This window comes from Mesorhizobium sp. NPDC059025, from assembly GCF_042739655.1.
Taxonomy (GTDB): domain Bacteria; phylum Pseudomonadota; class Alphaproteobacteria; order Rhizobiales; family Rhizobiaceae; genus Mesorhizobium.
Genome location: NZ_JBHYIM010000010.1, coordinates 55,992 through 113,662 on the forward strand (window position 1 = coordinate 55,992; position 57,671 = coordinate 113,662).

General features: G+C 59.1%; 48 protein-coding genes (2 of these 48 cut by a window edge). 20 read left to right on the forward strand and 28 right to left on the reverse strand.

Annotation, left to right across the window (positions count from 1 at the left end; genetic code table 11):
- The 9 genes from ACFWYE_RS22330 to ACFWYE_RS22370 all read right to left on the reverse strand — a co-directional run.
- Window positions 1-92, reverse strand: partial view of an arylamine N-acetyltransferase gene (locus ACFWYE_RS22330; RefSeq protein ID WP_379114357.1) — the beginning only. 754 nt of this gene lie to the left of the window's left edge; the window shows 92 of its 846 coding nt (coding positions 1-92); it begins with the start codon at window positions 90-92; its stop codon lies off the left edge, out of view.
- A 12-nt stretch (window positions 93-104) separates the two neighbouring features.
- A complete protein-coding gene (locus ACFWYE_RS22335; protein ID WP_379114359.1) occupies window positions 105-827 on the reverse strand; it encodes an SDR family NAD(P)-dependent oxidoreductase in 723 nt (240 codons plus the stop codon).
- A gap of 923 nt (window positions 828-1,750) precedes the next feature.
- Window positions 1,751-2,173, reverse strand: coding sequence for a hypothetical protein (locus ACFWYE_RS22340; RefSeq protein WP_379114361.1), 423 nt, complete (start codon window positions 2,171-2,173; stop codon window positions 1,751-1,753).
- Window positions 2,174-2,184: 11 nt separating this feature from the next.
- Window positions 2,185-2,679: a DUF6622 family protein gene (locus ACFWYE_RS22345; protein WP_379114363.1), complete on the reverse strand. Its 495-nt coding sequence runs from the start codon at window positions 2,677-2,679 to the stop codon at window positions 2,185-2,187.
- A complete protein-coding gene (locus tag ACFWYE_RS22350) occupies window positions 2,672-3,922 on the reverse strand; it encodes a hypothetical protein (protein WP_379114365.1) in 1,251 nt (416 codons plus the stop codon). The genes ACFWYE_RS22345 and ACFWYE_RS22350 overlap by 8 nt, the downstream gene beginning before the upstream one ends.
- Before the next feature lie 24 nt (window positions 3,923-3,946).
- A complete protein-coding gene (locus ACFWYE_RS22355; RefSeq protein WP_379114367.1) occupies window positions 3,947-5,182 on the reverse strand; it encodes a hypothetical protein in 1,236 nt (411 codons plus the stop codon).
- 44 nt (window positions 5,183-5,226) lie between these two features.
- Window positions 5,227-6,498 carry a beta-ketoacyl-[acyl-carrier-protein] synthase family protein gene (locus tag ACFWYE_RS22360; RefSeq protein WP_379114368.1) on the reverse strand — a complete coding sequence of 424 codons (1,272 nt, stop codon included), beginning with the start codon at window positions 6,496-6,498 and terminating at the stop codon, window positions 5,227-5,229.
- A complete protein-coding gene (locus ACFWYE_RS22365; protein WP_379114370.1) occupies window positions 6,488-7,648 on the reverse strand; it encodes a hypothetical protein in 1,161 nt (386 codons plus the stop codon). Before ACFWYE_RS22365 ends, ACFWYE_RS22360 begins: the two co-directional genes overlap by 11 nt.
- Window positions 7,649-7,652: 4 nt before the next feature.
- Window positions 7,653-8,018 carry an acyl carrier protein gene (locus tag ACFWYE_RS22370; RefSeq protein WP_379114372.1) on the reverse strand — a complete coding sequence of 122 codons (366 nt, stop codon included), beginning with the start codon at window positions 8,016-8,018 and terminating at the stop codon, window positions 7,653-7,655.
- A 346-nt stretch (window positions 8,019-8,364) separates the two neighbouring features.
- Here ACFWYE_RS22370 and ACFWYE_RS22375 point away from each other — a divergent pair, with 346 nt between their 5' ends.
- From ACFWYE_RS22375 to ACFWYE_RS22395, 5 genes are all read left to right on the forward strand, one after another.
- Window positions 8,365-8,817, forward strand: coding sequence for a hypothetical protein (locus ACFWYE_RS22375; protein ID WP_379114373.1), 453 nt, complete (start codon window positions 8,365-8,367; stop codon window positions 8,815-8,817).
- A 34-nt stretch (window positions 8,818-8,851) separates the two neighbouring features.
- Window positions 8,852-10,252, forward strand: coding sequence for an alanine racemase (locus tag ACFWYE_RS22380; protein ID WP_379114374.1), 1,401 nt, complete (start codon window positions 8,852-8,854; stop codon window positions 10,250-10,252).
- A gap of 11 nt (window positions 10,253-10,263) precedes the next feature.
- Window positions 10,264-11,292, forward strand: coding sequence for a PLP-dependent cysteine synthase family protein (locus ACFWYE_RS22385; RefSeq protein ID WP_379114376.1), 1,029 nt, complete (start codon window positions 10,264-10,266; stop codon window positions 11,290-11,292).
- 33 nt (window positions 11,293-11,325) lie between these two features.
- The gene (locus ACFWYE_RS22390; RefSeq protein ID WP_379114378.1) at window positions 11,326-12,324 is read left to right on the forward strand and encodes an NADP-dependent oxidoreductase; all 999 of its coding nucleotides are present in this window, start codon (window positions 11,326-11,328) and stop codon (window positions 12,322-12,324) included.
- 172 nt (window positions 12,325-12,496) lie between these two features.
- The gene (locus tag ACFWYE_RS22395; RefSeq protein ID WP_379114379.1) at window positions 12,497-12,940 is read left to right on the forward strand and encodes a MucR family transcriptional regulator; all 444 of its coding nucleotides are present in this window, start codon (window positions 12,497-12,499) and stop codon (window positions 12,938-12,940) included.
- Between the two features lie 313 nt (window positions 12,941-13,253).
- Here ACFWYE_RS22395 and ACFWYE_RS22400 read toward each other — a convergent pair whose 3' ends face one another.
- Entirely contained in the window at window positions 13,254-13,532 is a 279-nt protein-coding gene (locus ACFWYE_RS22400; protein ID WP_379114380.1) for a conjugal transfer protein TraD, read from the reverse strand.
- A gap of 1 nt (window position 13,533) precedes the next feature.
- On the reverse strand, window positions 13,534-13,860 hold the full coding sequence (locus ACFWYE_RS22405) for a conjugal transfer protein TraD (RefSeq protein WP_379114382.1): 327 nt from the start codon (window positions 13,858-13,860) through the stop codon (window positions 13,534-13,536).
- Between the two features lie 180 nt (window positions 13,861-14,040).
- On the opposite strand from ACFWYE_RS22405, the gene traA reads away from it, so the two are divergent.
- Together traA and ACFWYE_RS22415 are read left to right on the forward strand one after the other, a co-directional pair.
- Window positions 14,041-17,040: a Ti-type conjugative transfer relaxase TraA gene (traA, locus tag ACFWYE_RS22410; RefSeq protein WP_379114384.1), complete on the forward strand. Its 3,000-nt coding sequence runs from the start codon at window positions 14,041-14,043 to the stop codon at window positions 17,038-17,040.
- 129 nt (window positions 17,041-17,169) lie between these two features.
- Entirely contained in the window at window positions 17,170-17,385 is a 216-nt protein-coding gene (locus ACFWYE_RS22415; RefSeq protein ID WP_379114386.1) for a helix-turn-helix transcriptional regulator, read from the forward strand.
- A 79-nt stretch (window positions 17,386-17,464) separates the two neighbouring features.
- On the opposite strand, the gene ACFWYE_RS22420 is transcribed toward ACFWYE_RS22415, so the two are convergent.
- Window positions 17,465-17,707: a multiprotein-bridging factor 1 family protein gene (locus ACFWYE_RS22420; RefSeq protein WP_379114388.1), complete on the reverse strand. Its 243-nt coding sequence runs from the start codon at window positions 17,705-17,707 to the stop codon at window positions 17,465-17,467.
- Between the two features lie 134 nt (window positions 17,708-17,841).
- Here ACFWYE_RS22420 and ACFWYE_RS22425 point away from each other — a divergent pair, with 134 nt between their 5' ends.
- The 4 genes from ACFWYE_RS22425 (at window position 17,842) to ACFWYE_RS22440 (ending at window position 30,433) form a co-directional block, all read left to right on the forward strand.
- On the forward strand, window positions 17,842-18,504 hold the full coding sequence (locus ACFWYE_RS22425) for a hypothetical protein (RefSeq protein ID WP_379114390.1): 663 nt from the start codon (window positions 17,842-17,844) through the stop codon (window positions 18,502-18,504).
- Between the two features lie 4 nt (window positions 18,505-18,508).
- Complete coding sequence (locus tag ACFWYE_RS22430) at window positions 18,509-18,862, forward strand: helix-turn-helix domain-containing protein (RefSeq protein WP_379114391.1); 354 nt, start codon at window positions 18,509-18,511, stop codon at window positions 18,860-18,862.
- A gap of 339 nt (window positions 18,863-19,201) precedes the next feature.
- Window positions 19,202-25,654 (forward strand): hypothetical protein, encoded by a 6,453-nt coding sequence (locus ACFWYE_RS22435; RefSeq protein WP_379114393.1) that lies wholly within the window; start codon window positions 19,202-19,204, stop codon window positions 25,652-25,654.
- A gap of 117 nt (window positions 25,655-25,771) precedes the next feature.
- Window positions 25,772-30,433, forward strand: coding sequence for a hypothetical protein (locus ACFWYE_RS22440; RefSeq protein WP_379114395.1), 4,662 nt, complete (start codon window positions 25,772-25,774; stop codon window positions 30,431-30,433).
- 917 nt (window positions 30,434-31,350) lie between these two features.
- On the opposite strand, the gene ACFWYE_RS22445 is transcribed toward ACFWYE_RS22440, so the two are convergent.
- Both ACFWYE_RS22445 and ACFWYE_RS22450 read right to left on the reverse strand, forming a co-directional pair.
- Window positions 31,351-31,650, reverse strand: coding sequence for a hypothetical protein (locus ACFWYE_RS22445; RefSeq protein ID WP_379114396.1), 300 nt, complete (start codon window positions 31,648-31,650; stop codon window positions 31,351-31,353).
- A 131-nt stretch (window positions 31,651-31,781) separates the two neighbouring features.
- Window positions 31,782-32,681 carry a helix-turn-helix domain-containing protein gene (locus ACFWYE_RS22450; RefSeq protein WP_379114398.1) on the reverse strand — a complete coding sequence of 300 codons (900 nt, stop codon included), beginning with the start codon at window positions 32,679-32,681 and terminating at the stop codon, window positions 31,782-31,784.
- 67 nt (window positions 32,682-32,748) lie between these two features.
- Here ACFWYE_RS22450 and ACFWYE_RS22455 point away from each other — a divergent pair, with 67 nt between their 5' ends.
- Window positions 32,749-33,168: a cupin domain-containing protein gene (locus ACFWYE_RS22455; protein ID WP_379114399.1), complete on the forward strand. Its 420-nt coding sequence runs from the start codon at window positions 32,749-32,751 to the stop codon at window positions 33,166-33,168.
- 22 nt (window positions 33,169-33,190) lie between these two features.
- Here the strand turns inward: ACFWYE_RS22455 and lhgO are convergent, their stop codons facing one another.
- Window positions 33,191-34,393 carry an L-2-hydroxyglutarate oxidase gene (gene lhgO / locus ACFWYE_RS22460; RefSeq protein WP_379114568.1) on the reverse strand — a complete coding sequence of 401 codons (1,203 nt, stop codon included), beginning with the start codon at window positions 34,391-34,393 and terminating at the stop codon, window positions 33,191-33,193.
- Window positions 34,394-34,517: 124 nt separating this feature from the next.
- On the opposite strand from lhgO, the gene ACFWYE_RS22465 reads away from it, so the two are divergent.
- Window positions 34,518-36,002: a PLP-dependent aminotransferase family protein gene (locus ACFWYE_RS22465; protein WP_379114401.1), complete on the forward strand. Its 1,485-nt coding sequence runs from the start codon at window positions 34,518-34,520 to the stop codon at window positions 36,000-36,002.
- 2 nt (window positions 36,003-36,004) lie between these two features.
- On the opposite strand, the gene ACFWYE_RS22470 is transcribed toward ACFWYE_RS22465, so the two are convergent.
- The 7 genes from ACFWYE_RS22470 to ACFWYE_RS22500 are packed head-to-tail and all read right to left on the reverse strand — an operon-like array spanning window position 36,005 to window position 42,666.
- Window positions 36,005-36,637: a class II aldolase/adducin family protein gene (locus ACFWYE_RS22470; protein ID WP_379114402.1), complete on the reverse strand. Its 633-nt coding sequence runs from the start codon at window positions 36,635-36,637 to the stop codon at window positions 36,005-36,007.
- 28 nt (window positions 36,638-36,665) lie between these two features.
- Window positions 36,666-38,177 (reverse strand): amidohydrolase family protein, encoded by a 1,512-nt coding sequence (locus ACFWYE_RS22475; RefSeq protein WP_379114404.1) that lies wholly within the window; start codon window positions 38,175-38,177, stop codon window positions 36,666-36,668.
- Window positions 38,174-39,208: a s-methyl-5-thioribose-1-phosphate isomerase gene (locus ACFWYE_RS22480; protein WP_379114406.1), complete on the reverse strand. Its 1,035-nt coding sequence runs from the start codon at window positions 39,206-39,208 to the stop codon at window positions 38,174-38,176. The genes ACFWYE_RS22475 and ACFWYE_RS22480 overlap by 4 nt, the downstream gene beginning before the upstream one ends.
- Before the next feature lie 56 nt (window positions 39,209-39,264).
- Window positions 39,265-40,095 carry a nucleoside phosphorylase gene (locus ACFWYE_RS22485; protein ID WP_379114408.1) on the reverse strand — a complete coding sequence of 277 codons (831 nt, stop codon included), beginning with the start codon at window positions 40,093-40,095 and terminating at the stop codon, window positions 39,265-39,267.
- Window positions 40,096-40,117: 22 nt separating this feature from the next.
- Window positions 40,118-40,867: an ABC transporter permease gene (locus ACFWYE_RS22490; RefSeq protein ID WP_379114409.1), complete on the reverse strand. Its 750-nt coding sequence runs from the start codon at window positions 40,865-40,867 to the stop codon at window positions 40,118-40,120.
- A complete protein-coding gene (locus tag ACFWYE_RS22495; RefSeq protein ID WP_379063101.1) occupies window positions 40,864-41,646 on the reverse strand; it encodes an ABC transporter ATP-binding protein in 783 nt (260 codons plus the stop codon). The genes ACFWYE_RS22490 and ACFWYE_RS22495 overlap by 4 nt, the downstream gene beginning before the upstream one ends.
- A gap of 3 nt (window positions 41,647-41,649) precedes the next feature.
- On the reverse strand, window positions 41,650-42,666 hold the full coding sequence (locus ACFWYE_RS22500) for an ABC transporter substrate-binding protein (RefSeq protein ID WP_379114411.1): 1,017 nt from the start codon (window positions 42,664-42,666) through the stop codon (window positions 41,650-41,652).
- Between the two features lie 283 nt (window positions 42,667-42,949).
- On the opposite strand from ACFWYE_RS22500, the gene ACFWYE_RS22505 reads away from it, so the two are divergent.
- Window positions 42,950-43,606 (forward strand): TrmH family RNA methyltransferase, encoded by a 657-nt coding sequence (locus tag ACFWYE_RS22505; RefSeq protein ID WP_379114413.1) that lies wholly within the window; start codon window positions 42,950-42,952, stop codon window positions 43,604-43,606.
- Between the two features lie 57 nt (window positions 43,607-43,663).
- Here ACFWYE_RS22505 and ACFWYE_RS22510 read toward each other — a convergent pair whose 3' ends face one another.
- Together ACFWYE_RS22510 and ACFWYE_RS22515 are read right to left on the reverse strand one after the other, a co-directional pair.
- Complete coding sequence (locus ACFWYE_RS22510; RefSeq protein WP_379063107.1) at window positions 43,664-44,077, reverse strand: hypothetical protein; 414 nt, start codon at window positions 44,075-44,077, stop codon at window positions 43,664-43,666.
- Window positions 44,078-44,285: 208 nt separating this feature from the next.
- Window positions 44,286-45,080: a helix-turn-helix domain-containing protein gene (locus ACFWYE_RS22515; protein WP_379114415.1), complete on the reverse strand. Its 795-nt coding sequence runs from the start codon at window positions 45,078-45,080 to the stop codon at window positions 44,286-44,288.
- Between the two features lie 159 nt (window positions 45,081-45,239).
- On the opposite strand from ACFWYE_RS22515, the gene ACFWYE_RS22520 reads away from it, so the two are divergent.
- From ACFWYE_RS22520 to ACFWYE_RS22530, 3 genes are all read left to right on the forward strand, one after another.
- Entirely contained in the window at window positions 45,240-46,802 is a 1,563-nt protein-coding gene (locus tag ACFWYE_RS22520; protein WP_379114417.1) for an ABC transporter substrate-binding protein, read from the forward strand.
- Between the two features lie 142 nt (window positions 46,803-46,944).
- Window positions 46,945-48,939, forward strand: coding sequence for a CocE/NonD family hydrolase (locus ACFWYE_RS22525; protein ID WP_379114418.1), 1,995 nt, complete (start codon window positions 46,945-46,947; stop codon window positions 48,937-48,939).
- Window positions 48,940-49,126: 187 nt separating this feature from the next.
- The gene (locus ACFWYE_RS22530) at window positions 49,127-49,516 is read left to right on the forward strand and encodes an RcnB family protein (RefSeq protein ID WP_379114420.1); all 390 of its coding nucleotides are present in this window, start codon (window positions 49,127-49,129) and stop codon (window positions 49,514-49,516) included.
- Between the two features lie 97 nt (window positions 49,517-49,613).
- Here ACFWYE_RS22530 and ACFWYE_RS22535 read toward each other — a convergent pair whose 3' ends face one another.
- From ACFWYE_RS22535 to ACFWYE_RS22545, 3 genes are all read right to left on the reverse strand, one after another.
- A complete protein-coding gene (locus ACFWYE_RS22535; RefSeq protein ID WP_379063115.1) occupies window positions 49,614-50,630 on the reverse strand; it encodes an Hsp33 family molecular chaperone in 1,017 nt (338 codons plus the stop codon).
- A gap of 216 nt (window positions 50,631-50,846) precedes the next feature.
- A complete protein-coding gene (gene argF / locus ACFWYE_RS22540) occupies window positions 50,847-51,758 on the reverse strand; it encodes an ornithine carbamoyltransferase (protein ID WP_379073180.1) in 912 nt (303 codons plus the stop codon).
- Between the two features lie 12 nt (window positions 51,759-51,770).
- Window positions 51,771-52,967 carry an aspartate aminotransferase family protein gene (locus ACFWYE_RS22545; protein WP_379114422.1) on the reverse strand — a complete coding sequence of 399 codons (1,197 nt, stop codon included), beginning with the start codon at window positions 52,965-52,967 and terminating at the stop codon, window positions 51,771-51,773.
- Between the two features lie 369 nt (window positions 52,968-53,336).
- Between ACFWYE_RS22545 and ACFWYE_RS22550 the strand changes: the two genes are divergently transcribed.
- A complete protein-coding gene (locus ACFWYE_RS22550) occupies window positions 53,337-53,867 on the forward strand; it encodes a GcrA family cell cycle regulator (RefSeq protein ID WP_379114424.1) in 531 nt (176 codons plus the stop codon).
- 70 nt (window positions 53,868-53,937) lie between these two features.
- Here the strand turns inward: ACFWYE_RS22550 and ACFWYE_RS22555 are convergent, their stop codons facing one another.
- Window positions 53,938-55,383 carry an MFS transporter gene (locus tag ACFWYE_RS22555; protein WP_379114425.1) on the reverse strand — a complete coding sequence of 482 codons (1,446 nt, stop codon included), beginning with the start codon at window positions 55,381-55,383 and terminating at the stop codon, window positions 53,938-53,940.
- A 146-nt stretch (window positions 55,384-55,529) separates the two neighbouring features.
- On the opposite strand from ACFWYE_RS22555, the gene ACFWYE_RS22560 reads away from it, so the two are divergent.
- Window positions 55,530-56,420, forward strand: a complete 891-nt coding sequence (locus ACFWYE_RS22560) for a LysR family transcriptional regulator (protein WP_379114427.1) — start codon at window positions 55,530-55,532, stop codon at window positions 56,418-56,420.
- A 172-nt stretch (window positions 56,421-56,592) separates the two neighbouring features.
- Window positions 56,593-57,671, forward strand: partial view of a CocE/NonD family hydrolase gene (locus ACFWYE_RS22565; RefSeq protein ID WP_379114429.1) — the 5' portion only. The gene runs 766 nt beyond the window's last position; only the first 1,079 of its 1,845 coding nucleotides appear in the window; its start codon is at window positions 56,593-56,595; the stop codon falls past the right edge of the window.

The following is a 57,671-nucleotide window of genomic DNA, read 5'->3' on the forward strand; positions in this document are numbered from 1 at the left end:
GCCGCGACCTGCTGGTAGCCCACCTTCGACAAGTAGCGCCCAAACCACACTTCGCTGCCTAGAGCTCCGCTTTGGTTTCCGTTTTTAAGCATCGCCTCGAACCGCTAGATAATTTGTTCTCCATTGCCGACGCAGAAAACGGAACCAGTCGTATTCGTTCGGCGCATCGCAATATCAACGACCAACTGAGCGACGTGGTCGGTAGAAAGAATCCGACGTGTCGGAATCTCTCGCAAAATGTCCTTCTTGCTGCCCGCCGCAAAAGCCTCAAACATCTCGGTCTCGACAAAGCCAGGAGCAACACAGTTCACGAGCACGTCGAAGCGTCCGACCTCTTTGGCAAGCCCTTTCGAGAACCGCTCAATAGCCACCTTTGAGCATCCGTAAGCTGAATTACCCGGCTTTACTTTTTGAGCGGCGCTAGATGAGATATTTACTATATTTCCTTGACGCCTCATCAACATGTCTTCAATAAATGTCAGAGAATAATTGACTGTGCCCATGAAATTATTATTCATGAGCTCAAAGATGCGTTGTCGACCATTATCCACAAGAAGGCCATCCAGCGCTAATCCGGCATTATTAATCAAAATCGTAGGGGTGCCGTGCTGAACCACAATGGAGCGGAATTCTTGAACTGAATTAATATCCGATCCGTCCACCCGATGCGTAAGTATCTGGTTATCTGATTGTGATCGGACCGCCTCCGCTGCAAGCACGTCACTCCGATAGGTCGCGAAAACCAGAATCCCCATGCCGGCAAGCATCTCGGAAACACGGCGGCCGATACCTTTCACGCCGCCTGTTACAATCGCACACTCCTTCATGCTGCCCGCCTTCCACTTATCACACAGGCCAGCATCCCATGGGTACTCATCCCCTCCTCGGAGCGATAAATGTAGGAAAACGCGAGACTTCTCGAAGTCCTTTCCCCCAATCTTAAAGCTAGAGTCAAACGCATACCCTTCAGAACGGGGAATCCGAACACGGTTCGCCTGATCTCAATTCCATTGACCTCCGGTATAGCTTGCCATCGCCTAAATCGCTCCACTGCAAACCCCACTAGGCAGGCGCCAGGCACAATCGCCTGCTCTGGAAAATGTATCTCAAAAAGAGGGGCCTGCTTGGCGACACGCAACTGGAAAAGGTATTCAGATTCGCCCATCTCTTCTGCTTCGACTTCTAATAGAGAACTTAGGGCCTCAAACATCCTGCGCCTCCATTCTTTTGAGATATTGATCTGGGTATTGCTCAGTCAATACTAGTCCGCATGCCAGAATCACATCCCTAAGTATTACAAATACAGGCCACAAATCGGGATAAGTCACCGCGGAAATTGACAGAATAAAACAACTAAGAAAAATGGCGGACCAAATTACAGCAATATGGACGTTTATTTTAACAAATATGGGATCATTCCAAATCTCAGGCGGATTATCCGGCCTCGAATACTGTAAAGTGTATGGTTTTCCCGCGAAAATTGATGTTGATGCAACAATAAAGTACGCACCAGAGACAAATACAACGGGATATTTCGTGAAAACCGTCGGTCCGATTGAGTACTCGACCAGAACGGATGTCAAAAAATAAGAGGCAGCGGTCCAATCTATTAGAAAACCTTTTCTCAAATTATCCGCTGATATCACAACCAACAATAATATACATGTTATTGCGGCATAGTATCTATCTCCATCAAGCACATCTAATATAAAAGGATATAATGCCCAAATAAAAAATGGTTTAAGTATCCTCAGCACGGCAACCTCCAGGGTGCCTGTACCACGTAAATAACTGCACCATCGCCACCAACCTCTATCCCTGACGTCTCCACTGTTTTGATGGTTACGCTAAAAAACGCATCGTTTTTCGTCACTGAACCGACCAGCAAGCGTACTTGAGCTAATCGATCAATTTTGGCCTGCCGTATACTTGCCGGAATGAAGCGATTGCCGGAATTTAAATTTGAAGCAAACAACCGGCTTGTCGCACGCACCGCAAATTGGTGCAGGGTCTCGACCGCAACTACCCACTCACCGTACTGTGCGCGCAGTTTCTCTGCACGATTCCAATTGTGTGGCGCATAGCAATCATAGCCGCTCGGTCCGACAAAAACAGTCGGACACAAGTCCAGGTAATTTGATGCAATATCGGACGCGCGGACAGATGCATTCATTGTAAAACACCTTACAAGCCAAAACGTTTTGCGATCTTATAATGGCCAAAACTGCGTCCAGCGAAGAAACCAGCAACAATTCCTGATGTTAAACTATCAATCGCCTGAAATGACACTTGTCGCGACCAATCTGTATCCACAGCTGACTTGTAACCGAACCAGAATTTGATCGAAAAGAAGACCATACTGACAATAAGTACGCTCACATCCCCAGGTATAATAAGGTGATCTTGTTCTCGACGGATACCAGTGCCCGTGACCAGGGTTACGCGATAAAGAACTACAGCCGTGATACCAAACCCAGTGACCCAGGCAATCGTAGTCAGTGCTCCAAGATTTTCCCTGGTTACCAACCCATAGACTGACGATAGCAGGAAAACAGCGGGTAAAATAAAGATACCCCTGACCGACGCCTTCCCTTCGAAGCAAGAGGCCAACCCAAGATAGAGAACTACTGTGAAAACCACATACACCCACTGGGGGGTGTTCTTAAGTATCTCAATCATCTTTATCGCTCCCTTGAATGACTATACCGTCTCCACGGAGGTCGATAACATTCCTAGTCTTCGTGCGCCAATTCTTTTGGAGGGCCTCTCGGCCGCTGACCTTAAGGGTAACCACGCCCCTGGATACACCTTCCTCGATTTCGACGATTGTCATGAGCGCGCTTAGCGCATCGGTTGACAAAGTTGGCTCTTGGTCAACATCAGCGTCGATAGCTACGGTCATGAGATCTTGACCGCATTCCTGTGTCTCAAGAATAATCTGAAGGTTCTCAACGCACCCCGTCTTGTTTTCGATCACACGGCAGACAGAGTCGTAGCTGACGGCGTTACCAACCAGATTGAATGTTGAGTCGCTTCGCCCGCCGATAATCAATCCTGCTCCGGCGCCTTCCTTATATGGAGGGATAATGCGGCCGCGGTCTCCAATCTTATAGCGCACAACTGGAACTATGGGCGTGGTCAAGTCGGTTACTAATATACTGCCATCGTCGTCCGTTTCGAAGAAATACCAGTCCTCAAGCACCTCATGGACGCCACTCGGCATCGACGGGGTACTTATTGCGGCATAGCCGTATTCGATCCCTCCAAAGAGGCTATAATATTCAGCACCTTTCCAGATACGCTTTATTATATCCCGCTTTCGCGGATAGAATGGTTCGCCGGTATAGACGATCTTTCTTATGTTCAACTCGACACCGTGAATTTCGGAATTCAGGGCAAATTGAACAACGCTCGGAGGCGTTCCGATGACTGTATTTAACCCCAAATCTCGAAAAAAACGGAGGAGCTCCCGATTACATTGGATGGAATCCAATACACCGATGGGAAGAATTGTCGCGCCAATAGGTTCAAGAAACCTGTTGGCGGCTTCGTACACCACTCCCAGCCCACCTGGCCGAAAGAGATTTGCGGCGACATCGTCTTCATTGAACACGTTCGAGAGCAGATAAACATAAAATTCGTATGGATAGGTACCTTCGGACACATCATTCCAAATACGATGACCGAGTACCAACGGCTCTGAGGTTGTCCCGGACGTGGCGATTATGTATCCACTTTTGAAGTGCCCCCCGAGGGCAAGAGATCGGCTAATCTCCCGTAGATCGGTTTTGGTCGTGACCGGATATTTGAGACGAAAATCTTCCAGCGTCTCCACAGAAGGCATGTTTGTGAGATTGCCGACCTCATTGTAGGCGGCAATCATCTGATTAAAGCGCCCGTGATTGAAGTTCGTAGCTTTCATAACAACGAATTTCCCAGCTTGGCTTCAGATGGCCGATATTTCGCGGAGATCGACAACCGCAGGCCGCTTGGATCTTCTACTCGTGTGTATTTTGTCTCTTCCCAGCACATTCAACTGCACTGCACCGCGCCTGATATCCTCTGAAATTTCCTTAATCGAACTAACCTCGGCCAGAACACTTTTCGCAATTTCACTGTTCTCGGAAATGTCGAGATCCAGAACAATGTCCATTTGATCTTGACCACTTTCACCACTCCGTAAGATCAATTGAATATTGCGATCATCCGCATGGACGGAAACACCAGCATGTCTTATCTTTTGCACGATAGTCTCAAATTTGATCAACGCTCCTCCGCAATTGAAAGCGTTATCGCTGCGTCCACGAAGTTCTAATTGGGACGAGCCATCCGGCAGACTTACAAGGCTGCCCCGGTCACCGATGCGGTAGCGGATAATGGGGACCAACGGCCCCTTCAAATCGGTAATGTAGAGGTTGTCATCGTTGTCGACCTCTACGACAAACCAATCCTCGAAAAGGTGGTGACGATTGGTCTCGAATGTCGGTAATCCCACACATGCTAGGCCGAATTCGGTAGCCCCATAGAGACTGTAGAAGCTCGCCGCCGGCCAAATCGACCGAATGTATTCTCTTTTACTCGGGTAAAAAGCTTCGCTGGAAAAGACGACTTTTCTAATATTAATGTTTACTGAAAACTGAGCGGAATTTCTCGCAAACTCGACAATACTTGATGGAGATCCAATCAAAGTGTTCAAGCCGAGGCGCTGGAAAAGCTGGAAGTGCGGGCGGTCATTTTGGAATGAATCCATCCGGCCGATCGGCAATATTGTTGCTCCTGTTGGCTCCAAAAATCTGCAAGCGCCTTCGTAGAGCAAGCCAAATCCGCCAGGGAAGAATAGATTTGCGATAACGTCTTCTGACCGAAAGATATTCTCGCTTATAAAGTTGTAGAATTGGCGGGGATAGGAGTCGTCCGTAGGATTTTTCCATATCCGATTTGCCATCACAACGGGTGTAGATGTCGTTCCAGACGTCGAAACGATGTAGCAGCCAGTGAGTTGCCCCCTCTTGAGCAGGTCCTCTCCAGCTGAACGTAGAAATTCGCGATCGGTAACAGGATAGGCGGCACAGAAATGCTCGTAGCTGGAGACTTCCGGCAAATTTCGCTCGGGCGTAGCCTCATTATACGTCGCGATCATCAGGTTGAATTTGGAGACGTCGAACCGAGAATGAGACTTCATTTCCACAGCCCTAACCTCTCGCTCTGCGTTTCCACTTCGCGACCTCATGAACAACTCTCCAAGACCACAGTGGCAGCAAGGCCCCCCATCCCGAATGAGTTTTTCAAGATATTCCTTGGCCTGGCATCGACAGTTTTGCGAACGACTGTAACGTCGCAAGCTGGATCCTGATGTTGGATGTTTATGGTTCCAGGAATGAAACCCTCGAGGGAAGAAATGAGACAGTTTAAAGTTTCCATTGCACCGGCTGCTGCAATCATGTGGCCATGGATTGACTTGTTGGCTGTGACGGGGATTGGACGGCCAAAAACGGTGTTGATGGCCCTGGACTCATGAAAATCGTTAAGTTGTGTCGACGTACCGTGAGCATTCACGAGATCGATGTCTGTGGCATCAAGTCCGGCATCCCGTATTGCGCGCCTCATCGAAAGTTCCATTTCGCGCGATTCCAGATGAGGCTTCACGATATGCGACGCATTCAGACTTGCGCCGTATCCTGCAATTCTGAGCAGAGGCGCTCGACCGCTGCTCTCAACATGCTTCTTTCGCTCCAGCACAAACAAAACAGCGCCTTCCGCCGGAATGTACCCTGAACGCCATTTATCAAATGGCCTTGATCTCTCCTCTGGGGGAACGGTGCCGTCCGACGCAATTACGTCTGCTGCTTCAAGCCCGATAAAGTGCTCGGGAGAAATCTTTGCAGAAACCCCCCCGACGATTGCGGCGTCCAGCCTACCCCTCCTGATCGCTTGAAACCCTGTCCCGATTGCTTGCAGGGACGCGGAGCAGAGCCCAATATGGCTAAATGCTGGCCCCTCAAATCCAAGAGCATCCTGCACCTGCTTCAGCGCTGAAACTGGGCTGTAATTTATGAAATCACCGATCCTGAAGTTGCGAGATATTACCTTTGCTCGCTCTTCTAAACTCGTGGCGTCCGGCTCGGCTTCCAATATACATTTCGTAATCTGGACGACATCGGCCACCGGCTCATCCGCTCCGAGAAAGCAGCCGATACGATCCTTCTCATATTGATCTAGTTGGAACCCTTCGTGCGCTCGAAGCGACTTTAGAGCGGCTCTTACATACAGGATATCACCGATGACGGGAGCTCCACCGGAAGGCCAGCGTATCTTCTCGTTGCCCAACTCAGGCACACCAGCATGCTTAACCTTGAACGAGTCGGTATCGTATTTAAGAATTTTGCGAATGCCCGATTTCCCCGTCCGAAGCGCTCGCTCTATTTCTTCATAAGTCACTCCAATTGGGGTCACGGCACCGAAGGCGCTTACCACGACATCATTCCCGTCAGTTGCCATAACTCGCACCTCGCACCGCCTGGCTCGCAATGGTATCTCGGCACTTCTCAAAAAGTACCGCTCCCATCCCGACAGATGTTCCGATCCCATTGAGAATAATAGATGCCCCGATCGGGACAGACGTATCCGCTATCGTTAAAATAAAATCGACAAGATTGTTTGGTTGCCCAGTATATCCTGTATACTTTTTATACGATAATATTTTTGGGTTTGCGAAGAACTTCCGGACAGCAGACCTCTCTTTTTCACCAGATTCTTCTATTCCATTGTCATAGCAAACAACAAAAATCGGCTTCGAAGCTAAATCCGAGAAATAACGGTCGTAGAATGCCAACCAATCGGCATCGTTGACTTGGACTTTATCGTGAAATTTTGTACTCGCCCGGTGCAGAAGCGCAAAAGGGGAAGCACCTCGATCTTGAACTCGCTGCTGCGGCTCCAACAGAATTGAAGCTGCAGCAGCGGAAGGCAGGATGCCGGACGTACCATCGCGCTCGCGTAACAACCCCATTCTCGAAAACGCGAGATGATTATCGAGGCTTGCCATATTTCCACAGGCGCTAAGGATAGCTCCATCCAGGCACCCATCTGCAATTTTTGCAGCAGCTTCCTCAATCATGCATATGCCACCCAGAGACATTCGCTGTATTGGATATCCTCCTCCGCGCAGCTGAAAGTACTTCGAGATGTGATACAAAGCATTGGTAGGTAGTTTTTTAAAAAGGGCGAGCGGGTGCACTCGTTCCCGCAATTGACCAATGCGAGACAATACCGCGCTAACAGTAGGTGGCTGATCCCACTCGCGGCGATGGACGAGGTCCCAAAACTCAGTCGGGAACTCCCGCTCCCGCTCAGCGCTTGTAAAGACGCCAATGTTCTCACGAGTTTTTCCGTCTATAGGGCCCTTCTCTTCCGCTAACGCAAAAGCATCTATTGCAGTCAACAGGCATTGAATCGCTGCGTCGTTAAGAATTGATCTATCTTCTCTCGCGACTAGCTGAACCACATTCTTTCGATATTCCTCCACCGGAATCGCGTTTCCTAAGAACGATTCATGATGCTGAAACTCTTTGCTTAAAATTTCCGCGGCCGACTCTGTTGTTCGCCCCCGCGCCAGCAGTCCTACACCGGTGACCGCAACGTTGGACATCAGTTCAGCCGTTCACAATTTGAGTGACGCGGCGCGAAAGTACAACCGGTGTAAAGTAACGACCAAGATCCTTAGGCTCGATTGGTTTTACCTCCTCCTCCAATCCCAACGCGTCGCAAACACGCTTCCACCCACTCGGAGTCCAGTTCGTACCGTCGAAATATTCCTTTGTCGTACTCATCGCATTGAACGGCCACAAATTTTCAGGAGTTATCTTTTCTGATATATTACTTTTTAGTTCATAACATAGATCTATATAATCTATGGAACTAAATCCATATTCAGCGAGAGGATTATTATCTCCTATTTCTGAAATATTATCTATATATAGAACATTTGCCGCTATTTTCTTTACCGTATCGAGATACATCGTCAATCCCTCCAACTACAACTTCATAAGCGATGCTTTCAATCTGCCAGCAAGGCGACCTTGGTTTCGCATGCCAACAGCGCCTCGAAAGTACGATTAACGGCCACGCGGACAACGATAGTAAGTTGAATGCAAAAAAATAGGGATGAGATCACCCCTATTTTTTCCCAGCGACGGCATCTATTCTGGTAAAGACTCACAACTATGACATGGAAATTTTTATCACGAATTTATATGAAGCATGATTGGAAATAAATATCCAATTATATTTATATAATACTTATGCATCATATATTTGAAGGTAACTTCTCGGCATTCAAAACATCGTCGGCATGAGAGCACACTGATGCGTGAATTTGGCCAGAGATTGGTATGGTCTCAAGACAGTGCTTCCGGTGAAATTCACCAGGAGATTATTTTCGCCCTTATCAAGACATCCGACCTGAAAAGGACTGAGGAAATCAATCTTGGGCGCGCGGCATCGCTAAGAAAAAAAATCGAGAATGAAGGCAAATGGAATAATCCCATTCTCCTTGAACGTGAGAGCAAGGCGGTTATGGATGGGAACCATCGGCTATGGGTCGCGCACAATCTCGGTCTCCAGTGCGTGCCATGCATCTTGCTGTATTACGGAAACCGTCACCTACAGCTGTCCAGTTGGTCCAAGGGACAGGCAGTTTCACCAAACCAGGTAGTTTCCGCTGGCCTGACAGGGGCCCTCCTTGGCTACAAGACGACCAAGCATGATCTTCTGCTTGATCTGTCCTACCCCACCTATTCGCTGGATGAGTTGTTGTAGTCCCGTCAACTAGGATCGATCGGCCGTGCACTCAATGAGCGAGTCTTTGATCGCCAACCACATGATCGACGAGTTCAGATGGTCGGAACCCGAGACCTCAGCATATATGCCCATCTTGGACAAGCGGGTCCGCTCGTTGCTTGCACATCAGCAAGATCTACACCGTTGGGTCGGCTGTTTTGGTTCACCGTTGCATTTGATCTTTCCCGAGATTGCCTTTGCAAATGGTCAACGCTGGCTCACTAGGCTAAGAGCAATTATGGAGCAGGTTGACGTGCGGTTTGGCATGAAAGCTTGCAAAAGCGATGCACTCACGATGGCCCTTTCGCTCTCCGGCACTGGAATGGACGTGTCGAGTGCAGGCGAATTACTAGCGTCATTGCGGAACTATACACCTCGGGAACGGGTTTCTTTTACAGGGCCTGATAAGCCCGATCATGAACTCGCCCTTTGCCTCGCGCACGACATCTCCGTGAGCATTGACAGTTTTTCCGAGTTGGACCGCTTTATACAAATACAAACTGCCATGATGAGCAAAGGCAAACCCGTGTTGCGGTACCGGCCACCTTTGCAGATAAATTCTCGATTTGGTTTTACTGCGGATGAATTATTTCATGCGGCACAAAAACTGCATGCCAGCGGAATCATGATTGAGGGAGTAGCATTCCATCTTTCCGGCTACAGTAGCCTAGAACGTGTGTGTGTTGCCAAGGAGGCTCTTAAAATTCTCCAGCAACTCGCCAGTCGAGACATACACGTTCGGAGCCTTTCCCTTGGTGGCGGCTTCTTGGTCTCATACCTCGCACACCGTCCATCCACCGTCGAGCCACCAAAAACTTGGCAAAACAAGCGACTTCAAGGTGGATACTCCTATTTCTCAGATAGCGCTGCTGACAGACAAGCAGAGCAGATACTGTGCGAGCTCCTGTCAGACTTGGGCTGCAAGTCGGTCATTGATGAGTTGAATCTGAAACTTATTGTAGAGCCTGGTCGAGCTTTAACGGACCAGTGTGGAGGAACTCTAATGCGAGTCCTGGGCGTTAAGCGAACCGCCCAGGAGATGGATTTGCTCATTTTGGATGGCATGAGTTTTTCGTTGTCCGAGACTTGGTTCAGTTCCGATTTTCTGCCCGAGCCCTTTTTAGTCCCACAGGGGTTACAAGCCCGCGAACCCGACAAGAGGACGTACGTGCTAGCAGGACGGTCTTGCCTCGAAAGTGACATGATTAGATGGACGGCCGTTGAGTTTTCGATCCGTCCCCGTCCCGGCGATCTAATCTATTTCCACAACACCGCAGGATATCAAATGGACTCGAACGAAAGTACTTTCCACCGCATTTCTGTACCCCGCAAAGTTGCTGTCTCGTTTGCAAACGGTCAACTCAATTGCCTACTCGACTCTGAAGTTGACGTTCGGAGCTTTGTCGTAGCGTGATCGTATCCTTTATGAGCGAACTTATCGGAAAAACCCCAATATTGCGGGTCCCTTTCCGGAACAATGGAGTAGAGCTTTTTATCAAACTCGAAGTGTTCAATCCCTGCGGATCAATGAAAGACCGCATGGCCTTGAGCATGCTTGATGCGGTTGAAAGGCGATCCGGTCGCCACGATGGCTTGAGGATCGTTGAGTCGTCCTCGGGCAATACTGCAACCGCGCTATCTATGCTGTGCGCCGAGCGTGAGTACAAATTTACAGCTGTCATGGATAGTCATGCGGCTCCCGATAAGGTCAGCGCCGTCCAGGCGTTGGGGGGCGAGGTCATGCTTATCGGCGGGGGCGGAAAGCTCGTTACTGCGGAACGAGATGAGATCGCTCATCAACTTGCCGACCAAGACGAGTGGACCTATTGCACGGAGCAGCATGACAATCCGGCAAATGCCGAAGGATATGCCAACCTTGCGCAGGAACTCCTCGACGATCTCGAAGGTAGCATTGACTGCTTGATCGGCGCAATCGGCACCGGAGGGTCGTTATGCGGTACAGCTCGCGAACTAAAAAAATCCCTACCTAGTATCCGTATTGTCGGAGTCGAACCTGAGGGCAGTATTATATTTGGAGGGCCTGCCAAATCCTATCTACAGTCCGGCACCGGAACGCCGGATGGTGCGAATGTGGGTCTGGTCATTGACTATGACGTTATTGACGAGGGGCGCAAGGTCAGCGACCCCAACGCATTTGCAACATGCAGAGTTCTTGCAGAAAATTTCGGCTTGATGGTCGGCGGATCGGCGGGAGGCTCGATCTTCGAAGCCATTCAATATTGCCTTGATGCGCCAAGGGGGAGTCGCGTTGTAACTCTGGCATGCGACACTGGGTTCAAATACATGGACAGTATCTTCAAAGATGACTGGCTTTATAATAAAATACCAGAGATCGATATGTATCGGAACAGCATACATCATCTCATAGTGCACAATACCGGGCTTCAAGAGAACAAATCTCTCGCGCGCATTAGGCGCATGAAAAGCTCGTAACTTTTCTTCTTTTCAAATCGACAAGGGGAAATCATGTCAATCAATCACCAACTTTGCCTTCGCAGGCGACCAGTTGGCATGGTCAGCGCTGATGATTTTTTTGTGATCGGTACCGCAATCCCCAAACTCGAAGAGGGTCAATTTCTGGTCAGAAACGAGTATATCTCCCTTGACCCAGCGATGCGTGGTTGGGTAGACGGGAAAAACTCATACTTCCCTCCTGTTGAACTCGGTTCGGTCATGCGTGGTATCACCGTCGGCCGTGTCGAACAGTCACGCCACCCTAGTTATTCAGAGGGCGACTATGTGACGGGGATGCTCAATGTGCAGCAGTATGCCATTTCCAACGGATTTCAAATTCGAGCAATTCAGCCGGATTTAGTTCCTCCACCATCATGGCTCGGTGGGCTCGGAATTCCTGGTGTCACGGCTTACTATGGATTGAAAGAAATTGGACGGCCAAAACCCGGGGAAACACTACTCGTTTCGGCCGCCGCAGGCGCGGTCGGATCTATGGTTGGTCAAATTGGCAAGATTCTAGGGTGCCGGGTGATCGGTGTTGCCGGCAGCGTTACCAAGTGCGAGTACCTGATCAACAACCTCGGATTCGACGGAGCCATTAACTACCGAGCTGGGCCGATCAATGAGCGGCTATTCGACACCTGCCCCAACAAGATAGATGTCTACTTTGATAATGTGGGCGGTCGGATTTTCGACAGCGTACTGCCCCACATGAATTTGTATGGGCGAATCCCATTATGTGGGATGATTTCCCATCGCTACGGAGCAGAGCAGGCTGGATTTGAGAACTTTAGATTCCTTCTGACAAGTCGGCTAAAAATTGAAGGATTTATTGTTTCTGATTACGTCAAAAAGCTATTGCAGACCGTTGATATTCTCCTCGGATGGCATTTGGAAGGGAAGCTCTCATTCAAAGAAGATATCCGAGAGGGTGATCTTATGCATTTCCCTTTGCTCCTTAACGATTTGTTTGAGGGTAAGAATTTTGGAAAGTTGATAATGAAGATCTGAGGCGTGCTGCGCTTGGACACGACTGGTATGTGGCGGAGCTTCCAGCCGCGACCATACCACCTCTGCCATTTCATCATTGGTCTTCCCACTTCGGCTCGTCTTCTAGCCTTTCATCTTTCGAAACAGCCATTTCTCGGCTAGGGAGAGCGAACCTATAAACGGGGAGCAAAAAGTGGCCGAAGATACCGAACATTCCAATGTTTCTATTGCAGAACTTACAGCGACAATCATTGGAGCATACGTTAGCAACAATCCAGTTCCTGTATCCGATCTGCCAATCGTCATTGCGAGCGTTGCCAACAGCTTGCGGCACATCAAACGGCCTCAGATTGAACCAGCATCTGAGCCCCCGAAGCCGGCCGTTTCGGTTAGGAGGTCGATCCACCACGACTATCTAATCAGTCTCGAGGACGGTCAGCAGTATCGCACCTTGAAGCGGCACCTGACGACGCTTGGCCTTACTCCAGAGGAATACCGTGCCAAGTGGAACCTACCGCCGGATTACCCGATGGTGGCGGCAAGCTATTCGGCACAACGGTCAGAACTTGCGAAGAAGTTGGGACTCGGTAGAAAACCTAGCATCAGGCGTCGCGGCAAAGGAAAAGCTGAGGCCTGATCTCACCGACGCTCGCAGGATTTGTGAACGTGAGAGTGACGGTGTGTCGGTCTCCTACCCTGCTCTCTGCCTTAGCAACGGAATAAGTCAGCGGTTCATAGGGCCTCGGTCCAGTATTCTTTCGGTTTCCAAGTTCCGCACAGATTTCGGCTGTCAGAGCGCCGAAAACCGGAGCTCTCTGGCGCCCTATCACCTATTCAAGATTCATCTCGAATCCGATGCGATGACCCGATCAGAACGCGTGTAGCGTGCTCTAGCTATTTGCGCCCCACCTGGTCGTTTTATATCGACGAGGCAGCTCCCGATCAGGGTTCTAAGGAAACGGAACTGACGGCAAATCCGCACGCTTCGCGCCAGCCAATGCTTTGCTTTTGTATTGCGCATTGAACGCTTCCTTCCCCCTTCCGGCCCAGAGCTTTCTCGCTCGTTCACCATCGTCGCTTTGCAGTTTGTCGGCGATCCAGAGCATCGCGCCGTAGATCATGGCACGATCGTCACCGACAAGGTCGACAATGCCAGATTTGACGACAAGTCCGCCGAGTTCGATGAGGTGTCGCGTGCGTTTACGGCGTTCGACCTGCCATGTACGCATGTCAAACCGCGCCAGTGCCGCCTGACAACGATTGCGCGCTGCCCGGTTGCGTTTGAGCGCGACCAGTGTCGCGGTCAGATGCTTTTGAAGATCGCCGTGGCTTGCCGCGAAAGAATGCCGCCCCACGCTTGGCCCAGGCGTCCCGTTTGACGGCATCTTTCGTCTCGGCCAGCACCAGCAGCGCGCCCGCAAGTTCGTCGGCGCTGAGGCCGTCTGCCCCGCTTGCTATGACCAGTTCGCCGAGTTGTTGTACCTTGCGTGTTTTGAGCTCTTTCGCCTTGTCCTCGAGCGCTTTCAGTTCGGCATTGTAGTCGCGTGGCTTACGCATGGGTGTGTCCTTTATCCGGAGAATTGTCGATGTTGTGATGATAGCTCTGCGCCTCGCAGAAGGCTTCCATGTCGCCGAGCCGGTCTGGGACGCGCCGGTCCATCCCGAGATTTTTTCGAGGGAGGGCGCGCTTATACGTCGTTCCGACGTGCGCTTGATCGTGCTGATCATTGCGGCGCGATGGCGATCTATCATCTTCACGTCAAGGTCATTGGCCGCAAGGCCGGCTCAAGTGCGGTGGCGTCTGCTGCCTACCGCTCGGCCTCCCGACTGCGCGATGAGCGGATCGAACGCAGCCATGACTTCTCCGCCAAACGCGGCGTCGTGCATTCCGAGGTACTGTTGCCTGATGGCGCGCCCGAGCATTGGCGTGATCGCGAACGACTGTGGAACGATGTCGAGGCCTTCGAGCAACGCAAGGACGCACAGCTTGCCCGCGAGGTGGAATTCGCCCTGCCCCGCGAACTGAGCAAGGCCCAAGCCATCGAACTGGCCCGCGACTTCGTGCAGGCGCAGTTTGTCGATGCCGGCATGATCGCCGATCTCAATGTGCATTGGGATATCGGTGAGGATGGCATGCCCAAACCCCACGCCCACGTGATGCTCACCATGCGCTCGGTCGACGCGAACGGATTTGGCCCGAAGGTACGAGACTGGAACAGCACGCAGATGATCGAGCGCTGGCGTGAACGCTGGGCCGAGCTTGCCAATGAGCGCCTGGCTGACCTCGACATCGACGTCCGCATCGACCATCGCAGCCTGGAAGCACAGGGCATCGCGCTGGAACCACAGAGCCAGATCGGTGCATCGGCACAGCGTATCGAGATACGTGGTGTCGGCGACGACGCTCTCGACGTTGCCGATCGGGCCGAACTGCATCGCGAGATCGCGCGCAACAATGGCGCACGCATTCTCGCGAACCCTGCCTTGGCTTTGGATGCCATCACACAGCAGCAATCGACCTTCACACGGCGCGACATGGCGCTGTTCGCATACCGCCACAGTGATGGGCTGGAGCAGTTCAACGCGGTTATGACCGCGTTGGGAAGTTCGCCCGACCTGGTCGAACTCGGCAGCGACGGCCGCGGCATGGAGCGCTTCACCACACGCGACATGATCGCGGCCGAACAGCGCTTGTACGCAACAGCCGAACGCATGGCCGAACATAAAAGACATGCGATCGACCCCAGCGACAAGGCAGCGGCGCTGGCGCGTGCCGAACAGCGCGGCCTGATGCTTTCCGGCGAGCAGCAGGACGCGTTGTCTCACATCACGAATGGGCAAGATCTCGCGCTCATCATCGGCCATGCCGGAACGGGAAAGAGCGCCATGCTCGGCGTTGCACGCGAGACATGGGAGGCCGCCGGCTATCGCGTCCGCGGTGCCGCTCTTTCCGGCATCGCTGCCGAGAACCTTGAGGACGGATCGGGAATAACGTCGCGTACCATCGCCAGCATGGAACATGGCTGGCAGCAGGGTCGCGATGTGCTGTCGGGGCGTGATGTACTGATCATCGATGAGGCCGGCATGGTCGGCACGCGCCAGATGGAGCGCGTGCTTTCCCATGCAGCTGAAGCCGGCGCGAAGATCGTGCTGGTTGGGGACCCGCAACAGTTGCAAGCCATCGAGGCGGGAGCCGCCTTGCGGTCGCTGCACGAGCGTCATGGCGGTGCAGAGATCGGCGATGTGCGCCGCCAGCGCAACGACTGGCAACGCGACGCAACACGCGATCTGGCGACAGCCAAGATCGGAAGCGCGCTTGAAGCCTACCGCACCCACGGGATGGTGCACGAGGCGGCAAACCGCCAAGAGGCGCGAGAGGATTTGATTGAGCGCTGGGACCGCGACCGGCAGGCGCAGTCAAACCAGAACCGGATCATCCTCACGCACACCAATGATGAAGTTCGCATCCTCAACGAGGCAGCGCGCGAGCGCATGCGGAAGGCGGACGATTTAGGCGAAGAGGTCAGCGTCACCGTCGACCGTGGCATGCGCCACTTCGCCAGTGGCGATCGCGTCATGTTCCTGCAGAACGAGCGCAGGCTTGGCGTGAAGAACGGCACACTCGGCACCATTGAAAAGGTCGACACGCGGGCCATGACGGTGCGCACCGATGACGGCCGTTCTGTCTCGTTCGACTTCAAGGACTATGATCGCCTCGACCATGGCTATGCGGCGACGATTCACAAGGCGCAGGGCATGACCGTTGATCGTGCCCATGTGCTTGCCACACCGGGCATGGATGTGCATGGCACCTATGTCGCCCTGTCGCGCCATCGCGACAGCGTGGACCTGCATTACGGCAACGATGATTTTGCCAATCCAGACCGGCTCGCGCACACGCTGTCGCGCGACCGCGCCAAGGACATGGCGTCCGACTACGAGGCAGCTGATCCGGCCCGGCTCTATGCCGAACGGCGCGGCATCACCTTCATCGAGCGTGTCGCCGAGATCATAAAACGCATCCTGCCGGAAAGGCTGCGCGAACATGTCGGCCGCTTGTACTCGCCGGACCAGGACAGCGTGCGCGAGCCGGCAAGAGCAACTGCAGGCGAAAAAGCGCGACGTGACGTTGCGGAGCCGGACATACACGCGGCGCAAGACCGGGAAGCGATCTTGCGCAAGGCCCGCACCGACGCCCTCACCCGGCACGCGCGGGCCATCGTCGCCATTCTAAATACGGGAGACGTGTCCAAGCCCGATCAAATGCGTGAACTGAACGAAGCCCGCAATGCCTTTGAAACGGTGCGGTCCGACGGGTGGCGTGATGCCGAGGCGGCTTACACCAAGGACCCCAGGCTTGCCCGCGAGGCAGCGACTGGCAGGGTCAATCGTGCCATTCGTGCACTGCAACTCGAAACGGAAATTCGTACCGGACGGGGCCGCGACGCCCGCATCGATCCTAGCCACCGAGCCGAGCGTTTCGTGGAGCGTTGGCAAAAGCTCGCCCAGACCAGCGAGCGCCAATACAGGCAGGGCGACATCGCCGGCTACAAGGCCACACGCTCGGCCATGGGCGACATGGCCAAAAGCCTAGAGCGCGATCCGCAGCTCGAATCCATCCTTGCCAATCACAAGAACGCGCTCGGCATCTCTTTCGAATCGGGCCGCCGTCTCGGCGCTGAACTCGCCTTCATGCATGGCATCGATCTTGGCAGGGGCCGGGGTATCGGAATCTAGATCCAGCCTTTTTACCACCGCTGGTGCGCCATGCTACGACGCGACCAACGCCGGTCTTGCAAGGCCGTCTTAGCCTGCCCCATCTGGTCCCCGCGACAGTCGGCAACAACCAGCAGGAGCCAGCCAGTCATGCGCGAACCGGATCGTATCATCCGTCTCAAAACCGTCCTTGCCCGAACCGGGCTGTCTAGATCCACCATCTATCGCAAGATCGCCGAGGGCACGTTCCCGGCCCAGATCAAGATCAGCGTCAATGGCGCGGGCTGGTACGAATCCGAGATCAATCTGTGGGTTGCCGACCCCGTTCGATGGCGACCAAAGGATGAGAGCGATCTGTCAAATTGAACGGGTAAAGTGCAAGAAACTGGATGGCACCTTACCGGTCCGCCAAATTGTCGCTGCGCTAGCAACGCTTCCGCGCCGCTCAACCTGGTATTCTCAATAATTTCTTGATGGCTGACGAAGCATCAAAACCGAGTATCTCGGCGAGTTTCATGAACTCAACGACATCTACACGTCGCTGCCCGCTTTCTAAGCGGGCTACAAACGATTGGTATTGCCGGAGCTTCGCTGCCAACTCGACTTGGGTGAGCCCTGCCGCTTCCCGCTTCTTGATAAGTAGCGCGATCAGAGCTTTGTGCCGATCCGTACCAAGTGTATCGACCACTTAACCCCCCATCTGAATTCAGATTGGGGGTTCCTTTATATCTGATTTTCAGTTATCTTAAATTCAGATATTTTCTGATGCCGCCAGTCGTCTGGCTGTATCCACTGACTGCGCCCAAGCTTGGAGATCGGATCATGAGCGATTCCGACGATAGGACGATTTTTCCCTCCGTCACCCGACGGGGTTTGATGGCGGGAGCGGCCGCGACAAGTATGGCGTGGCCATTCGGCCTTTCAGTGGCTGAGAATGCGCCGCGCAAGGTATTGCGAGAAGATCCTTCCTTTCGTTTGTGCGAGAGGTGGCGGGAAGCGCACGACAACACATTGGCGCTCTGCCGCAAGCAGCAATCGCTGGAGGCAGACCTCGTCAGGACGGTTGGATTTCCAAGTATACAGGAGCGCCTTACCAACGGTAGCGAAGTGACCATCCGTTCCATCAACGATTTGCCTGAAGACAACGCTATCCAGAGTCGGGCTTCTGCCGACCTCGCCGCCCACCAAGCGCGCTGGGATGCCATGGACGACCAGATCGGCTATTCGAGAATGGATGCAATGATCCGACAATCGGAAGCTCTCGAACAGGCTATTCTGGATGATCTACTGCGATTGCCAGCCTCAACAATCGACGTCGTGCTAGCCAAGTTATCCGTCATACTCTGCGAAGCAGAGAACAGGGAGGACCCTGACGATTTCCCATGGCCACACATCCACGCAGTGCGGAATGATCTCGCCCGACTTCATGGCTTGGACATTGAGACGCTCTTGAGATCAGAAGGGCAGCGCAAATCCCAGAGATGAAGCCTTGCTGGAACGTTTTCAAACCGGTCTGGCATCTAAAGACCAGGCCAGCCCCCGTTCGGCTGACCGGCATGTCGGAAGGCAGATCGCGACTGTGCGCGTCCAATCAAATATCTCGCAGGCGCAACTGGCCCGAGCGATCGGCATTAGCTTCCAACAACTCCAGAAATACGAATGCGCGCGCAACCGCGTCAGCGCATCCATGCTCTACGAGATCGCCCGCGCGCTGATGTTCCCGTCAGCCGCGTTTTCGGCGGACTACCGGGCAATGGCGAAGCAACCACGTCGCTCCTGCCGGTCGACGAACGCCTGGAGTTCATCGCGAGTGCCGGAAGCAGGCGCGTCATCGAAGGGCTGATGCGCCTGCCTCCGAGCGTGCGCAACCGTGTGTCTGGGGGGGAGATAAAGCCGACGCAGTGCCGCCCCGAGAACTAGACGCGGGCCAATTAAGCATGATGGCCTGGGCGTCTTTTTGCCGACAGCACGGTTAAATACGGCAATCGGCGGCATTTGGCCGTTAGCGCGGGCAGAATTCTCGATTGTACTTCAAGACGCGCGGCTTCCGATCCTACAAAACTACAATTTCATAGATCTCAAGCAGTTTGCGCTTCGATATCGATACAAGTGCAACTTGACTACCAAGGGTGTCATTTCGCATTTTCATAAATTCGAAAAGCTGTGATCTACCGGGGTGGGCTTGACCGACGTGGACTTTTTGGGGGCAGTTGCGTCCAATGCAGGGGATGAGTTTCATGTTCTTTGGGCGGCTCGGGAGATGCTACGGCTGTTATCTCCCGACGGCGATGTGATTGCTGTCAAAGTAGAGGGCCTCCCGAGTGACGAGGCGCACAACCAACTTGGTGAACACGCCCAGGCTGCCGACGTAACGCTCACGCGCCAAACGGCAGAGGGCCAGGTTTTTCGCTATCTGCAGTTGAAATATTCGGCATCCAATCCCCAGGAGAATTGGACCTGGTCTCGATTGTTGGCCCGCCGCTTGCCAACAAAGCCACAAAGCAGCGTCCTCGGCAAGCTAGCTGGATTGATGAAAGCGGTCGCGTTCAAGGGCGACTTCGCAATCATCACCAACCAACACCTATCGAAAAGCGTCGCGTTGGACATCGAGCGCCTCACCGCAATCAGGCGCAAGCAGACGCCCAAAGATGCCGAGCTCACTAAAACGCTGTCCAAAAGGCTCGGACTGGGTCAGAAGCAGTTGCTTGCTTTCCTGCGGTCATGGGATCTTTCCGGGTTTTCGGCCGCATCAAGACTCAGCATGGAGAGCGAGGTCCTTCAACACCTTGTCAACATGTATGATGCGGACGCGCGCGACGACGCCAATCTTTTGCAGAAGCGCGTCGCGACACTCATGTTGCCCGAGAGCCGCAGGGAGCCGCCCGTCACCCGCGAAGTCCTAGCGACGTGGCTCGGCGTTGGCAACGAGCGGATGCTCTATCCCGCCACCTCGCGTATGAAAGCGGCAACCCCCTATCTGCGACGCGAGGTGATGAAGACACTTGGAGCCAAGTTGGTGGCGCCGCAGTTGAGACCCTTGCGTGTCCATGCCGGCGGCGGATGTGGCAAGACCAGCCTCTTGTGCGATCTTGGATCTGTCTTGCCGGAAGGCTCGGAGGTCTTCCTCTATGACTGTTATGGTGGTGGGCTCTTTCTTGCCTCCGATCAAAAGCGCCATCTTCCGGAACAGGCTTTTGTACAAATAGGCAACGAACTCGCGGCTCGGCTTAGGACTCCGCTTGTCGTTCGCAGGCAAGGCAGCATCGATGTCTTCGATGCATTCCGCAACCGTGCCGCTATAGCGGCTGCGCTCTTGGCTGAACGCAGTCCCGACGCCGTTTTGGTTTTGTGTTTCGATGCGGTCGACAATGCGCGCAAGGGCTCGCTTCACTGGCATGAGCCCTGCTTCGTTGACGTGATGAGCGAGGCATCTGGTTGGCCGGACAATGTCCGTATCATCCTGAGTTGCCGGTCAGCACGGCTCAGCGAGGTCGGCTCCCAACACCTATTTGAGGATTTCGAAATCAGTCCTCTTGACGAAGGCGAAGTGAAGAGACTGGTCGCGCTATGGCAACCAAACTGGCCGGCTGACCTAGCATCGACATTCAAGGACCTCACCGGAGGCAATCCACGGCGTCTGGTTTATGCGATCGAGGGATTGCCTGACAATGGCGCAGGGCGTGCGATCGAGAGGCTCATGCCCAAGGCGGAAGGTATCGATCCGCTGTTCAAACAGCGGGTCTCCGAGGCCGGCAAACATTTCGGAGATCCGAACAAGATTTGGCAAATCTTGGACGCCTTGGCGCATCTGCCCAGGCCTGTTCCTGCACAACTGCTCGCCGCACTTGCCGGCATCACGCCGGCGGATATCCGAGACATAGCGGGCGACATCGGCGGTATTGTAGAGCGTCAAGAAGGTTGGTCCTTCCATGATGAGGACTTCGAGGCTTTCGTGGTCGACCGTCCTGACAATGGGGGCAAGGCATTGCTTGCGCGGGCAGCCGATCTGCTTCTACAAACCCGGCTTGACGACCGTTACGCAGCGACAAGTGTCGCGGAAGTGCTGGCCTCGGCCGGCCGCCTCGATGCGCTCTACATGCTGGTCACGCAAGAGGAACAGCCTTCTTCAGTCCTTTCGTCGCTCGAAGCGCAGTTCGTGTGGTCGCGACGCCTTGGTCTGGCCATTCGCTGCTGCCGTGAGGCCTCCGATATCGGAAACGCTTGCAACTTGCTAATTTCCTCGGCCGATGCGCTCAGCCGGACGGAATTGCTCGAGGCACTGACCGTGGACAACCTCGACCTGTCAGTGCGTTTCGCCGCAGAAGAAGCCAATCGGCTGGTCATGGTGGGCCAGAAACATACGAGCAAGCGTGCACGTCTGCGCATCGAATTGGCACGCCAAGCCGCGTCCACCCAGCCCGGCTTGGCCAAAAGCCATCTGCGTTGGTGGGACGCACATTTGCGCGAGCTGCGTAAAACGGGGCGTCCCGGCAACTTCTCGATCAAGGCGCAGGATATCGCCGCCGAATACACCGTTTATGCCGCGCTTTATGGAGAGGAAGAGGCCTTTTCCCGTCTCTTTGACTGGCACCCAAAATCTGCGCTGCTTCCAGTATTCCATCTGCTTGCAGCACACGCCGCAGGCCGTAACCGGCAAGCGTTGCGCCAAGCCATACTCGCCCGACCGTGGCCGGTGCGGACCTTGGCTGCGCTCATGGCTGCGGCGCTGTTGGCAGGAACGGACATAACCGCGCCCGAGATGCGCGATGGTCTTGAGCGCCTCGCCCGCGCAACGCCTGCGCGGTGGCCCAAAGCAGTCTATTCAGGGAGTTCCCGCGCTTCGGTCCTTGCTTGGGACGAAGCGCTGCTGTTGATCGCAGAGTGCGCTGTTGGACACGTAGATCTTCATCCGTCTCTCGGTCAGTTGCTCGGGCGTGCGTTCCCCAAGCCGGAATTAGAACAGCCTCACGACCTATACCGCCTACGTTCAGCCGGGGCTCGTCACGCCCGTGTCCATGCCCTACGCGAGAAGCTCTTAGGCGTCATCGAAAAAGTCTCGGAATGGCTACCGCCGCAACGCAGAGTGCCACCACCTCCGTCGACGCAGAGGCGGAGTCAGAGAGACGAACGAAGGCCTGAGCAGCTCTGGAATGATGCGCTCCAAGAGGCCATTCCGGTTTACACGCGGCTTGTCGATGCAGCTCGAGCGACGCTCGAAGGGTTAGCAGGCGACCCAGTGACGGCGTGGCTGAAGGTCACCAAGGTTCTCGATCTTTCGCGCGCCTACAGCGATAGCTCTAAACGTGATCCCGATACGGCGCTTCTTTTGATGCGTAACCACTTGCTTCATATGAGCCTGCGCGGTGGCGATATCGCGCAGTTGATCCCGCAAATGCGCGAGGTGCTGCAGAGCTGGGCGGCAGACAATATCGAGCGCTGGCACGACATTGCTGAGACGCTGACCTTGGTTCCACACGCGCATGACACCGTGCTGGAAATACTGACGGGGTTAGCAACTGAGATAGAGGCCCAGCCTCTACCTGCAAGTAACCGCGTCAAACTCCTTGCCAAATGCGCGCGCATCGCGCTGCCCCTCGATGAGACCATGGCACAGTGGTTGTTTGGCAAGGCAGTTAATGCCACGACAGCGGTCGACTTCGAAGCACACAGCGCACTTGCTGCGGCAGGCGCGATGGCAAGAAGCGGTCTCGAGGGTGCGCATGCCCAAACAGCTCGATTTGCCGCCCGCCTCGCGAATGCTGCGGGAGCCGTTGTCGAATCCCTGGGCATCGGAGACGATTTCGACTGGGGGATGGCGGCGAGCTGGGTGGCCGCAGCAAATCTTCCAACCGGCCTCGCCGCAGCAATCCGCTGGCATGAGCGGGGTCTGGTTTCACTTCATCACAGCCTGCCGCCGGTTTTGCGATCCAATAGTACCTTCACATTCGCTCAGCGCGCCGCTCTGGCGACGCTGTCCACCGAAGAAGGCATAAGCATCGATCTGGCGTTCGGTGAGCAAAGTCCGTTGCCTGACTGGAGTGTGGAACTGGCACTCGATGCGCTTCGGCAGAACGGCGACATAGAATTCTTTCTTGCGGGATTGAAGGCGCTTAAGGATCGCGCGGGTGTCGGTGCACGCCAAGTGATCGACGAAGCGCAACGCCGTGGTGACGTGCTGGCGGCTTGGCGCGAGGCAGAAGCGACCTCCGTCGATGTAGATGCTGTCGGACCTCGAAAAGTCGACACGACCCAGCGGCGAGGCGGCGGCGCGCCCATTGGCGATCCGGCAGGCATCCGTGCTGCACTTAACTTCTACAAAAACGATCGAGTACTTGGAGCGCAACAATTCATTGAAGTGGCGCAGAGAATCCAAAGCCGGGCGCTTAGAGTGCCTTTCCTTGAGGCAGCACTCGAATTGGCTGGCACCGATGGAGCCTTGGGCAAAGCCGTTCCGAAAATCCTGGGTACTTGGTCCGACTATCCACCAGTGGCGGAATGGGCGGGCAGGCGTCTGCCAGAATACATAGCGGGCGCGCTAAATCGGCTGCTCGATGGGGGCTATCAGGACACAACGACGCTAGACGCCGTCCTGAACGCAACTGGGCTCGGGCCCGGCGAGCAGGCCAATGTACTGCTTGACGGGATTGAACGCGAGGGCGAACGCATTTCCGCCCACTTGCTGTTCGTTCTTACAGGATTGATCGCTGCGAGAGCTCCTGAGGACCGTCGTGCCAAGCTTTTCGACCTGCTGTTGCTACGGGTAGAGACACGGACTTCGCATCCACCGAAAGTAAACTTGGGAGGACCCCTCGCGCCCGAGGATGTCGGTGAAAATGTTGCCAGAAGCCTGTTCGCGGCAATGGGGGACATGGACCGGCGCATCAGGTGGCGTGCCTCACATGCTGCCCTTGTGCTGCTGCGCGGCGGCGACACGGCCTGGGATCGGCTTGTGGAGTGCCTCTCTGACGAGGATACAGACCTTTACAAGGGCGAGCCTTTCTATCGGCATGGCGCGCTTGAGCAACTTATGATGGTCGTCCAACGCGCAGCGCTGGAGAGACCAGCGGCTGTCGCCCGGCACACATTACTTATCCTTCAAACGATCCGCCGTGATCCGCACTTGATCGTGCGGGAGCTCGGACGATCCACACTGTTATCGCTCGACGACACGCGGACAATCAGCCTCCAACCTGCCGATCGTGATTTCCTTGAGAAACTAAACCGAAGCCAGTTGCCACCGGTCGAACAGAACGAGAAATCCTTCCGGCACCAGCGTTCGCGCGAAGACGAGCGAAGACGAAAGTATCGTTTCGATGAGACCGATGCGATTCCGTATTGGTATCAGCCGATTGTGAAACAATTCGACATCACGATGGATGCGTTCCTCGATCGGCTTGAACATTGGCTGCACGATAAATGGGGTTATGTCGAAACGACAACCCATTGGGTACACGAACCTCGTCGCGAGCGCCTGGAGCATGTCGACACCTCCACCGATCGCCGACATGGCACTCTGCCCACGATCGAACGCCTTAGCTACCACATCGAATGGCATGCGATGATGTGCGCTGTCGGCGAATTGATCGTCGAGCAGCCGCTCGTGAAACAAACCGGCGGAAAAGACCACCTCAAGGAATGGATTTACGAAAGCATGCCGACGCTCGAACCGTACTGGTTGAGCGACCTGCGGACAGCAGCACCAGCCGAACCGCGCTTCTGGGGCGTAGCACAGGCCGCGCAGCAGCATTTCGTAGGGAACCTTGAGGAGCGCTCTGCGCAGGCAAGCCTCTGGGGTCGAGCGATACCATCCGAGATATTCGACACGGAGGTCTCGACAGATGGCCGGCAGGTTGTAGCCGCGCATTTTGAGCTGCGTTGGAGCAACGTCACACAGCATGTCGACATATGTTCGGCTTTCGCAACCCCGCAAACTGCCCTGTCGCTTGCCAGGGCACTAGCCACTGCGGACAACCACATGGACTTCGCGCTGCCAGACGCGAGATACCACCAAGACATCGATGCTCCCGGCTTTAAACTTGCAGCATGGCTGAAAACATCGGAGCGTGACCCTCTTGCCGACAAATTCGACACACGGCGCGGCTCTGTTTCGGGCATTCCGGTGCGCCCGACCGGTGTGACACGCTCGGAACGGTTGGTCTTCGATCTTGCAAGCTCAACATGGCAGTCACCGGAGGGCACGGCAGCCATTGCGATCGATCAGTGGGGTAGCGGAGAAAACCACAATGGCCATGGCTGGCGTGCGACCGCCGATAGTGCGTTCCTAAAGGATCTACTTGCGCGGACCAACCACAGCCTCATCATCCTCGTTGAGATCTCACGCCAAGTTCGAGATGAGGAGATCAGCAGAAATCCGAAGCGATGGGAGCTCTATACCCTCGACGCCGCCGGTAAGCTGGTACGAGCGGAGCGCCACCGCCGTGATCTCGGGCGTTATTTCGTCCGACGCGAAGGATTGGCCAACAGCGTCGATACACTCGGCCGCTGGATGCTGCACCGCATCGCCGAGCTTGCTGAGATGCGGAAAAAAACCGATCCTGCCGAACGCAGCGCGCTCGATAGCGATATCGACGATTTGTGCCAAGCTTACCGCAAACGCAGGCGCGACTGGCAGTAGCCAATGATGAGGCTTCGGCATCGACTGGAAACCTCCGTGCTCCCTCATGATTGTAGGACGATCGCTATTCCCTTCAAGCCGTCCGATGCGTCCCGATCAAAAGGCTGAAACTCGATAATGTTCGCAGACACCGAAGAGATTGGCATGCCTTTAGACTCGTCCCAGCAATCCAAGCAACGCCGACTGAAGGAAATCCTTCAAGAGGAAATCAGCGCCGGTGATTTCGAGCATTTGACAGCGGCGTTAGTCAGCCGGCTACTTAATGTTGGCATCGCCGTAGCTAAATCTGGATTTCAGTTCGGCGGAGACGCAGGACCTGGCGGCCGTCAGGAGCGCCGCTTCCGCATCGAAACCAAGCGCTACGCGGATACCACTTCGTTAAGCCAGCGAGAACTGCTGGGCGAGCTCGATCATGCGATGCAACGCGATTCAGCACTAGAAGGTTGGTTCTTGACAGCCACCAGAGAGGTCCCGGAGCAGCTTGAGGAGGACCTGCTGTTACATGGTGAGAAAAACGGCGTTCCTGTTGTAGTGATCGATTGCAAATCCAATGACGACATCTGGAGCTTGACAGCTCTATGCTCCGCTGATCCTGAAATTCTTGACTCATTGGTATCAAAGGAGGCTGGCGATATCGTTCGAGACCTGGAATCGCTCGCTCTTGGGCAACGGCAACGTCTCGAGCGCGACTGCCAAGCTTGGCAACTCGGCTTCGAAACTTTGCGCAAGGCCTGCATGGGCGAATTGCAGCGGATATGGGAAACACCGCAGGCAGCCATTGCCAAGCTAGGTCAGGACGCGGCCGGAGGCTACCGGCCAGATCGCGTGCAGCGACGCAATGCCAGCCAAGCACTTGATAGATGGTGGATTAACGCAGCAGGCAGCAATGTGCCTGCGGCGATTGTCGGTTCAGATGGGGTCGGCAAGACCTGGGCAGTTCTGGATTGGCTCAACTCGAAGCGCGAAGATTTGCCGATCACACTCGTGATACCGGCATCGATGGTATCAGGGACGCGCGTCTCCAGTTCCTCGGACATGCGACGTTTCATCGCCGACCTTTTGGTCGACATCACAAAAGTGAGAGACCACGAACATTGGACGGCGCGCCTCAACAAACTCCTTCATCGCCCAGCCGACGACGGACCGGTTTTGACTCTGGTGTTCGATGGCCTCAATCAAGTCTCGGCAATTCCCTGGATTGATTTGTTTAGGACTCTTCAGGATGAAGAATTTATTGGACGAGTTCGTTGGATGGCGACGACTCGCGCCTATCACTTCGAAGAAAAGTTGAGATCTTTGACGGGTCTTAGCATCCAGCCGGAGCGCATCGATATCGGTCCCTACGACGATGCCGAACTCGACATAGCTCTGGCCTACAAATACCTTAAGAGAGAGGATTTACACCCCGAACTGATCCCCTTGGCGCGAACACCGAGGCTCTTTGCTCTGGTCATCAAATTTCGGGACCGTTTGATCGAAGCGGGCTCCATCACCCCACATCGACTTCTTTGGGAGTACGGCAAGGACACACTCGGTCCCCAAGGTGGCCGCGCTTTCAGCGAAAGGGAGTGGCGCGAGTGGCTGCAACAACTGGCCACAAAGGTCATCGATGGAGGCGCCAGATTCTCTCGCAAATCCCTTGCTGAAAGCGCTGGGCGCGAGGACCTGAACGAATCTGAGGTCTTTGCACGTATGAGCGACCTGATCGACGGCAATTTCGTCAACATCACCGCATATGGCTATGAGGCAACGCCGACCATCGTAGCGCACGCGTTGGGACTAGCGCTGCTGATCCACTTAGATGAGGCTGGCGACAGCGCTGAGCCGGAACTTGATCGCTGGCTCGATGCGATCGCCGGCCTTGACGAGCGCGCTGAAATCCTGCGGGCCGCTATCTCGATTATGGTCGCACGAGCTGTACACCTGCCCGACTATGCTCAGATGATTGTGGTATCCTGGCTCCAGAGCCAGAATATCCCAGACACGCACTTTTCCGACTTAATCGGTCTGGCGCGATCCCTAGTCGCTCCTCTGCTCAGTGCGATCGAAAAAATAGCATATGTGCATCGTTCAGCCCGACAATGGGCTGTCGAATCTATCCGCTCGCTTCCGCGCAACGATACCAAACTGGGAGCCCTAGTCGTTGCAAAGTCATCGCAATGGCTCAGGGTCGTCTCGCGCGATGTAGAAATGAGAAGGACTGACAATGGCGAGGCCGAGGCCAGACGCAGCGCCCGCCTGATTGAAAGGATTGGAGTAGATCGCTCGGGGGCCATCACTATCCTTGGAACAGACGTGACGCTTGTTGATCACTCATCGAATCCCGCAATAGAAACGATACCGACCCTGATCGAAGGCTTCCCCCTTAAGGCGGCCATTCCCGTGTTCGAAGCTGCGGCCTTAGCATTTGCCATAAACTCTCACGATGATATCTGGAATGGGCTCAAATGGTTGGTCCTCTTCAACGCACTTGATCACGACGAGACCGCTGGGGCTATCCGCATCAGAGCCATGGAAATTCTCGCTCTTGTGCCCGAGCAAGGCATTCACCCCGATATCGCCAAGCGCGTCGCGGCGCTTTTGCTCTGGCTGATATCGTCCGACGAAGACGATGCTGTAGCTCACTCCCTGAGTCCAGCGCTCTATTCCAACTGGAGCTATGACAAAGACTATCTGGCAAATCCTGGCAGGAGTTTCCTTGCTCTCGAAAGACGTCATGTCAATCAAGTGCTTGACGACAAGGAGCTGACATTGACATGGCGTCTCAGCCGGACCGAGACAATGTGGTTGGATCCGGCATTTTCCCCGCCGCCGGACGTCATTGACGAGATCAGGGCAAGTTACGTTGGTTTTCCAGTCAACGAACTCGACACGCAAATTTCGCAAACGAAAACCGACTTTGAGTTCGAGGAAAATGAGGTCTTTCTTGCCAGGGCTGTTCCAGATGTCCTTGCCGAATTGATCCGGGAGAAACTCAAAGGACTGGGCGCTCGACCAGCAAGTTCAAGGTTCTGGGTGGGCGCTCGCATCCGCAAACATACGCTCCTGTGGGATAGCGCCAGCGTCGAAGCGGCGCGCCAGTTGCGCGAGTCGTGTCGAGAGGAAACCGAAGACAGGGAAATGTTTGTCGGCTCGAACTTGATGATGATCGAAATCTTGGACAGAGCTGGCATCGACCAATTCAACACTGCGCTCAACGCACAGTTGGGGAACGATGTAGACTTCGAAGAGATCCTTGGGGAGTTGTCAGTCGATCAGGTCGATGAAATGATTTCGCGCTTCGGTGATCGCGGCGCGCCGGTGGTCGAAGCCCTGTTGGCCCTGCTCCTGTCAGCACATGTGCCGCTGAGCGAGGCCGCCTGGAATTGGCTGACGGAGCAAGCTCTTTCGGGCGAGACCAAGGCTCAGCGTTCGATAGCATTTGAGATTCTCACCATATCCGACGCTAAGCGATTTGGTGCGGCATTGCTCGATCGCGATTGGGGCTGGGCACCTAGCGGATTGCTACTGGTCAATCATTATGGATCGCAAGCAGTCGCCGAGGCAACGAGAAGCGTGCCCTTCGATCAATTGGTCATACGTCTGGCACCCTGGTTGCTGTTAGCGATCGCGCGCCAGCGGGGCAGCAGCACTCAGGAAACGTTGCTGGCAGCACAAATACTGGATGTAGTGCTGCGGCCCGCGACATTAGAAATGCCCGACCTAGGATCGAGAATAACGGTTCATTCCGATCGCAGAGAGGATCATCCATTTTCCTTCTCCCTGACCCCTCGTCCCGTTGAGGATGAGGGCGACCCAGCCGAGAAATTCAGAGCGATGTTCGATAACAAAAGTAGGGAAGAAGCTCGTCACCGTGCCGTCGAAACAGCCTTGGAGCGCATGGAAGACGCTCGCCAAGCGGGGGCCAGTCTGTATCTAATCACCTTTCAAAGTGAGGATCTCACGCCAGTCTTTAAAGTTGCTCCCGATTTGATCGCCGGCTGGGTGGAAGGCGCTATTGGTGAGACCGCTGACTTCCGGCGGCGCGTGTTGCTGGCGGAGGGTTTCTACATTGCGCTGTGCGAGGCGGCATTGCAGGAAAATCCTGAGCTCGGCATTACGCTATGGCGGGCGCTGAAGCGGATCGGGACATCAGGGTTCATCGGAGCATCTGGAGTACCAGAGCTGATTCACATCCCTTTTCGTGTTCGGCCGACACCTCAGTCGGCACAAATCCTCGATGAGCTCGTGGATATTTCCAATGCCCGGACAGACAGGGATCTTCTCGATCTTGCCATTGCTGCCAGCCTGAATGGACGTGGCGAATGGTTGGACGAGATGATTGACCGAGATGCACACTCAGACAAAAGGTGGCAACGATGGCGCTCAGAGGTTTTGGCGGGGTTTAGAACCGGAAACACCTTGCCGATCGACGAGGCCTGGGCGGAGGGGGTGCTGAGTGCAACAGAGCATCGCCAGGTTGAGGCCGCCAGATGGCGTCTAGCCGAAGCTGAGGCCCTACATTGGTGGGAAGCCTATTTGTCGGCTCCCACCGAGGCTGATGCCTACGCCGCCTGGATCCTTTTCGAGAAATGCGCGGATCGTCGCATACTTTCTAGGGTGAAAGCAGACTTGCCGAAAGCGCGCTCCGTCAACCGACTGGACCGTCTCAAGCGCGCGCACGCGAAATTCAATCAGGGAGACCTGCGCAGGGCAATTGAGAAAGCCGAGAAGAAGCTCGGCGAGAATTTTCTCGGGCGCAAGATCTACCGCGGCATCAGTCCGTGGATTACGGACTAGCCGAACGATGATCCACTCATCAGCCCGAAGCCAATCAGCATTGAGCTAAGAGCGCTTAATGTTCGCGCGATACTCATTTACCGGTCCGGTACCATAAGCTATATGCCTGAAGCGACGTGATGATAGCACAGGTCTTGATATTTCAATTTCCTGTGGAAAATGGAATCGAACCACCGGTATGATTTTAAATTGGGTAAATTCGCGGGTAATTGATCTTATCCACACTCGACATTAATTAACATATTCAAATAGTTATTTGAATTATTCGATTCCGCCCCTGGCACCATTCTTTTATCTCACGCCAATTCGCTTCGCTCACGGCTCCGATGGGGCGGCGTCTATACTCCGAGCGTGCCGGTCGTTCCGAAAATTGAGATCAAAAAAGCGCCGCCTGGGAGAACCAGAGGCAGCGCGGGTCATCACAGGTTGGGTGCCCTGTCCAACGGTCGACGGCCTAAAATCGGGAAAATGGCGGCCGGCGCAAGGGATGCAGTTGCGGCTGCGCCGGCCTAACGCCGGTTAGGCTCCCAGCGCCATCGGCGACGCTATCGAAGACATTTAGCCAGCACATCTTCCATATGGGGTAGAGGATAGTCCCGCTCGACCGGATTTGCCGCCAGGTTCCCCAATGGCGCTCCGGTTCATTGACGCTTTCGCCATCGCGGATAAACTACCGCCATGTGGCGCAACCTGCCTCCGTTGCGGAAGGGTGACGCAAGGGCGATGGTCATCGCTTTTGCCCTTGGCACCGGAAGGTCAACCACGGCTTCGGAACAGGATGGGACTGCGTGCGCATGGATCACGGCGACCCACTCTGTACGAAATCGCGACCCTGACGCGGCCACCTGTTCACTTGCCGAACCAGATGCCGACACCCGGGCGATTGCGAAAACCAGAACGCAGTGCGCAAACAATCGCTAGATGGAGCCGGCCTCCTTGCGGATCAGGCCCGCGACGACCTGCTCAGCCTCCCGCAGGAATGAACGCAGCTGACCGGGACTGGTTGTCTCGGCATGAGCCTGCATGTCCAGAATGTCGAGATAAAGCTCGACGGTGCGCTCATAGAGATGCGGGACCGTATTCGACGGACGCGCCCTGTTCAGCGCATTGGCGTATTTCTCCGAACCGCCGAAATGTCCCGGCCTTTTGTTCTCGTGCAATTCCGGACACAGGATCGCTACGCGCTTCTGCTGCTCCGGCATGGTCAAATCAGACATTTCGATCACTCCAGCACCGCCGCTGGCCCTAACGATGGAATTGTTCAGTCCGAGGCCAGAACGGCGTTCGCATCCAGATCCGGATGAATCGGACCTGCACACAATAGCCGGGGCACACTGACATCATTCTGTCAGGAGCGTGGGGCGTATCGGCAATGGTTCGTGCTGGCGGCTCCGCCCCTGGCAGGCTGTGATACCTCTTGACCGGCGGCTTGCCGCCGGCGGGCATCAGGATGAAGAAGCCGCGCCTGGCCCGGGGTGATGCCAAAGAACGCGCGAAACGCCGCGCCGAAGGCCGGGATGCTCTCGAAGCCGGCGATGGCGGCCGCCTTCGCCGGCTGCACACCCATCGTCAATGCACTCAAGGCCTCGGTCAGACGAGCCTGCTGTCGCCATTGCCGGAAGCTCAACCCCGTCTCGGCGCGGAACATGCGGGCCAGTGTCCGGCTTGATGCGTTTGCCAGCTCCGCCCACGCCTCCAGGCTCCTCCGGTCGTGGGGCCGATCGCGCAGCAGCGTAACCACCCGGCGCAGGCGTGGGTCCCGGGGCAGAGGCAGGCCGAGTGGCAGCGGCGTCGATCTTGCGATCTCGTCGAGGGCGAGTTCCGCCAGGTGATGACCCCTGCCGTGCTGCTCCCATTCCACTGGCTCGGCGCAGGCTGCAACGATCACCTCCCGCAACAGGCCGGAGACGGCTATGACCTTCGGCGCCACCCCGACCCGCGTTGCGGCATCCTCCCGCAGGAACAATTCCCGCATCGCCACCGGCCCGTCCATGCTCACCGCGTGTTGAGCACCGGCCGGCAGAAACAACGCCGTCGTTGGCGGCACCACGTAATGCGACGCCTGGATTTCCACACGCATGACACCGGAGATTGCATAGAGCAGTTGAGCCCTCGGATGATCGTGGAACCCCGACGAAAGGCCTGACGGATAATCGCAGGCGAAGCCCACCACAGGCCGCGGGGCGGTCTCGAACGGCAGGATCTCGGCTTGTCTTGTTGGCGACAGAAATTGGCCGGTCGTCTCCATCCGGCTAGCCTAAGCTAAGCCTGGCTTCTTTCAAGAAGCGTATTTTCCCATACAGGAGGGAACGACCATGAGCACGGGGCTCTTCCAGAGGATCGGATATGTCAAGGCGAGCCAGCTGGTCGATGGTCCGATCACGCCGGGCCAGAACAGGAAAAAAGCGCTCGAGGCCGGCAATCTCTGGGTCGGCCAATGCCATGTCACGGCACTCGATGCGCCCAGCCAGTGGCATCACCACGAAGAATTCGACAGCGTGATGTACATGCTGTCAGGTCGCATCCGGGTGGATTTCGGCATGAATGGCAGGGAGTCTTTCGAGATCGGCAAGGGCGATTACGCCTTTTTCCCGCGCCGGGCGATCCATCGCTGCCAGATCATCGAGGGAGGCAACGACGTTCACTACGTCTTCGTGCGTGTTGGCGAAGGCGAGACCGTCGTCAACGTCGAAGGCCCGGAAACAGTCGCTTCCGAACGGAACCACTCCGCCTGATCACCCGGCATCGTCGGCGGCGTCACCGCGAATGCGCCAGTTTCCCCGCGACGGTATCGACGATATACGCACCGATCGGCAGGGCAGCGGTCGCAGCCGGCGAAGGAGCGTTGCAGACGTGGGTTGTCCTCGCGGTCTGCACGATGAGGAAATCATGGATCAGGGTGCCGTCGGCCTTCACGGCCTGGGCACGGATGCCGCTCGGATGCGGTTCGAGATCCTCAAGCGTGAGCGAGGGGCAGTATTTCTGGCAGAGCGCGAGGTAGCGACGGCGGGAAAGAGCGCTGTAGAGTTCGTCAACGGCGGATGTCCGGTTGTTCCAGATCGCACGCCAGAAGCCGGGGAACGCAGCCAGGTCGATCGAATCCGCGACGTTCAGGCTGAGGCGGCCATAGCCCTCGCGGGCGAATGACAGGGCGGCATTGGGCCCGACGGTAACGAAACCTCCGATCATCCTGGTCAGGTGCACGCCGAGAAAAGGCAATGCCGGATCGGGAACGGGATAGATGAGGTGGCGGATGATGGCATTGCGTTCGGAGCGCAGCCGGAAGTAATCGCCGCGGAACGGCACGATGCGGAAATCGATGTCGAGGCCAGCCAGTCGGGCCATGCGGTCGGACTGGACGCCCGCGCAGGTGATCACGGAGCGCGCAAGCAAGGTGCCGCCATCGGTGTTGATCTCGACCTCGCCGGAATGCTCCTTGAAGCCTCGACAGACGGTGGCGAAGCGGATCTCCCCACCTGCGGCGGTGAACCGGCCAGCCATGCCGCGACAGACCGCGCCATAGTCGACGATGCCGGTCTCGCGGAACAGCAGCGCACCCAATCCGCTTATGTCGGGTTCCCGCTCGGCCAGTTGCGTGGCATCCAGCCGCACAGGCTCGAGGCCATTGGCGCGGGCGCGCGTTTCAAGATCGCCGAGCCGGGCGAGCTCAGCGCTGGAAGTCGCGACGATAAGCTTCCCGCACTGCTCATAGGGAATGGAATTCTCGCGGCAGAAGGCCATGGTCCGCGCGCTGCCTTCCCGACAGAACCGCGCCTTCAGCGAACCTGGAGCATAATAGACCCCGGCATGGATGACGCCGCTGTTGCGGCCGGTCTGGTGCCGGGCGGGCTCGTCCTCTTTTTCCAGCACGACAATCGAGGCGTGCTCGAACCGCTGCTGCAATTGCATGGCTGTCGAAAGACCGACGATGCCGGCGCCGATGATGCAGAAATCGAAGATCACGCTCGTTCCGTTGGCTTGAGGCCGTCGAGGCCCGCAACGGAGCATTACGCAGGGAAGGAACGATGGTAAGGTCCAGTTTTTCCCCACCGGGGAACCAGCAGAACCGATGTGACGGGTGGGCATGAAGACCAGGGCGAGAGGCCAGAGCGACGCGAACATGGTCTGGGAGCATCTCCTGGCCAGGCCCGATCCGTCGCGAGGCGCCATCACCATGCAGGTTATCGAGAGCTTCGTCGACGCGATCGTCAGCCGGCAGATCCCGGCGGGCGTGCGGGTTCCATCGACACGTGTCATGGCGGCAGCGCTCGGCATCGGCCGCAACACGGCGATCGCCGCCATCAACTCCCTCGTCGAACAGGGCTATCTCGTCGTGAAGGACCGTTCCGGCGTCTTCGTCGCGCAGTTCGGCTTCGAGACGGGAGCGACGGAAAGACGGAGCGGACCCAAGGAAGCGGGCTACGACTGGTACCGGCGCCTTGGCCTCGAACGCCCCTTGCCCCGTGCGCAACCTCCGGCCTCGCCTTCCTACAATTTCCGCTACGGCCAGTTCGACCCCAGCACCTTCCCGACCAGCCACTGGCGGCAATGCGAGCGCAGCGCGCTCGGCCTGACCCAGATCGCCGACTGGGGCCGCGACATGGTCGACATGGACGATGCCGGCCTCATCGAAAGCCTGCGCCGCCATGTGCTGCCCAACCATGGCATCTGGGCGGAAGCCAACGAGATCCTGATCACCCTTGGCGGGCAGGAAGGGCGCTATCTCGTGGCGCGGCTGCTCGGCCAGCCGGGCGTAACAGTCGGGCTGGAGCGGCCCGGACTGCCCGACATGGAACAACTCATCCGCTCGACCGCGGCAAAGCGGGTGCACCTGCCGGTCGACCAGAATGGCGCGGCACTTTCGGTGGAGCTGCGGCAATGCGACGTGATCTTCATCACGCCGGGCCACCAATGCCCGACAACGGCGGTGATGCCCGTGGAGCGCCGGCTTGCCCTGCTCGACATCGCGCACCGCCGTGACACCATCGTGGTCGAGGATACCTACGACACCGAAGTGCTGAGCCACGGGCGCACGACACCGTCGCTGAAGAGCCTGGATCGCGAAGGCCGGGTGATCCACATCGGCAGCCTTTCGAAGGCGGTGGCGCCCGGATTGCGCACCGGTTTCGTCGTCGCCTCGCCGCCGGTGATCGAGGCCTTGCGCGCCATCCGGCGCCTGATCCACCGTCATCCGCCCGGCAACATCCAGCGCACGCTGGCCATGTTCATCGACCGTGGCTACTACCACTCCTATCTGCGCAAGGTTTCGGGCATCCTGCAGCGGCGGCGCGAGGTGCTGAGCGCGGCACTCGGCGAGCTGAAGACACCGGCCCGCATCATCGGCAGCGAGGGCGCCTCAACCTTCTGGGTCGAAGTGCCGGCGTCCGTGGACACGACAGCGCTGAGCGCCCTGCTGGAAAACGAGGGCGTTCTCATCGATCCGGGCAGTCGCTTCTTCACCGGCGACGCCCCGCGCAACTACATGCGCATCGCCGTCTCGCAGATCCATGAGAGCCAGATCCGAAAAGGTGTCAGACGCATCGATGCGGCAATCCGAGCGGCGGCTTGAAGTTACCCGTAGTTCCGGTAACGCTCCACCGCGATCGCGATCTGGTCGTCGTTCAGGAGCGTGACGGGGCCAGCCTGCCGTGCCTGGATATACTGGCGGCAGAGGATTTCGAGGCGGTATGCGGCATTGAACGCCTTCCGCAGCGAGGTGCCATAAGCGATCATGCCGTGATTGCCGAGCAGGCAGGCGGTGCGCCCTTCGAGCGCGGCAACGGCGGATTGGCCGAGTTCCACCGATCCATAGGTCTCATAGGTGGTGCAGCGCACGTCGCCGCCGCCGAAGGCCGCGAGCATATAGTGGAACGGCGGCAGCGCCTGGTTGGTGCAGGCCATGGCGACGCAATGGTCGGAATGGGTGTGGACCACGGCTTCTGCTCGCGGAAAGGCACGGTAGATCGCGGCGTGCATCGACCATTCGCTCGATGGCCTCTGCCCTTCCGCGCATCGTCCATCCATATCCGTGCGGACGAAGCTTTCCGGCCCGATCGTCTCCGCGGAAGCACCCGCCGGCGAGATCAGCATGCCGTGCTCATGGCGCACGCTGATGTTGCCTGCCGCCAGGAAGATCAGTCCGGCGCGGTCCAGCTCGCGATAGAGATGGGACAGTTCAGCGCGTTTGTCTGCTTCGACGGACATGGTGATCTTTCCGGGCGTTGGTGGGCCGTCAGGCCAGGGTCATTGATCGCGAGGAGAGCCGCGCAGCACAGCAGGAACAGGTCGCACCCTGGAAGGCCGAGCCCTGCCAGTCCGCATAGCCGGCCCGCAGCCCATCAATCGCTGGCCCGGTTTCCGCGGCGAGTGCCCGCAGGTCGGCGGCCACGACCGCGGCCCTGTCAATCAGCGCGGCCTCGTCGAGCACGGTGACGGCGCCGTTGCGCAGCAGCCAGTTGCCGTCCACCATCAGGGAATGCACGCAGCGCGCATCGGCATGCGCGACGATGGAGCCCGAGCTGACCGGAGCCACCGCCAGTCCCGGCGCACGCGGATCGAGTATCAGCACATCGGCGACGGCGCCTGTTTCGAGTCGGCCGCGGACGGCCTGGTTGCGGAACACCCCGGCGCCTGCCGTGGTGGCGGCGTAGAGAACCTGGCCGGGTTTCGGCCAGTGCCGGAAGTCGCTGCCGGGATCGCGTCCGGAAACCAGCATATGCCGCATCACCTCGAACAGGTCATGGCGGCCGCCGGCATTGGAACAATCGGTGCCGAGGGCGACCTCGAGACCGAGTTCGAGGTCTTCGCGAATGGTCTTGCGCCCGGAGCCCAGCATGGCGTTGCTGATCGGGTTGAAGGAAAGGGTCACCCCGCGCCGGGCGAGCAGTTCCTTCTCTTCGCGCGTCAGCCAGACGCCGTGAGCCACCGACAGCCGGTCGTGCAGCAGGCCGGCGGCATCCAGTGCCCTGACGAGACCGCCACGCCAGCGGGCGTCGGCGAGCTGTCTCTGCGGGAACGTCTCCAGGAGATGCGTGTGGCTGCCGAGGCCGAGGCTGTCCTGCAGCCGCTGCCACAGTTTCCAGAAATCGTCCGAGCAGCGCTGCGGCGCGTTGGGGCCGCACATCAGTTCGACGCGGCCGTGCCCTTGCTGCCGCAGCCGGACCGCGAGCCCGCGATAGAGCGCTTCGATCTCTTCGGCGCGGCGCGGCGCCAGCGGCAGCAGGCGCGCCGCGAGCTCCGTGTCGAGCGGGATGCCCAGCAGCTCCTCGTCGCGCAGGTCGGCGAAGAACGGGGCGAAAGCAACCCTGAGGCCGGATTCGAGATGGGCTTCGAGGCCGATCGCCGCCCGGCCCGCCTGCGGGAAATGGTCGACATAGCTGCCGATGCCGTTGCGGATCAGTTCGACCGCCGTCAGCTGCACGCTGAGGCGCGCCGCCTCGTCGGTGAAACCGCGACCGTGGTTGATGGCGTGGAACGACCAGAGCTCGAGCGGCAGGGAATTCTCGGTCCCCCTGAAGAGCGTCGAGGAGGAATGGACGTGGCAGTCGGCCAAAGGGGGCATCAGGATCATGCCGGCCGCGTCGATGACCTCGTCGGCGCCGAGTGCGGCCGAGGCCGCTCCGGCCGGGGTGAGGACGGAGACGATGCGCGTCCCCCTGACCAGCAGGCCACCTGGCATGAACCCGGCATCACCACCCGGCCAGATGGTCGCGCCGATGAAGCAGGTCGACCTGTCGCCGCTCATGACAGCGGCTGCTTTGCAAATGCCCGCAGGATCATGGCCGGCGCGAAGACACCGATCGAGGTCGCGACAGCCGAGACCAGACGCGGTGGCGTGACATCGAAGGCCGGATACCATCCCCCGGCCAGATAGGAAGCGGTCCGCATGCCGAGGCAATAGAGCGACTCGTCGCCGTCGCGCTCCTCCATCCTGACGTCTTCCGGGCTCGGCGCCTTGGCATCGGGAAAGCGGACCATGGCGATGAACGGTATGCCGAAATGATGCGCGGCGATGGCCAGTTGCAGCGTGCCGACCTTGTTGATGACATGGCCGGACAGGGTGACGCGGTCGGCTGCGGTCATCAACCGGCTGACCAGGCCACGGTCCATGGCATGGGCCGCCATGCCATCGGTGATCACCGTCGTCTCGATGCCCATCTCGGCCACGCTGTGTGCCGTCAGCCGTGCGCCCTGCAGATAGGGTCTGGTCTCGGTGCAGATCACCTTCACCGACTTCCCGGCCTTGATGGCGCTGCCGAGCGCATGGATCAGCCCCGACTCGGCCCAGCAGTGGGTGAGGATGGTGTCGCCGTCCTCGATCAGGCTGGCGGCGCTGGCACCGAGCTTGCGGCTGAGTTCCGCCTGCCGGTCCCATGCCTGGCGGGTGGCGGCTTCGATGCGCTCGGCCATGTCGGCGCTATCCATCCAGGCCTCGGCCTCGGCCTGCAGCAGGCCGATGACATCACGGATGTTGTTGTTGGTCGGTCGTGTCCGCAACAGTCGGGCGGCGGCATCGGCGAGCGCCTGTCGGCGCGCCGCGGGCAGAAGCGAACTCGCCTTCCTGGCGGCAAGCACGAAGCCGGCGCTGGCGGCGAAGAAGGGGCCGCTGCTCTGGGTCACCATCTGCTCGATGGCCATCGCCACCTCTTCCAGGGTCTCGCAGTCGACGAAGCGGGTCTGGAACGGGAAGACCCGCCGGTCGAGGATGCGCACACGGTCGGGCTCGAGCAGGACGCTCTTGGCAATAAGGGTCGGCATAGCGATAGACGTGTCCATCACCGTCTCCATGTCAGAAATGTTCTTGGCAGAACCCCGGCAGCGCCGGGCTTCGTCTAGACGTCCGCTGCCGTGAACGCCGTTCGCCCGGCCTCCCTGGCTTTTTGATCCCACTCCGCCAGCCGCCTGATGGCTTCCGCGCCGGTCAGGCAGGCACGCGCCACGCCGCCGCTCTCGTCCCAGACGCCGGTGATGCGGTTGGCGATGACCGAGCAGATCGCGCCGGCGCGCAGGCCGTAGATCCGCGCCAGCGTCAGGAGCGCCGCCGTCTCCATCTCGAAATTGAGGACACCTGCCCGCTTCATCTCCTCCAGGATACGCTCGCCCTCGGGCGCGACATAACCGTTGAAACCCGGCCGGCCCTGGCCGGCGATGAAGGAGCCTGTCGTGGCGCCGGTGCCGACGCGATGGCTGAAGCCATTCGTGGCAGCAGCATCGACCAGCGCGAAGGTGACTTCGTGCGAAGCGACGGCAGGGAACTCATTGCGGACATAGAAGTGGCTGGTGCCGTCGAGGCGCACCGATGCATCGTTGATGATCAGCGACCCGGGCTCGATATCCTCTCTCAGCGTGCCGCAGGTGCCGACACGGATGAAGGTATCGGTGCCGAGCTTGACCAGGTCGGCAAGCACGATGTCGAGCGACGGCGCGCCCATCATGGTCGAGACAGCGCCGATGCGTACGCCCTTGTAGGTGCCGGCAGCCGCCCGATAACCGCGTGGCAAGGCGATCACCTCGGCCGCGTCCCACTGGCTTGCCATGAAGTCGACGCGCTCGGGATCGCCCGGCAACAGCACGTAACGGGGCAGGTTGAGCGCGGCGAGCGCATTGATGCGACGGCGGTCGCCGGTATTTGCTGTCGCGGTTTCGGTGGATTGACTGGTCATCTTGGTTTCCCTGGCCGCGCGATCAGGCGGTCCGCCATTTGACGAAATATTTCTCTGCCAGCACCACGGCCCCGAACATCGCCAGCGCCAGCGCCGACGACATCATGATCGAGGCGTAGAGCAGCGGAGTGCGGTAATCGAAGGTCGACTGGATGATCAGCATGCCGATGCCGGACTCCGCACCGACCCATTCGCTGACGATGGCGCCGATGACGCTGCTGGTGGCGGCGATCTTCAGGGCCGTGAACACGAAGGGCAGCGAACGCGGCAGACGCAGGCGGAAGAACACCTCGACCGGGCTGGCCGACATGATCTTCATCAGTTCCATCTCCGAATGCGACACCGCTTCCAGGCCGCGCAAGGTGTTCACCAGCGTCGGGAACATGCAGATGATGGCGGCGATCGCGATCTTCGACGACATCGACAGGCCGAAGACGAGGATCAGCACCGGCGACAGCGCGATGATCGGTATGGTGTTGAACAGCACGACGACCGGGAAATAGATGGCCCGCAGGCGCCGGCTGTGCACGAAGATCGTCGCCAGCAGGAAGCCGATGCCGTTGCCGACGAAGAAACCGGCAATGGCTTCCACCGCCGTCGGCTGGATGTTTTGCCAAAGCAGCCGCCGGTTGTCCCACAGCGCGTGGACCACGGTGAGCGGGTCTGGCGCAATGAAGGGACGCACCTGGAAGCCGGTGATGACCGACTGCCACAGCGCAATCAGCGAAAGCAGGCCGATCACCGGCCAGGCCCATGACAGCGAGGGTCTCATGCGTGCCCCCGTGGCCCGTGCGCCGTCTCCATTACGCCGCGCAGGCGCGATGTGATGTCGAAGAAAGCAGGCGAGGAGCGATCGATGCCATTGCCGGGTTTGTGCTCGTCGAGTTCGATCGTCTCGACGATCCGCCCGGGATGCGCGCCCATCACCACGACCGTCTGGCCGAGGAATGCTGCCTCCGACAGCCCATGCGTGACGAAGACGATCGTTGTGCCTGTCTCGCGCCAGATGCGCAGGAGTTCGTCGTTCAGGCCGTCGCGGGTGATTTCGTCGAGCGCGCCGAACGGTTCGTCCATCAGGAGGATATCCGGCTTCGTCACCAGGGCCCGCGCGATCGCCACGCGCTGGCGCTGCCCGCCCGACAATTGCCAGGGCTGGGCGTCCTCGCGTCCCTTCAGGCCGACGAGTTCCAGCAGTTCGCGCGGATCGCGATGCGACCGCCTCTGTGCCGACCAGCCGCCGACCTGCAGCGGCATCTCGACATTCTCCAGAGCCGTGCGCCAGGGCAGCAGCGTTGCCTCCTGGAACACGAAGGAGATGCGGCGCTGGCGGCGCACCTCCTGCGGGCGGTCGCCAAACACCCGGATCGTGCCGCCGGTGCTCTGCAGGAGGTCGGCGATGTTGCGCAGCAAGGTGGACTTGCCGCAGCCGGAAGGGCCGATCAGCACCACGAACCGGCCTTTCGAAACCCGGAGGTCAAGGCTGCGGTAGGCAGTAAGCTGGCCGAATGACATTGTGAGGTCGCTGACCTCGATGGCGATTTCTCCAGACATCGCTTATCCCAGTTTCGGACGGACGTCCGCGGTGGCGTCGAGCACCTGCCAGGATACACATTTCTCGACCACCGGCGCCGCCCCGGCGAAACGGCCCGCCTGCTTGAACAGCGCAATCTGCGTCTCGATCTTTGTGGCGTCGTGCCAGCCCCAGCCGTGTTCCCGGGTCTCCTGATCGAAGGAGAGCGCCATGATCGTGTCCACGGTCTTGTATTCGATTTCGCGGTCGAGCGCGGGATAGGCATCGCACATGATGTCGACGGCGGCCCGGCGGTTCTCGTAAGCCCAGCCCCAGCCGCGCGAAACGGCGCGGACATATCTGGCGAGGTTCTGCTTCTGGCCGTCGAAGGTTTCGGCGCTGGTGAAATAGGAATTGGCGTAATTTGGGATGATGTCTGACGCCACGAGAGCGACGAAGTCCGGACCAAGCACCGAGAGCGCCTTGGTGTTGGTGAGGAAGCCGGTGACGGCATCGACCTGGCCGGTCAGCAGCGGCGTCATGTCGGCGCCCATGGTGACGACCTTGACCGTGGAGACATCGAGGCCGCTCTTGGCCATGATCAGGTCGAGCAGATAGCGACCGTTCGGGTTGATCGCGACCGTCTTGCCGACGAGATCCTGCGGCGTGCGGATCGGCTTGCCGGGCAGCGAGATATAGGCATAGGGCGAGCGGCGGAACCCGCTTGCGAACAGAAGCAGGGGACGACCCGCCTCATAGGCGGTCAGCAGCTGCGCAGTGGAAGAGAACTGGCCGGCGGCCGCCTGCCCCGCCAGCACCGGCGGCACGGTCTGCGCGTTCGGCCCGCCGGGTCCGAACACGGCAGTCAGTCCCTCTTCCTTGAAGAAGCCCTTCTGCTGGGCGACGATATCGCCGAGCTGGCCGTTGCCGATCAGCCAGTCGAACTGGATCCGCACCTCGACGCCATCGTCGGCGAAGGCCGGTCCGAAGGACACCATCGCCCCGCCCAGACCGGCGGCAATGCTGCCTTTCAGCAAGGTGCGCCTGTTTATTCCCCCCATCATCCCGTTCCCTTTTCAAGGTGATTGTTTGTTCTTGTTCGCCAGTCGTAACCGCACTCCCTGTCACCGGTAAGAACCAGTTATGTGAATAGAAGGAACCACTTTGGAACAAGCCGGCGCACGCTGTCGCGTATCTGCCGGAGCGCGAATGGAAAGGAAGTTCTCTGACACTCCTCGACTTCGCCGCGACACACAGCTGGGTTGCGCGAAGATCAGTTGTCAGCGGATTGCGTCGATCTGGGAAAACCGGCATTGATCGCGCCTGCAACATCCGAGACGCGCCATGGAAGAAAAAACTGAATCGAAGAAATCGGTCCGTAAACGCGCCGACGAAATCAAACCGTTTCGCTGCAAAAACCTGATCGCCGTGCTTGAGAACCCGACGGATGTGAAGAACATCGGGACAGTGATCAGGAATGTGAACGCCCTGGGTGTCGAGAAGGTCTATGTTGTCGATCCTCGCCGATCCCTGCCTGACGACTGGCAGGATTTGCGCGATCGGAAATCGGTTTCGAAAACATCCGTCTCCGCAGTGAAATGGACATTCGTGAGGCGCTTCGACAGCACCGACGAATGCTTCGACCATCTCGATAAAAAGGGATTCACGTCGATCGTCACCTCACCCCATGTGAAGGGCAAGGCCAGTATTTTCCTTCACGAAGGCGACTACACCGCTCACACCAAACTGGCGGTCTGGTTCGGCAGCGAAGCGATCGGTATCAGTGACCTTGCCGTCCAGAGAAGCGCGATGTGCGTCAGCATCCCGATGTTTGGCATGATCGAAAGCCTCAACCTCGGCACGAGTTCAGGCATCGTCCTGTATGAGGTCGCAAAGCAGAGACGCGAGTATCAAAGCAAGTACAGGTGGCGCAATCAAAGGGGCGAGCGTTCCACTCCCTTGCCGACCGTGATCTCTCCCGAAACCGAGGCCACAAACTAAAAATCCCCGGAAGCCTCAAGCCTCCGGGGTGTCGGGAAGACAGAAATCCGGCCGGTTCTAGCCGGCTGCACCCTCGATGACGCGGCAGATGGCGTCGCGCGTGGCATCTTCGGGCGCGATCTGGCCGGCCTGCACCATGAACACCACATCGATGCGGCTGCCCTTGCCGGACTTGCGTAAGACGACACGCAGCGTCTGCTCGCGGCCGGAGCCGGAGGTTTCCTGCTTGGCGGTCAGCGAACCCATCGCCTTGTCGACCTTGATGTTTTCGAACCCCTCGGCGAGCATGACGCGATGGGCGTTGTCCAACGCCTTTTTGGCGTCTAGCTTCAGGACACCAAAGCTCTTGTAGCTGACGGCCGTGACCGACGGCACGCCGACGACCGAGAAATTCTTCTTGCAGGCCTGGGCGTTCGCCGCAGAGACCGCCAGGAGGGAAGCCGCCGCGGCGACCAAAATCTTGCTGATCATGAAAAACCTGTGCCTGAAAATTGTTCTGCTTGTTTGTAAGCAATTCCGGACGCGGAAGCACTGCCGGAGCTGCTTGCGGGTACCAGGCCTCGTTTCCTGGCAGCTCCCAGCAATAGTCGCCTAGCCGGCAACATGCCAGCGCGAGAATGTACTAGTCGAGCCAGTTCAGCGGCCCGTGACACAGCACCGTCTCGCGCCGTGAACTGTCTCACAATGCGGCGGTCGCGACCGTAAAGGGCAGGACGTCGGCAAGGAAAGACGCAACCGCAGATGGCAGGCTGGCGGAAGCCGGTGCGTAGACGCCGCAGGCGGAAAGCAGACCGCGTTTGTTGGCGGTGAGGCCGAGATGGCGCCAGATGGTGCGGGTTGCGTAAGGCATGTTGTTGTTGCGCCAGGATATGCCCATCGTCAGGCCGCGAAGATAGCGGCGCTGGTGCAGTTCGAACGGCATCAGGATCGTCTGGCCGAAGGTCGGCGCCTCGCCACGGGTCAATTCGGTCAGGAAGATGCGCTGGCGCTGGTAGGCGGCGAGGCCGACATAGCGCGAGCGCTGGGAGATGCCGCGTTCGGGATCGAAGATGCGCTCCAGTGTCGTGACGACGACCTGGCCATCCTTCTCGCGCATGTGGGCGCAGGAACAGACGACCTGGCCTGGCCAGGAAAGTGATACGTGCCAGGTCTGGTAGAAGCCGAGATGCGGCCGCAGCGCGCGCAGGTCGCCCGGAAAAGCGTCGTCCAGCGGTCCGGCATCCATGGCCGGGCGACTTTTCTCCGTCAGCTTCCGCTGGAAGGCATGCGGAGGCAGGTTGAAATCGGCCGGATCGAGACCGAAGGCGCCGGCAATCCGCAGACGATTGTGCGCGGAAGGCAAGGTCCCGGCGTTGAGATAGCGATTGAACTGCTGCCTATTGACGCCGACGACCCGGCACAGGTCGGAAATCGATCGCCGGGTGCTGCAGGCAAATTTGAGGTTGGCGAGAAAATTGACCGGGGCGTCGTGCATCGGTGTGTCTTGCGGAAATGGAGGCCTGCTGGGGGAACGAAAGCAATGCCAGTGTAAACTCGCTTAAAGCCGCGTCAACGCGCGAAATTGCGCAGGCGCGGGCCCGGATCATTATCGGTCCCGAGCGCCATTTCCGGCTGCTCCAATAATGGGGACACAATGATCAAGCTGGGCAACACGTTGAACCTCTCGCGTCGTACATTCCTGCAAGGCGGCACGCTTCTTGGCCTGTCGGCCGCTGCCGGAACCTTTTCCCTGCCGGCTATGGCCGAGGAACCGGTGCGCGGCGGCACCTTGCGGATGGGCCTCGAGGGCGGCGCTTCCGCCGACGCGCTCGACCCGGCGCTGGCATCGGCAAGCGTGCTGTTCGTGATCGCGCATTGCTGGGGCGATACGCTGGTCGAGTCCGATCCCAAGACCGGCATCGCGGTGCCGTCACTGGCCGAATCCTGGTCACCTTCGCCGGATGCCAAGGTGTGGACCTTCAAGATCCGCAAGGACGTGCGCTTCCACGACGGCAAGCCGATGACGGTCGCCGACGCGGTCGCCACGCTGCAGCGCCATGCCGGCGCCAAGTCGCAATCGGGCGCGCTCGGCCTTTTGACCGGCATCGAAAAAATCGAGGACAAGGCCGGCGACCTGGTCATCACGCTGAAGGAAGGCAATGCCGACCTGCCGCTGGTGCTGACCGACTATCACCTGCAGATCCAGCCGGGCGGCGGCAACGAGAACCCCGCCGCGGCGATCGGCACCGGGCCTTACAAGCTGGTCAAGTTCGAGCCGGGCGTGCGTGCTGCCTTCGAGCGAAACAAGGACGACTGGCGCCAGGACCGCGGCTATGTCGACGCCGTCGAGATCACGGTCATGAACGACCTGACCGCGCGCATCAACGCGCTGCGCTCAGGCCAGGTCGATTTCATCAATGTCGTGCAGCCGAAGGTCGTGCCGCTGCTGAAGCGGCTGCCCGAGGTCGAGATCCTGCGCACGCCCAGCAAGGGCTTCTACGCCTTCCTGATGCATTGCGACACGGCTCCCTTCGACAACAACGACCTGCGCATGGCGCTGAAGCTGGCGATCGACCGCGAGGCGATCCTCAAGCAGGTGGTGGGCGGCTTCGGCACCATCGGCAACGACTACCCGATCAATGCCAGCTACGCGCTGGCGCCGACCGACATCGAACAGCGCCCATACGATCCCGACAAGGCGGCGTTCCACTACAAGAAGTCCGGACATGACGGACCGATCCTGCTGCGTACCTCCGATGCCGCCTTCCCCGGCGCGGTCGATGCGGCGCAGCTTTTCCAGATCAGTGCGGCCAAGGCCGGCATCAAGCTCGACGTGCAGCGTGAGCCGAGCGACGGCTACTGGACCGAGGTGTGGAACAAGAAGCCGTTCTGCGCTTCCTACTGGGGCGGCCGCCCGACGCAGGATGCGCGCTACTCGACCTCCTATGTGTCGAACGCAGAATGGAACGACACGCGTTTCAAGCGTCCGGATTTCGACAGACTGGTCGCCGAGGCCCGCGGCGAACTCGACGAGAACAAACGCCGCGCCCTCTACCGCCAGATGGCGGTGACCGTGCACGACGAGGGCGGACTGATCCTGCCGGTGTTCAACGACTACCTGAACGCCTCGTCGAAGAAGCTGAAGGGCTTCGTCGACGACATCGGCAACGACCTATCCAACGGTCGCATCGCCAGCCGGGTCTGGCTCCAGGCCTGAGACAGGACTTCCCGCGCAGTAACAGGGGCGGCACGTACCGCCCCAATCTTCCTTCAAACAATGGCGGCGCGTACCGCGCCGCAATCTTCCTTCAAACAATGGCGGCGCGTACCGCGCCGCCGGTACTTTCATGGTTGGTTTCATGTCGAATACGAACTTTCATGTCATCGAGAACGAGTGGATCGTGCTCAAGGACGGCACGCGGCTCGCTGCGCGCATCTGGATGCCGGATGACGCGGGGCAAGCACCGGTCCCCGCGGTCCTGGAGTTCCTGCCCTACCGCAAGCGCAACGGCACCGCGCCGCGTGACGAATCCACCTATCCTGTGTTCGCCGCCGCCGGCATTGCCGGCGTGCGCGTCGATATCCGCGGCAGCGGCGAATCCGACGGCGTCATCGATGGCGAATACACCCCGCGCGAGCTTTCCGACGCCATCGAGGTGATCGAGTGGATCACCGCACAGCGCTGGTCGAACGGCAGCGTCGGCATGATGGGCATCTCCTGGGGCGGCTTCAACTGCCTGCAGGTGGCGGCGCTGAAGCCGCCGGCCCTGAAGGCGGTGATCTCCATCGCCTCCACGGTCGATCGCTACAATGACGACATCCACTACAAGAACGGCACGCACCTGTCGGCGCAGCTTTCCTGGGCAGCGACGATGAGCGCCTACCTGTCGCGCTCGCCTGACCCGGAGATCGTCGGCGAGCGCTGGCGTGCCATGTGGCTGGAACGATTGGAACAGGAGCCCTTCTTCATGGAGGAATGGCTGTCGCACCAGCGCCGAGACGACTTCTGGAAACACGGCTCGATCGGCGAGGATTTCGACGGCTTCCCGGTTCCGGCGCTGGTTATTTCCGGCTGGGGCGACGGCTACCGCAACACGCCGCTGAAGGCGGTGGCCGGCATGCCGGGCAAGGCCAGGGCGCTGGTCGGCCCGTGGGTGCATAAATATCCGCATTTCGCCTATCCGAAGCCGCGTGCCGATTTCCATGCCGAAGCGATCGCCTGGTGGCGCCGCTGGCTGTGCGACGAAAACAACGGCACCGATGCCGTGCCGCAGGTGCGTGCCTATATCCTCGACGGTCCGCGCCCGGCGCGCTGGCGCGAGGCCGATCCCGGCTACTGGGTGGCCAAGGATACGTGGCGCGAACCCGAAACCGTGACGCTGGCAATCGGCTCCGGCGGGCGGCTGGAACATGATCCGGCAGAGCGGGCCGGCGGCAACGCCCAGCTCAACTCGCCGCTGGATACCGGAACGGCCGCCGGCGAATTCTTCACGCTGAAGCCGGATACGGAAATGGCCGGCGACCAGCGTCTCGACGATGCCGGTTCGCTGACGTTCGAGACCGTGATGTTGACCGACGAATGCGTCATCCTCGGCCAGCCCGTGCTGAAGCTCAGGCTTTCCAGCGACGCGCCGCTGGCCAATCTGGCGGCGCGGCTGGTGGATGTGCATGCCGACGGCACGGCCACCCGCGTCTCATTCGGCGTGCTCAACCTCGCGCATCGCGATGGCAACGCCGAACCGAGAGCGCTGGAACCCGGCAGGACGGTCGAGGTGATGCTGGTGCTCGACGCGTGCGGCTACCGCTTCGGGCCGGGACACCGCATCCGGCTGTCGCTGTCGAGCGCCTATTGGCCGATGATCCTGCCGCCACCGTATGACGCGACGCTGGACATCGACCTTTCGTCCATCGAATTCAGCCTGCCGCTGCTTGGCCAACATCGTCTTATCGACGTGCCGGAGCCGGCCAATCCCGATCCGCTGCCGCGTTACGAGACGCTCGAGCAAGGTTCGGCAGGTCGCGTCGTCGAGCGCGACATGCTGAACGGCGTCACCCGCTACAGGGTCAGCGAGGACACCGGCCTCAACCGCCATCCCGGCAATGGCCTGAGCGCGCGCGACACCACCGAACAGGTGTGGTCGATCGTGCCGGGAGACCCGCTGTCGATGACGGCCGAAATCATCTCGCACAGCCTTGTTGCCCGTGAGGGCTGGGAAACCCGGACCCGCAGCGTCATCAAACTCTCCTGCACCGAAACGGAGTGGATCACCTCCGAACACATGCAGGCCATGCATGACGGGACCATCGTGTTCGAGCGCGACCGCAGCGTGCGCATCCCGCGCGATCATATGTAAAGGATGCCCGGCTTTCCGTGCTGTCTCCGGTCGGTACGGAAAGCCGCCGGGCCGGATAACCTCGATCCATTCGAAACCCATAATATAAGCCACTGAATTTGTTACATAATTGTAATGTTGCCATTCAGTTTTGGTTCATGTTTCGAGACCTAATCCTCCTTGTGTGAACACATCAGGAGCCACACAGATGAAACGTCTCATTCTCTCCGGCATGGCGATTTCGATGCTCGCCGTATCGAGCCTGCCAGGCTTTGCCGCGCCGATCGCCGTTCCTGGCGTTCCTGACTCGAACCTGATCTCGGCGCAGTACCGGGAACCGGTTCGGAAGGACCGCCGCGTCGTCGACGAACGCGTCATCGTCAAGAAAAAGGTCGTCACCAAGCAGGTGGTGGTCAAGAAGCGCTGGAAAAATGGCCAGCGTTACGACAGCTGGCGCAGTGCCAAGGGCATGAAGGACTACAGCCGTTATGGTCTGCGCCGTCCCGGACCCGGACAGCATTGGGTTCGCGCCGGCAACGATTATCTGCTGGTCGGCATCGCCACCGGCGTGATCGCGAGTGTGATCGCCGCACGATAGGCGCAGCATTGCCTCTCGGCAAAAAAGGCGACCCTCGCGGGTCGCCTTTTTCTGTCTCCGTCAGTCTGCGCCAGCTTCGACAGCGAAGCCATCGTCGTTATTCGACGGCGGCAAAGTCGGCCGGGTCGAAGTCGTAGCGCGTCGAGCAGAACTCACATTCGACGCTGATGTGGCCCTCTTCCGTGCTGTCCTTGATCTCCTGCGCGGTGAAGCCTTCAAGAATGCCGCGGATCTTGTCGGACGAGCAGGAGCACTGGTCGGCGACATGGACCTCGTCGAACACGCGCACGCCATGCTCGTGGAACAGGCGGTAGAGCAGCCGTTCGGTTCCAACCGTCGGGTCGATCAGTTCAGCCGGTTCGACGGTGGCCAGCAGTGCCAGCAATTCCTGCCATGAATTGTCGGCCGGATCGAGCACCGCTTCCGCCGCATCGCCGTCGCCGCCCGGAAGATCGGGTACGCGCATGCGCTCCGGCGCTTCGGGCAGGAACTGCGCAAGCACACCGCCGGCGCGCCACTGCTTGCGCCCGCCCGGCAGCACCAGCTGGGCCACGGCAAGCCTGAGGTCGGTCGGGATCTGCTCCGACTGCCTGAAATAAGTGCGCGCGGCCTCTTCCAGCGAGGTGTTGTCGAGCTGGACGATGCCCTGGTAGCGCTGCGTGTAGGCGCCCTGGTCGATGGTGAGCGCCAGCACGCCGGAACCCAGCAAGGTCTCGGCCGACACGTCGCCTGCGGCGATCGCCGCCGCCAGCTTGTCGGCATCGAAACGGGCATAGGCGCGCAGCGCGTTGGGCGTCGAGAAGTCGGCGACCAGCATATCCACCGGCCCGTCGGTGCGGGTCTGCAGGATGAACTTGCCTTCGAACTTCAGCGAGGTGCCGAGCAGCACGGTGACGACACAGGCTTCCGCCAGCAGCCGGGCAACCGGCTCCGGATAGTCATGGCGCGACAGGATGGCGTCGAGCATTGGCCCGAGCTGGACGGCGCGGCCGCGCACGTCGAGCGGGCCGACCTCGAACGGCACGACATGGTCGTCGCCGGCATGGCCGAAGTCGCCGAGTTTGGGGGCCGTTTCCGTCATTCCGTGTTCAGTCAAAACAGTCGTTTCCAACATGACAAAGTCTCCCGGCGCGGCACAACCGCCCTTTTGGGAGCATGCCTTCAAACGCCAATGATTTGCGTGATGCCCGGGAGATAGGCATCACACGGTGCTGTATCAAGTCGCAGGCCCTTGCCGCAAAACCGCGGGACACTTTTGCGGGGCCTGCTGGTATCAAGTCGCAGGCCCTGATCGCAAAACCGCGGGACACTTTTGCGGGGCCTGCCGATATCAGGCGCCGAGACACCAGGCCAGCACTGCCTTCTGCGCATGCAGCCGGTTCTCGGCCTCGTCGAACACCACGGAATGCGGACCGTCGATCACCTCGTCGGTCACTTCCTCGCCGCGATGCGCCGGCAGGCAGTGCATGAACAGGGCATCGGGCTTGGCCTTGGCCATCAGCGCGGCATTGACCTGATAGGGCACGAACACGTTGTGGCCACGCGCACGGTGCTCCTGGCCCATCGAGACCCAGGTGTCGGTGACGATGCAGTCGACCTGGTCGACCGCTTCCTCGGCCGAGCGGGTGAAGCGGATCTTGCCGCCGTTGCCCTTGGCCCAGTCGACGAATTTCTGCTCCGGCTCGCTGCCTTCCGGCACGGCGACATTCAGGTTGAACGCGAAGCGAGCAGAAGCCTCGACAAGCGAATGCAGAACATTGTTGCCGTCACCGGTCCAGGCGAAGGTCTTTCCGGCCACCGGCCCACGATGTTCCTCGTAGGTCATGATGTCGGCCATCAGCTGGCAGGGATGGGTGTCATCGGTCAGGCCGTTGATGACCGGGACCGTGGCGTTCTCGGTCAGTTCGAGCAGCCGGTTGTGCGCGGTGGTGCGGATCATGATCGCGTCGACATACCGCGACAGCACCTTGGCGGTGTCGGCGATGGATTCCGAACGGCCGAGCTGCATCTCGGTACCGGTCAGCATGATCGTCTCGCCGCCGAGCTGGCGCATGCCGACATCGAAGGAGATGCGGGTGCGCGTCGACGGCTTGTCGAAGATCATCGCCAGCACCTTGCCGTCGAGCGGCTTCGAGCGCTCGCCGGCCTTGAGGCGGGCCTTGCGCGCGGCCGCGTCATCCAGAATGGCGCGCAGGTCGGTTTCGGAAACGGCGGATAGATCGGTGAAGTGACGAACGCTCATCATGTCGTCCGATTACTTCGCCGCAGCCGCAACGGCTTCCGACAGGCCCTTGGCGGCACCGCGGATACGCTTCAGGCCATCGCGGATGTCGTCTTCGGTGACGGTGAGCGGCGGCAGCAGGCGGATGACGTTGTCGCCGGCCGGAACCGCCAGCAGGTGCTGATCGCGCAACGCGCCGTTCACGGTGCCGTTGGGCATGACGCATTTGAGGCCGAGCATCAGCCCGTCGCCGCGAATGCCTTCGATGACATCGGGGAATTCGTCGGCAACCGCTGCAAGTCCCTGCTTGAACAGCAGCGCCTTGCGGTTGATGTCTTCGAGGAAACCCTCTTCCAGCACGACGTCGAGAACGGCGTTGCCAACGGCCATGGCGAGCGGATTGCCGCCGAAGGTGGTGCCATGCACGCCGGCGGTCATGCCGCGCGCGGCTTCGTCGGTGGCCAGGCACGCGCCCATCGGGAAGCCGCCGCCGATGCCCTTGGCGATCGCCATCAGGTCTGGCGTCACGCCGGACCATTCATGCGCGAACAGCTTGCCGGTGCGGCCGATGCCACACTGGACTTCGTCGAAGATCAAAAGCAGGCCATGCTTGTCGCACAGCTGGCGCAGCCGCTTCAGCGACTGCAGCGGGAAGGAACGGATACCACCCTCGCCCTGCAGCGGTTCCAGCAGGATCGCGGCGGTCTCCGGCGTGATCGCCTTTTCGGCGGCTTCGATGTCGTCGAACGGCACCTGGTCGAAACCGTCGACCTTGGGGCCGAAGCCTTCCAGATATTTGTACTGGCCGCCGGCGGCGATCGTCGCCAGGGTGCGGCCGTGGAAGGCGCCCTCGAAGGTGATGACGCGGAAGCGCTCGGGATGACCGGTGACGAACTGGTAGCGGCGCGCCGTCTTGATCGCGCACTCCAGCGCCTCGGCGCCCGAATTGGTGAAGAACACCTTGTCGGCGAATGTCGCCTCGACCAGCCGCTCGCCGAGGCGGCGCTGTCCCGGAATCTCATAGAGGTTGGAGACGTGCCAGAGCTTGTCGGCCTGGTCCTTCAGCGCCGCAACCAGGTGCGGGTGGCCATGTCCCAGCGAATTGACAGCAATGCCGGCGGCAAAATCGAGGTATCGGTCGCCCTTTTCCGTCACCAGCCAGGAACCCTCTCCTCGCTCGAAAGCCAGGGGTGCACGGGCAAAGGTCTCGTAAAGCGCCGAACCGCTCATTATATGCTGCTCCGGTACTGAAAAAATAAAAGCCGCCCAAGCGGCGGCTATTGGCAGCTTATCGTGTTTTTCGGCCATGAAGTCAACGAAAAGCTCTTTTACAGCACCGCCTGGACCAACCTGTTTCAGCTGGCGGAATTTGAATGTCGAAAATCGCTGGCGCAGCCAAGTTGGGGAAAACTGCGAAATCCGATTCGTGTTGCAGTTGGGACTCTTGTCACCGAGTCAGCGCATCGGTAATTGTGAATGAGAAATAGCTAGATTTCGTACGGCGGATCCAATCACCCCAGATATGTGGTGCCCGCCCGGCGCGAGCCGGAACGATTTTGGATTCTGAAAACACCGGACGGTTCAAAGGAGCGCGGTCTTATGAACTGGACTGACGAGCGAGTAGAACTCTTGAGGAAACTGTGGTCGGAGGGTCTGAGCGCAAGCCAGATCGCGGCCCAGCTCGGCGGGGTCAGCCGCAATGCGGTCATTGGCAAGGTACACCGGCTGAAGCTGTCCGGTCGCGGCCGCACTACGGCCGCACCGGCGCGGCAGAAGAAGGCACCGGCCGCCAGCGGCGCTTCGTCGACCAAGTCGACGACACGCACGGCTGCCAGCACCTCCCATCGCCATGTCACCGCTTCGATCGGCGCGACCGCGCTGCAGGTGCAGTTCGACGCCGAGCCGGTAGCTCGCCAGTATCTGCGCCCGGTCGAAAACGTGGTGGTGCCGATCTCGCGGCGCCTGCAGCTCACCGAGCTGACCGAGCGCACCTGCAAGTGGCCGAACGGCGACCCGCTGACGGAAGAATTCCACTTCTGCGGCAACGACGCCGGCGAAAGCGGTCCATACTGCGCCTATCACTCCCGCATCGCCTTCCAGCCGGCCTCGGAACGCCGCCGGCTGCGTTGAAGGTAAAGAACCGGGATAAATCAGGGCAGCAGGCGAGCACGCCGCTGCCCTTTTTCATTACCCTGCTGCCCTATTCCCGTACTGCCCTACTCTCCCGTCGTGCCCTGTGGTGGCGAAAGTTCAAGGCAACGGCGATCATCAGGACGATGCCGACGCAGATCAGGAGAATGACGCTGCGCAGGCCATCGGCTGTTGCCGCAAGACGCAGATCGCCGGTCAGGTCGCCGGCAGGCGCGTTGGCGACTGGCACCAGCATGGCAAGGCCGAGCGCATAACCGATCTGCTGGGCGGTGGAAGCCAGCCCCGAGGCGATGCCCTGTTCGCGCTGCAGCACATCCGTCGCCACAGCGGCGAACATGATGGTGAATGTCGCGCCCATGCCGAGACTGAGGATCACCAGTGCAGGCAACAGGGCCGGGAACGTGCTGTGCGACGAGAGCACGGCGCTGTACATCAGCGTCCCGCCCAGCCCTACGACGAGGCTGCCGATCAGCGCCACGCGCACGCCAAGCCGCGAAGCCAGCGTGCCGCCGATCGACGAGCCGACGAAGATCCCGCCATAGGGCACGAGATAGGCCAGCCCGGTCTGCAGCGCGCTGTATTGCAGCACCACCTGGAAATGGATGGTCAGGAAGTAGAGCACCGAGCCGAAGGTGATCGTATAGAGCAGGATGGTGGCGATGCCCGTCGTCAGGTTGCGGTTCCTGAGCAGATGCAGCGGCAGCAGCGGATCGCGGCTGCGGTATTCGACCGCCACGAAGATGACGAGCAGGATGGCTGCCGCGGCCAGGCTTGCAAGGATCACCGCCGAACTCCAGCCTGCTTCCGGCCCCTGGACCAGCCCGAAAACCAGCAGCGTTATCGCGGCCGTCGCGGTCGTTGCGCCCGGCAGGTCGAAATGCCGTGCCTGCGCCGAATGCCTGTCCGGATGGATCAGCATCAGGGCGAGGACAATGCCGATCAGCGACAGTGGGACAACGACGAAGAACACCGCCCGCCAGCCCCAGGTTTCGGTGAGCACACCGCCGAGCAAGGCACCCAGCGCCATGCCGCTGCCGCCGACGCCTGCCCATATGGCGATGGCGCGATTGCGCTGCGGCCCCTCATGGAACAGCGTGTTGATCAGCGACAGCGTGGCCGGGAACAGGAAGGCGCCGCCGATGCCCTGGACCGCGCGGGCGGCGATCAGGATGGCAGAATTGCCGGCAAGGCCACCGGCGAGCGAGGCCACAGCGAACAGCAGAAGGCCGAGGATGAACATGCGCCGCCGTCCCAGGAGGTCGCTTGCGCGCCCGCCGAGCATCAGCAGCCCGCCGTAGGGAACGACGAAAGCGCTGATGATCCATTGCTGCGACTGCGCCGAGAAGCCGAGGCTGCCGCCGATCTCGGGAAGCGCCACGAACACGATCGTATAGTCGATCGAGATGATCAGATGGGCGAAGGCGAGCAGCGCCATGACCGCAGCCAGGTTGCGCTTTTCCGGCTCGGCCGTCTCTTTGTGGGTATCGGTCGACATTGCATGCTCCATGAAAGTGAGCCGCGCAGCGTGAAGAGGCGCGTTTTGCCGACCGTTACCCCTCGTATCGGGAGCTTCACACCTAACAATTTCGCAGCGCCTCCCTACAATTCTGTATGCCGCCTTCGCTGCCTCACGGAGATCACATGGATTGGGATGACCTGAAACTGGCGCTCGCCATCGCCCGGCATGGCTCGCTGACCGCGGCCGCGCGCGCGCTGGGTGTCAGCCAGCCCACCGTCGGCCGCAGGCTGGAAAGTTTCGAGCGGAAGATCGGCGTCAACCTCTTCGACCGCAGCCTGGAGGGCCTCAGGCCCACCACACTGGGCGCGGCACTTTTCGACAGCCTGTCGATGATGGAAGAAGGGGCGCTTTCCATCGAGCGGCGCATCGCCTCGCGCAACACCGGGCTGGAAGGTTCGATCGTGGTGACCAGCCTCGACTGGCTTGCAGACTTCCTGACCGCGCCCATCGTCGCCCGTTTCGCTGCCCTGCACCCGCTGGTGTCGATCGAGCTGCTCAACGACACCCGCGTCTTCAACCTGTCGCGCCATGAAGCCGACATCGCCTTTCGCTTCGGCAAGTTCGAGCAGGAGGACCTGGTGGTGCGCAAGGTGGCGGATGTCGCCTACGGCCTCTACGCGTCCCGCGCCTATCTCGAACGCATGGGGCTTCCCGATATCGAGGCGGGCTGTCGAGACCACGCGATCGTCATGCTGCACCAGGCGGCCGGGCATGTCTGCTACCGGGACTGGCTGGCCGCACTGGCGCCCAACGCCCATGTGCTGATGCGGACGAATTCCGTGCAGTCGCATATCGCGACAGTGGAGGCCGGCATCGCGATGGGCGTGCTGCCGCGCTACGTCGCCGACCAGAAGGAAGAGCTGATCCGAATCGAGACTGGCCAGCCCGAACCGGTACAGAGCGTGCAGATGGGCGTTCACGCCGACATGCGCGACAACCCTCGTGTCCGTGCTCTGCTCGACTTCGCGGCACGGGAATTCAAGCAGCTTTCGTCGGTGCTGGTTCCAGGTTGAGAACTGGCGCGGGCGTGTGCCTTTCTCCCCGCAAGGGGGAGACATAGGGCGCCCTGCCTGCCTCGCGAAGCCATACGGTTTCGTATGCCCCCTCTGCGATGCTGACGGGTAGACGGCTGCGAGCTGTCATCGGCACCATGATCCTGTTTGTCCCTTTCGCCAGGATCCTGAAATGCGCCAGCCGAACCCATCGCTGCTTGCCCGCAGTCTCATTCCTACAGCCACGACGCTGGCAGCCGCGATGACCATGACGGCAACGCCGGCATGGTCGGCCGAGCAAAGCTGCAGCGTGGCTGTCGATCATGACGTGCCAGCCAGGATGCGTGACGGCACGACCTTGCTCGCCGATGTCTATCGCCCGACGGAGCCCGGTACCTATCCCGTGCTGCTGATGCGGCTGCCCTACAACAAGAGCGATGCGCAGGCCTTCGTCTATGCCCGGCCGGAAATCTTTGCCTCGCACTGCTACATAGTCGCCATCCAGGACGTGCGCGGCCAGTACAAGTCCGAAGGCACGTTCTATCCGTTCCGCAACGAAGGCGCCGACGGCTATGACAGCGTCGAATGGGCCGCTGCGCTGCCGGGTTCGAGCGGCAAGGTCGGCATGTATGGCTTCTCCTATGTCGGCGCGACGCAATGGCTCGCCGCCGCCGAACGGCCGCCGCATCTGGTGGCCATCGCCCCGGCGCAGACCGGATCCGACTATTTCAACGGCTGGACCTATGAAGGCGGGGCGCTGTCGCAGGCTTTCGTGCAGTCATGGCCGCTCTCTTCGGTGGCGCTGTCGGCATCGCGGCGGCTGGGCAACCAGCAGGCGCTGAACGACATCCAGGCTGCCGCTGGCAGGCTTGCGTCGGTCTACGCCCAGTCGCCCCTCTCACGGCTGCTGCCAGCATCGAAATACGAAGCCGAGATCGCGCCCTATTACGGCGACTGGATCGCCCACAACACATGGGACGCCTACTGGAAGCCCTGGAGCATCCGCGCGCGCCATCACCAGGTCACCGTTCCCGCCCTCAACCTCGCCGGCTGGTACGACGTCTTCCTGCGCGGCGGCGTCGAGAACTACGCCGGCATGCGGGAACAAGGCGGCTCGGACACGGCGCGTTCGGGACAACGCCTGATCATCGGGCCATGGAGCCACATGCCCTGGCTGCAGAAGGTCGGTGAGCTGGATTTCGGCGCCGAGGCGACCAATCTGATCGACGCGCTGTTGCTGCGCTGGTTCGATTACTGGCTGAAGGGCGAGGC

Bases quoted from the DNA above. Each gene is read 5' to 3' on its own strand.
- ACFWYE_RS22335 (WP_379114359.1), bottom strand. From the start codon at position 827: ATGAAGGAGTGTGCGATTGTAACAGGCGGCGTGAAAGGTATCGGCCGC.
- ACFWYE_RS22340 (WP_379114361.1), bottom strand. From the start codon at position 2,173: ATGAATGCATCTGTCCGCGCGTCCGATATTGCATCAAATTACCTGGAC.
- ACFWYE_RS22345 (WP_379114363.1), bottom strand. From the start codon at position 2,679: ATGATTGAGATACTTAAGAACACCCCCCAGTGGGTGTATGTGGTTTTC.
- ACFWYE_RS22350 (WP_379114365.1), bottom strand. From the start codon at position 3,922: ATGAAAGCTACGAACTTCAATCACGGGCGCTTTAATCAGATGATTGCC.
- ACFWYE_RS22355 (WP_379114367.1), bottom strand. From the start codon at position 5,182: ATGAAGTCTCATTCTCGGTTCGACGTCTCCAAATTCAACCTGATGATC.
- ACFWYE_RS22360 (WP_379114368.1), bottom strand. From the start codon at position 6,498: ATGGCAACTGACGGGAATGATGTCGTGGTAAGCGCCTTCGGTGCCGTG.
- ACFWYE_RS22365 (WP_379114370.1), bottom strand. From the start codon at position 7,648: ATGTCCAACGTTGCGGTCACCGGTGTAGGACTGCTGGCGCGGGGGCGA.
- ACFWYE_RS22370 (WP_379114372.1), bottom strand. From the start codon at position 8,018: ATGTATCTCGATACGGTAAAGAAAATAGCGGCAAATGTTCTATATATA.
- ACFWYE_RS22375 (WP_379114373.1), top strand. From the start codon at position 8,365: ATGCGTGAATTTGGCCAGAGATTGGTATGGTCTCAAGACAGTGCTTCC.
- ACFWYE_RS22380 (WP_379114374.1), top strand. From the start codon at position 8,852: ATGAGCGAGTCTTTGATCGCCAACCACATGATCGACGAGTTCAGATGG.
- ACFWYE_RS22385 (WP_379114376.1), top strand. From the start codon at position 10,264: ATGAGCGAACTTATCGGAAAAACCCCAATATTGCGGGTCCCTTTCCGG.
- ACFWYE_RS22390 (WP_379114378.1), top strand. From the start codon at position 11,326: ATGTCAATCAATCACCAACTTTGCCTTCGCAGGCGACCAGTTGGCATG.
- ACFWYE_RS22400 (WP_379114380.1), bottom strand. From the start codon at position 13,532: ATGCGTACATGGCAGGTCGAACGCCGTAAACGCACGCGACACCTCATC.
- ACFWYE_RS22405 (WP_379114382.1), bottom strand. From the start codon at position 13,860: ATGCGTAAGCCACGCGACTACAATGCCGAACTGAAAGCGCTCGAGGAC.
- traA (WP_379114384.1), top strand. From the start codon at position 14,041: ATGGCGATCTATCATCTTCACGTCAAGGTCATTGGCCGCAAGGCCGGC.
- ACFWYE_RS22415 (WP_379114386.1), top strand. From the start codon at position 17,170: ATGCGCGAACCGGATCGTATCATCCGTCTCAAAACCGTCCTTGCCCGA.
- ACFWYE_RS22425 (WP_379114390.1), top strand. From the start codon at position 17,842: ATGAGCGATTCCGACGATAGGACGATTTTTCCCTCCGTCACCCGACGG.
- ACFWYE_RS22440 (WP_379114395.1), top strand. From the start codon at position 25,772: ATGTTCGCAGACACCGAAGAGATTGGCATGCCTTTAGACTCGTCCCAG.
- ACFWYE_RS22445 (WP_379114396.1), bottom strand. From the start codon at position 31,650: ATGTCTGATTTGACCATGCCGGAGCAGCAGAAGCGCGTAGCGATCCTG.
- ACFWYE_RS22450 (WP_379114398.1), bottom strand. From the start codon at position 32,681: ATGGAGACGACCGGCCAATTTCTGTCGCCAACAAGACAAGCCGAGATC.
- ACFWYE_RS22455 (WP_379114399.1), top strand. From the start codon at position 32,749: ATGAGCACGGGGCTCTTCCAGAGGATCGGATATGTCAAGGCGAGCCAG.
- ACFWYE_RS22465 (WP_379114401.1), top strand. From the start codon at position 34,518: ATGAAGACCAGGGCGAGAGGCCAGAGCGACGCGAACATGGTCTGGGAG.
- ACFWYE_RS22470 (WP_379114402.1), bottom strand. From the start codon at position 36,637: ATGTCCGTCGAAGCAGACAAACGCGCTGAACTGTCCCATCTCTATCGC.
- ACFWYE_RS22475 (WP_379114404.1), bottom strand. From the start codon at position 38,177: ATGAGCGGCGACAGGTCGACCTGCTTCATCGGCGCGACCATCTGGCCG.
- ACFWYE_RS22480 (WP_379114406.1), bottom strand. From the start codon at position 39,208: ATGGACACGTCTATCGCTATGCCGACCCTTATTGCCAAGAGCGTCCTG.
- ACFWYE_RS22485 (WP_379114408.1), bottom strand. From the start codon at position 40,095: ATGACCAGTCAATCCACCGAAACCGCGACAGCAAATACCGGCGACCGC.
- ACFWYE_RS22490 (WP_379114409.1), bottom strand. From the start codon at position 40,867: ATGAGACCCTCGCTGTCATGGGCCTGGCCGGTGATCGGCCTGCTTTCG.
- ACFWYE_RS22495 (WP_379063101.1), bottom strand. From the start codon at position 41,646: ATGTCTGGAGAAATCGCCATCGAGGTCAGCGACCTCACAATGTCATTC.
- ACFWYE_RS22500 (WP_379114411.1), bottom strand. From the start codon at position 42,666: ATGGGGGGAATAAACAGGCGCACCTTGCTGAAAGGCAGCATTGCCGCC.
- ACFWYE_RS22505 (WP_379114413.1), top strand. From the start codon at position 42,950: ATGGAAGAAAAAACTGAATCGAAGAAATCGGTCCGTAAACGCGCCGAC.
- ACFWYE_RS22510 (WP_379063107.1), bottom strand. From the start codon at position 44,077: ATGATCAGCAAGATTTTGGTCGCCGCGGCGGCTTCCCTCCTGGCGGTC.
- ACFWYE_RS22515 (WP_379114415.1), bottom strand. From the start codon at position 45,080: ATGCACGACGCCCCGGTCAATTTTCTCGCCAACCTCAAATTTGCCTGC.
- ACFWYE_RS22520 (WP_379114417.1), top strand. From the start codon at position 45,240: ATGATCAAGCTGGGCAACACGTTGAACCTCTCGCGTCGTACATTCCTG.
- ACFWYE_RS22525 (WP_379114418.1), top strand. From the start codon at position 46,945: ATGTCGAATACGAACTTTCATGTCATCGAGAACGAGTGGATCGTGCTC.
- ACFWYE_RS22530 (WP_379114420.1), top strand. From the start codon at position 49,127: ATGAAACGTCTCATTCTCTCCGGCATGGCGATTTCGATGCTCGCCGTA.
- ACFWYE_RS22535 (WP_379063115.1), bottom strand. From the start codon at position 50,630: ATGTTGGAAACGACTGTTTTGACTGAACACGGAATGACGGAAACGGCC.
- argF (WP_379073180.1), bottom strand. From the start codon at position 51,758: ATGAGCGTTCGTCACTTCACCGATCTATCCGCCGTTTCCGAAACCGAC.
- ACFWYE_RS22545 (WP_379114422.1), bottom strand. From the start codon at position 52,967: ATGAGCGGTTCGGCGCTTTACGAGACCTTTGCCCGTGCACCCCTGGCT.
- ACFWYE_RS22550 (WP_379114424.1), top strand. From the start codon at position 53,337: ATGAACTGGACTGACGAGCGAGTAGAACTCTTGAGGAAACTGTGGTCG.
- ACFWYE_RS22555 (WP_379114425.1), bottom strand. From the start codon at position 55,383: ATGTCGACCGATACCCACAAAGAGACGGCCGAGCCGGAAAAGCGCAAC.
- ACFWYE_RS22560 (WP_379114427.1), top strand. From the start codon at position 55,530: ATGGATTGGGATGACCTGAAACTGGCGCTCGCCATCGCCCGGCATGGC.